Origin of the sequence: Rhodococcus sp. AG1013 (assembly GCF_003350365.1) — a bacterium.
GTDB lineage: Bacteria > Actinomycetota > Actinomycetes > Mycobacteriales > Mycobacteriaceae > Prescottella.
On record NZ_QQAT01000012.1, the window covers coordinates 1 to 57,671 of the forward strand.

General features: G+C 69.5%; 50 protein-coding genes and 1 pseudogene (1 of these 51 running past the window's edge). 28 read left to right on the forward strand and 23 right to left on the reverse strand.

The window, feature by feature from the left end; genetic code table 11:
• From DEU38_RS15585 to DEU38_RS15600, 4 genes are all read left to right on the forward strand, one after another.
• The coding region (locus tag DEU38_RS15585) for an IS30 family transposase (protein WP_114722326.1) at positions 1-224 on the forward strand (224 nt) is incomplete at its 5' end.
• Between the two features lie 270 nt (positions 225-494).
• On the forward strand, positions 495-980 hold the full coding sequence (locus tag DEU38_RS15590; protein ID WP_114722327.1) for a MarR family winged helix-turn-helix transcriptional regulator: 486 nt from the start codon (positions 495-497) through the stop codon (positions 978-980).
• On the forward strand, positions 977-1,738 hold the full coding sequence (locus DEU38_RS15595) for a HEAT repeat domain-containing protein (protein WP_114722328.1): 762 nt from the start codon (positions 977-979) through the stop codon (positions 1,736-1,738). The genes DEU38_RS15590 and DEU38_RS15595 overlap by 4 nt, the downstream gene beginning before the upstream one ends.
• A gap of 30 nt (positions 1,739-1,768) precedes the next feature.
• Entirely contained in the window at positions 1,769-2,065 is a 297-nt protein-coding gene (locus DEU38_RS15600; protein ID WP_114722329.1) for a hypothetical protein, read from the forward strand.
• A 109-nt stretch (positions 2,066-2,174) separates the two neighbouring features.
• Here the strand turns inward: DEU38_RS15600 and DEU38_RS15605 are convergent, their stop codons facing one another.
• Together DEU38_RS15605 and DEU38_RS15610 are read right to left on the reverse strand one after the other, a co-directional pair.
• Complete coding sequence (locus DEU38_RS15605) at positions 2,175-3,278, reverse strand: DNA alkylation repair protein (protein ID WP_114722330.1); 1,104 nt, start codon at positions 3,276-3,278, stop codon at positions 2,175-2,177.
• Positions 3,279-3,310: 32 nt separating this feature from the next.
• Complete coding sequence (locus DEU38_RS15610) at positions 3,311-3,604, reverse strand: hypothetical protein (protein ID WP_114722451.1); 294 nt, start codon at positions 3,602-3,604, stop codon at positions 3,311-3,313.
• A gap of 95 nt (positions 3,605-3,699) precedes the next feature.
• On the opposite strand from DEU38_RS15610, the gene DEU38_RS15615 reads away from it, so the two are divergent.
• On the forward strand, positions 3,700-4,254 hold the full coding sequence (locus DEU38_RS15615; protein ID WP_114722331.1) for an ABATE domain-containing protein: 555 nt from the start codon (positions 3,700-3,702) through the stop codon (positions 4,252-4,254).
• Here DEU38_RS15615 and DEU38_RS29230 read toward each other — a convergent pair.
• The 5 genes and pseudogenes from DEU38_RS29230 to DEU38_RS15640 all read right to left on the reverse strand — a co-directional run.
• A pseudogene (locus DEU38_RS29230) lies at positions 4,207-4,557 on the reverse strand (integrase core domain-containing protein); the annotation flags it as partial. The gene DEU38_RS15615 and the pseudogene DEU38_RS29230 overlap by 48 nt on opposite strands.
• A gap of 237 nt (positions 4,558-4,794) precedes the next feature.
• A complete protein-coding gene (locus DEU38_RS15625; RefSeq protein ID WP_258557935.1) occupies positions 4,795-5,625 on the reverse strand; it encodes a CPBP family intramembrane glutamic endopeptidase in 831 nt (276 codons plus the stop codon).
• Between the two features lie 58 nt (positions 5,626-5,683).
• Positions 5,684-6,370: a sterol desaturase family protein gene (locus DEU38_RS15630; RefSeq protein ID WP_114722333.1), complete on the reverse strand. Its 687-nt coding sequence runs from the start codon at positions 6,368-6,370 to the stop codon at positions 5,684-5,686.
• Entirely contained in the window at positions 6,367-7,101 is a 735-nt protein-coding gene (locus tag DEU38_RS15635; RefSeq protein ID WP_114722334.1) for a FadR/GntR family transcriptional regulator, read from the reverse strand. The genes DEU38_RS15630 and DEU38_RS15635 overlap by 4 nt, the downstream gene beginning before the upstream one ends.
• 24 nt (positions 7,102-7,125) lie before the next feature.
• Positions 7,126-7,725, reverse strand: coding sequence for an HD domain-containing protein (locus tag DEU38_RS15640; RefSeq protein ID WP_181818808.1), 600 nt, complete (start codon positions 7,723-7,725; stop codon positions 7,126-7,128).
• Positions 7,726-7,861: 136 nt separating this feature from the next.
• On the opposite strand from DEU38_RS15640, the gene DEU38_RS15645 reads away from it, so the two are divergent.
• Complete coding sequence (locus DEU38_RS15645; protein ID WP_114722335.1) at positions 7,862-8,902, forward strand: GlxA family transcriptional regulator; 1,041 nt, start codon at positions 7,862-7,864, stop codon at positions 8,900-8,902.
• Positions 8,903-8,947: 45 nt separating this feature from the next.
• On the opposite strand, the gene cobJ is transcribed toward DEU38_RS15645, so the two are convergent.
• The 3 genes from cobJ to cobG are packed head-to-tail and all read right to left on the reverse strand — an operon-like array spanning position 8,948 to position 12,229.
• Positions 8,948-10,438 (reverse strand): precorrin-3B C(17)-methyltransferase, encoded by a 1,491-nt coding sequence (gene cobJ, locus DEU38_RS15650; protein ID WP_114722336.1) that lies wholly within the window; start codon positions 10,436-10,438, stop codon positions 8,948-8,950.
• A gap of 8 nt (positions 10,439-10,446) precedes the next feature.
• Positions 10,447-11,073: a precorrin-8X methylmutase gene (locus tag DEU38_RS15655; protein ID WP_114722337.1), complete on the reverse strand. Its 627-nt coding sequence runs from the start codon at positions 11,071-11,073 to the stop codon at positions 10,447-10,449.
• A 19-nt stretch (positions 11,074-11,092) separates the two neighbouring features.
• On the reverse strand, positions 11,093-12,229 hold the full coding sequence (gene cobG / locus DEU38_RS15660) for a precorrin-3B synthase (protein ID WP_114722338.1): 1,137 nt from the start codon (positions 12,227-12,229) through the stop codon (positions 11,093-11,095).
• A gap of 212 nt (positions 12,230-12,441) precedes the next feature.
• On the opposite strand from cobG, the gene cobN reads away from it, so the two are divergent.
• A complete protein-coding gene (cobN, locus tag DEU38_RS15665) occupies positions 12,442-16,038 on the forward strand; it encodes a cobaltochelatase subunit CobN (protein ID WP_114722339.1) in 3,597 nt (1,198 codons plus the stop codon).
• A gap of 51 nt (positions 16,039-16,089) precedes the next feature.
• Positions 16,090-16,554, forward strand: a complete 465-nt coding sequence (locus DEU38_RS15670) for a hypothetical protein (protein WP_114722340.1) — start codon at positions 16,090-16,092, stop codon at positions 16,552-16,554.
• A gap of 109 nt (positions 16,555-16,663) precedes the next feature.
• On the opposite strand, the gene DEU38_RS15675 is transcribed toward DEU38_RS15670, so the two are convergent.
• Positions 16,664-17,740, reverse strand: coding sequence for a metallophosphoesterase (locus tag DEU38_RS15675; protein WP_114722341.1), 1,077 nt, complete (start codon positions 17,738-17,740; stop codon positions 16,664-16,666).
• A 110-nt stretch (positions 17,741-17,850) separates the two neighbouring features.
• On the opposite strand from DEU38_RS15675, the gene DEU38_RS15680 reads away from it, so the two are divergent.
• A complete protein-coding gene (locus DEU38_RS15680; protein ID WP_114722342.1) occupies positions 17,851-18,228 on the forward strand; it encodes a PPOX class F420-dependent oxidoreductase in 378 nt (125 codons plus the stop codon).
• Positions 18,229-18,289: 61 nt separating this feature from the next.
• A complete protein-coding gene (locus tag DEU38_RS29235; RefSeq protein ID WP_258557936.1) occupies positions 18,290-18,424 on the forward strand; it encodes a hypothetical protein in 135 nt (44 codons plus the stop codon).
• 61 nt (positions 18,425-18,485) lie between these two features.
• Here the strand turns inward: DEU38_RS29235 and DEU38_RS15685 are convergent, their stop codons facing one another.
• The 7 genes from DEU38_RS15685 to DEU38_RS15715 all read right to left on the reverse strand — a co-directional run bounded on the left by DEU38_RS15685 (position 18,486) and on the right by DEU38_RS15715 (position 26,514).
• Entirely contained in the window at positions 18,486-19,604 is a 1,119-nt protein-coding gene (locus DEU38_RS15685) for a site-specific integrase (protein ID WP_114722453.1), read from the reverse strand.
• Between the two features lie 386 nt (positions 19,605-19,990).
• The gene (locus DEU38_RS15690) at positions 19,991-21,424 is read right to left on the reverse strand and encodes a lipase maturation factor family protein (RefSeq protein WP_114722343.1); all 1,434 of its coding nucleotides are present in this window, start codon (positions 21,422-21,424) and stop codon (positions 19,991-19,993) included.
• A gap of 31 nt (positions 21,425-21,455) precedes the next feature.
• Positions 21,456-22,442, reverse strand: a complete 987-nt coding sequence (locus DEU38_RS15695; protein WP_114722344.1) for an LLM class F420-dependent oxidoreductase — start codon at positions 22,440-22,442, stop codon at positions 21,456-21,458.
• Positions 22,443-22,483: 41 nt separating this feature from the next.
• Entirely contained in the window at positions 22,484-22,873 is a 390-nt protein-coding gene (locus DEU38_RS15700) for a YchJ family protein (protein WP_114722345.1), read from the reverse strand.
• 8 nt (positions 22,874-22,881) lie between these two features.
• Positions 22,882-24,246 (reverse strand): metallopeptidase TldD-related protein, encoded by a 1,365-nt coding sequence (locus DEU38_RS15705; protein ID WP_114722454.1) that lies wholly within the window; start codon positions 24,244-24,246, stop codon positions 22,882-22,884.
• Between the two features lie 20 nt (positions 24,247-24,266).
• Positions 24,267-25,820, reverse strand: a complete 1,554-nt coding sequence (locus DEU38_RS15710) for a TldD/PmbA family protein (RefSeq protein ID WP_258557938.1) — start codon at positions 25,818-25,820, stop codon at positions 24,267-24,269.
• 55 nt (positions 25,821-25,875) lie between these two features.
• Positions 25,876-26,514 (reverse strand): HD domain-containing protein, encoded by a 639-nt coding sequence (locus DEU38_RS15715; RefSeq protein WP_114722456.1) that lies wholly within the window; start codon positions 26,512-26,514, stop codon positions 25,876-25,878.
• A 277-nt stretch (positions 26,515-26,791) separates the two neighbouring features.
• Here DEU38_RS15715 and DEU38_RS15720 point away from each other — a divergent pair, with 277 nt between their 5' ends.
• Together DEU38_RS15720 and DEU38_RS15725 are read left to right on the forward strand one after the other, a co-directional pair.
• On the forward strand, positions 26,792-27,976 hold the full coding sequence (locus tag DEU38_RS15720) for a sensor histidine kinase (RefSeq protein ID WP_114722346.1): 1,185 nt from the start codon (positions 26,792-26,794) through the stop codon (positions 27,974-27,976).
• Between the two features lie 38 nt (positions 27,977-28,014).
• Positions 28,015-28,674 (forward strand): response regulator transcription factor, encoded by a 660-nt coding sequence (locus tag DEU38_RS15725; protein WP_114722347.1) that lies wholly within the window; start codon positions 28,015-28,017, stop codon positions 28,672-28,674.
• On the opposite strand, the gene DEU38_RS15730 is transcribed toward DEU38_RS15725, so the two are convergent.
• The gene (locus DEU38_RS15730; protein WP_114722348.1) at positions 28,641-28,976 is read right to left on the reverse strand and encodes a hypothetical protein; all 336 of its coding nucleotides are present in this window, start codon (positions 28,974-28,976) and stop codon (positions 28,641-28,643) included. The two genes, DEU38_RS15725 and DEU38_RS15730, sit on opposite strands and share 34 nt — an antisense overlap.
• A 204-nt stretch (positions 28,977-29,180) precedes the next feature.
• Between DEU38_RS15730 and DEU38_RS15735 the strand changes: the two genes are divergently transcribed.
• The 5 genes from DEU38_RS15735 (at position 29,181) to DEU38_RS15755 (ending at position 35,401) form a co-directional block, all read left to right on the forward strand.
• Positions 29,181-30,548 (forward strand): hypothetical protein, encoded by a 1,368-nt coding sequence (locus DEU38_RS15735; protein ID WP_258557939.1) that lies wholly within the window; start codon positions 29,181-29,183, stop codon positions 30,546-30,548.
• A gap of 84 nt (positions 30,549-30,632) precedes the next feature.
• Positions 30,633-31,871, forward strand: coding sequence for a MoxR family ATPase (locus tag DEU38_RS15740; RefSeq protein WP_114722350.1), 1,239 nt, complete (start codon positions 30,633-30,635; stop codon positions 31,869-31,871).
• Complete coding sequence (locus DEU38_RS15745) at positions 31,868-33,106, forward strand: DUF2201 family putative metallopeptidase (RefSeq protein ID WP_114722351.1); 1,239 nt, start codon at positions 31,868-31,870, stop codon at positions 33,104-33,106. Before DEU38_RS15740 ends, DEU38_RS15745 begins: the two co-directional genes overlap by 4 nt.
• A gap of 187 nt (positions 33,107-33,293) precedes the next feature.
• Positions 33,294-34,634, forward strand: coding sequence for a putative lipid II flippase FtsW (gene ftsW, locus DEU38_RS15750; protein ID WP_258557940.1), 1,341 nt, complete (start codon positions 33,294-33,296; stop codon positions 34,632-34,634).
• 92 nt (positions 34,635-34,726) lie between these two features.
• Entirely contained in the window at positions 34,727-35,401 is a 675-nt protein-coding gene (locus tag DEU38_RS15755) for a hypothetical protein (RefSeq protein WP_114722353.1), read from the forward strand.
• Between the two features lie 89 nt (positions 35,402-35,490).
• Here DEU38_RS15755 and DEU38_RS15760 read toward each other — a convergent pair whose 3' ends face one another.
• Positions 35,491-35,739, reverse strand: a complete 249-nt coding sequence (locus DEU38_RS15760) for a hypothetical protein (protein WP_397484720.1) — start codon at positions 35,737-35,739, stop codon at positions 35,491-35,493.
• Between the two features lie 223 nt (positions 35,740-35,962).
• Between DEU38_RS15760 and DEU38_RS15770 the strand changes: the two genes are divergently transcribed.
• Complete coding sequence (locus DEU38_RS15770; protein WP_114722354.1) at positions 35,963-36,196, forward strand: hypothetical protein; 234 nt, start codon at positions 35,963-35,965, stop codon at positions 36,194-36,196.
• 70 nt (positions 36,197-36,266) lie between these two features.
• Positions 36,267-36,938, forward strand: coding sequence for a DNA alkylation repair protein (locus DEU38_RS15775; protein ID WP_258557941.1), 672 nt, complete (start codon positions 36,267-36,269; stop codon positions 36,936-36,938).
• A gap of 45 nt (positions 36,939-36,983) precedes the next feature.
• Here DEU38_RS15775 and DEU38_RS15780 read toward each other — a convergent pair whose 3' ends face one another.
• Positions 36,984-38,807 (reverse strand): VWA domain-containing protein, encoded by a 1,824-nt coding sequence (locus tag DEU38_RS15780; RefSeq protein WP_114722355.1) that lies wholly within the window; start codon positions 38,805-38,807, stop codon positions 36,984-36,986.
• A gap of 534 nt (positions 38,808-39,341) precedes the next feature.
• On the opposite strand from DEU38_RS15780, the gene DEU38_RS15785 reads away from it, so the two are divergent.
• Positions 39,342-39,887 (forward strand): hypothetical protein, encoded by a 546-nt coding sequence (locus DEU38_RS15785; RefSeq protein WP_114722458.1) that lies wholly within the window; start codon positions 39,342-39,344, stop codon positions 39,885-39,887.
• Here the strand turns inward: DEU38_RS15785 and rox are convergent.
• On the reverse strand, positions 39,864-41,345 hold the full coding sequence (gene rox / locus DEU38_RS15790) for a rifampin monooxygenase (RefSeq protein WP_114722356.1): 1,482 nt from the start codon (positions 41,343-41,345) through the stop codon (positions 39,864-39,866). The genes DEU38_RS15785 and rox overlap by 24 nt on opposite strands.
• 280 nt (positions 41,346-41,625) lie before the next feature.
• Here rox and DEU38_RS15795 point away from each other — a divergent pair, with 280 nt between their 5' ends.
• Positions 41,626-42,246 carry a hypothetical protein gene (locus DEU38_RS15795; RefSeq protein ID WP_258557942.1) on the forward strand — a complete coding sequence of 207 codons (621 nt, stop codon included), beginning with the start codon at positions 41,626-41,628 and terminating at the stop codon, positions 42,244-42,246.
• A 72-nt stretch (positions 42,247-42,318) separates the two neighbouring features.
• On the opposite strand, the gene DEU38_RS15800 is transcribed toward DEU38_RS15795, so the two are convergent.
• Positions 42,319-42,972, reverse strand: coding sequence for a hypothetical protein (locus DEU38_RS15800; protein ID WP_114722357.1), 654 nt, complete (start codon positions 42,970-42,972; stop codon positions 42,319-42,321).
• 201 nt (positions 42,973-43,173) lie between these two features.
• Here DEU38_RS15800 and DEU38_RS15805 point away from each other — a divergent pair, with 201 nt between their 5' ends.
• The 7 genes from DEU38_RS15805 to DEU38_RS15835 all read left to right on the forward strand — a co-directional run.
• Positions 43,174-43,674: an FxsA family protein gene (locus DEU38_RS15805; RefSeq protein ID WP_114722358.1), complete on the forward strand. Its 501-nt coding sequence runs from the start codon at positions 43,174-43,176 to the stop codon at positions 43,672-43,674.
• A 12-nt stretch (positions 43,675-43,686) separates the two neighbouring features.
• The gene (locus DEU38_RS15810; RefSeq protein WP_114722359.1) at positions 43,687-45,300 is read left to right on the forward strand and encodes an amidohydrolase; all 1,614 of its coding nucleotides are present in this window, start codon (positions 43,687-43,689) and stop codon (positions 45,298-45,300) included.
• Entirely contained in the window at positions 45,290-46,999 is a 1,710-nt protein-coding gene (gene lnt, locus DEU38_RS15815; RefSeq protein WP_114722360.1) for an apolipoprotein N-acyltransferase, read from the forward strand. Before DEU38_RS15810 ends, lnt begins: the two co-directional genes overlap by 11 nt.
• A complete protein-coding gene (locus DEU38_RS15820) occupies positions 46,926-47,708 on the forward strand; it encodes a polyprenol monophosphomannose synthase (RefSeq protein ID WP_114722460.1) in 783 nt (260 codons plus the stop codon). The genes lnt and DEU38_RS15820 overlap by 74 nt, the downstream gene beginning before the upstream one ends.
• A gap of 97 nt (positions 47,709-47,805) precedes the next feature.
• A complete protein-coding gene (locus DEU38_RS15825; protein WP_114722361.1) occupies positions 47,806-49,932 on the forward strand; it encodes an FAD-dependent oxidoreductase in 2,127 nt (708 codons plus the stop codon).
• 157 nt (positions 49,933-50,089) lie between these two features.
• Entirely contained in the window at positions 50,090-50,314 is a 225-nt protein-coding gene (locus tag DEU38_RS15830; protein WP_114722461.1) for an MbtH family protein, read from the forward strand.
• Positions 50,315-50,518: 204 nt separating this feature from the next.
• Positions 50,519-57,671, forward strand: the 5' portion of a protein-coding gene (locus DEU38_RS15835; RefSeq protein ID WP_114722362.1) for a non-ribosomal peptide synthase/polyketide synthase. The gene runs 19,715 nt beyond the window's last position; the window shows 7,153 of its 26,868 coding nt (coding positions 1-7,153); its start codon is at positions 50,519-50,521; its stop codon lies beyond the right edge, outside the window.

The following is a 57,671-nucleotide window of genomic DNA, read 5'->3' on the forward strand; positions in this document are numbered from 1 at the left end:
CCGACATCCCTGCCTACTTCTGTGATCCCGCCAGCCCCTGGCGGCGAGGATCGAACGAGAACACCAATGGTCTACTGCGGCAACACTTCCCGAAAGGGACGGATCTGTCCGTCCACAGCCGTCAGCACCTCGATACCGTCGCCGCTGAACTCAACGACCGCCCCCGCAAAACGCTCGGCTGGGACACACCGGCTGAGCGCCTGCGCAGACTGCTCGTCGTGTGATTCAACCGACCCGGGTTGCGCCGACCGCTGGAATCCACCAGCCGGTTCGTGGGCGGCATGGCGGCGGGTTCCTTTCGGTCGAGGGGCCTCTCTCGACGAGTGGTCGATTTCCGAGACCCCCCAGCGTCCGTCGAGTGCCCGGCATGCGAATAGTCCTCCGAGGGGTGGTGATAGCCACCCTTCTTAACCAGTCGGAGCCGTGCGACGCCGCCAGCGAGCTGCCACGCCAGCTACAGGGGGGAAGTAAGCCACCTGATAGTATGGCGGCTAATGAATACTTGGGTGGGCGTGAAGGAAGAGCTGTTGCTGTCTCGGATCGGCGCGGACGAGTTGGCGCGGCTGGTGATGACGCTGCTGACGACGGCGCGTCGGATCGATGCGGCGTGCGCCGAGCTCCTCGCCGGCCATGATCTGTCGGAGGGGCGACTGGCCGCGCTGCTGGCGGTCGGCGCGGAGCCGGGGATCACCCCTGGCTTGCTCGCTGATCGTCTTGATGTCACACGGGCAACGGTCACCGGACTGCTCGACGGCCTTGAACGCCGAGGGCTGGTCGCGAGGGACGGAAAGGCGGGTGATCGGCGCTCGCTCGCGCTCCATGTCACCGCACCGGGCGAACAGCTCGTCGCCACCCTCACCCCGATCTATGCGGACTGGTTACGTCAGCTCGGCGGAGGGATCAGCGCCGAGAATCGTGAGGTTGCGGCCCGCACGATGATCGCGATCCAACGCAACCTCCGCAGCGGTGACGAAGGATGAACGGGCGCGGGGCGCGACGGCGCGCCGGTATCGACGCTGACCACCTGACTGCGCTGAGCCAGGGGCGGGTGGCATCGCGCACGCTCGCCGAGGCCTTGGCCGTCGATCATGTAACCCTGCTCCACAGCGTCATCCCCGACGCGGACGTTGAGCTGCGTGCCGCCGTCGCAGAGGCGCAGTCGTTGGGCATCCTCAAACGGATGCAGCGCATCGGTGCCGCGCTCGGCCACTACTTGGACGTCGAAGGCTGGGTAGTGCTCGCCACACACCAGTCGGACACGGTCCGCTGCTGGGTGTGCTTCATGATCGCCGGCACAACCGGTCCCGACGTCGAGGGTCTCTTGGCGGCGGTACGTCCGTTGGCCGACGACCCTCATTTCGCGGTACGCGAGTGGGCGTGGATGGCCGTGCGCCCGGCGCTGGCCGCCGAATTGAACACGAGCATTCAGCTCCTCTCCGGATGGGCCGGCGACGGGTCCGAGCGCATACGACGGTTCGCGAGCGAAGCGCTACGGCCTCGCGGGGTTTGGGCTACGCACATCCCCGAGCTGAAAGAAGATCCCGGCCGGGGCCTGCCCATCCTCGAGCGGCTCCGCGCCGACCCCTCCCGGTACGTGCAGGACTCGGTAGCGAACTGGATCAACGACGCCGCGAAGACCAACCCGGACTGGGCCCGGGCTCTCTGCGAGCAATGGCTCCACGCCGGAACGGGGGCCGCCACTGAACGCATCGCCACTCGAGCACTCCGATCCATCTAGATCCATACAAACGATTCAGAAAGGACGCTCATGTCCGTTATCGAGATCATCGAGTTCACCACCCACCCGAACGTCGAACGCCGGGACCTCGAGCACGCGCTGGAGGCGCTCGATCACGAGCTGCGCGCTATCGGCGGATTCCAGTCGCGCGACCTATACCGCGCGGCAGATGTCGATGACGGATGGATTCTCGACTACCGATGGGACACGCTCACCACCGCGCAGACCTCGATGGGTATGGTCGCCGGCACAGATGCGTTCACCCATCTGATGACCCTCATCAACAAGCCCGAGACGATGAGAATGACCTACGGCACTCCCGAATAGATCACCGCCACAGCTTTCACAGATCAGATCAACTGAACCCGGGGCAGTCCCGGCAGTCGGTCCATCCGGTCCGCGTCGGCTGTTGTGTCACGTCGAGGCGGACCGCCGATCAGGTACGACGCGGCGAATCGGCGGCGGTGAGCTCGAACTGGGTCGCCGGGTGCGGCACACCGTTGACCTGCATCTGAAGGTAGTGCGTTCCTGGGTAGTAGCGCCTCGTCGTGATCGGCGCGAAGTTGTGGCGCCGGACGATCGACCACTCGGCTCCGGCCTCGAGGGTGCGCGACGAGAGTTTGAACACTTTCGCCACATGGGATCCGTTGGCCCGAAGGAGATGTACGGAATAGTCCACGAGGTACGCCGCCGGTCCGGGCCCTGTGTTCGTGATGGTGCAGCCGAACTCGAGGCTGTCGCCGATGGCCACGAACTCTGTGCGCACCACGGGTCCTGCGACGTGTACCGGTGTGTCGGCGGAGTACCCCAACAGCCCCAGAGCTCCTGGGTGCCCCTTCTTGACGAGCGTGCGCAGTCCGTGGCGGAGGACCCACGCGGTGGACGCGTCGGGAACGTGTGCCCATCGAGTGGCGACAGCGACGGCCAGGTCCGGGTGATCGTGGCTGATGTCGTTGAGGTGGTTGGCCACCGATCGCCGCACGTACTCGGAGTCGTCGCGATACAGGGCGTCGAGGATCGGCAGCGTCGGCCGGGGATCGGCGGTCAGGCCGGGAACCCGAACAGCCCACGGCAACCGGGGTCGAGTGGACTCGCTCGCGAGCCGTCGCACATGGGCATCTGGATGGCGGGTCCAGGATTCGACCACGGAGAGTGTGCGATCCTGGGCGACCCGCAGGAAGGGGCGAACGGCCGTCTCCGCGGTCAGTCGCGGCGTCAGGTCAGCCAGGAGCCCGAGTGCGGGTTCGACGAACTCGATACCTCGCACAGCGACCGCCTCGGTAACCGGGAAGATCATCCAACCGGCGAATTCCTCGCCGTCGAGCGCCGTACGCAGTAGCGCAGCGAAAGAGCCGAAGTCCGCAGGGAGGTCGGCAAGCAGAGCGTCACGGATTGACTCGACACGCTCCGAGAATCGTCGACCGGACAGTTCGGTGCCGCACCCGCGCAGCCGCGGAACAGGACCCGCGTGCGCTCGTGTCAGACAGTCGGCCAGCTGCTTGACCGTCCGCGCGTTCAACAATTCGTCCGCTGTAGGCACGGCACCGAACTCCCCTCTTTCGTCTCCTGGACCTATGCGGTGTGCAGAACGGTCGCGTGCCGCATCTCGTGGACGTCACCGATCTCGCGGAAGAACTCCTGTGCGCGACCCTCCTCGGGCATCTCCCGCGCCGCGCGCTCGGCAGCTTCCGGCGAGGCCCAGATCAGAAAGTCCATCAGCGATCCGTCGTCGAATCGGGCGAGGTGGGCACCCAGGAAGTCGCTGCCGTAGCGCTCCTCGAGAACTGTCACCATCCGTCCGCGAGCCGCTACCAGGGCATCCGGGTCGGCGGCCTCGAATCGCACGTACTCGATTGTGTTGCTCACGCTCATCCTCCAAGCAGATTGTCACGGTTTTAGTGTCTCAAGACCGTGACAACGTATCACGGTTTTGTAGAGCTGAATCCGTTAGGATTGGACGGGTGATTCGTGACGTGGATGAGATGCCGTGGATCGGGGAAGGTCGCGCGCTCGACCTGGCGAACACCGTGATCGTGGGGGCGAGCCGCGGCGAGGACCTCGACTTCTTCACCGATCCCGCGCTGACTGCCCGGTGGCGGCAGCAGGTGTCGGACGATCGACTGGCCCGAATGCCACTGGAGCGACTGGTCGAGCTCCGCGCTGTCGTGCGAGAGGCTCTCGATGCTGCGCACAAATCGGAGCCGTTGCCGCCCCACCTGCGCGCACGGATCAACGGGCTAGCCGCCGATGCGCCGTTGGTGCTCGAGCTCGACGAGGCCGGCCTCCTCCGGCAAGTCGGACGCGGGGGCCCGGTCGACGCGGAACTCGCGAGAGAGACGTTGCAGCTCATAGCCGCGCCCGATACGTTCACCGTCCGCCGTTGCCCCGCACCCAGTTGCGGCATGTTCTTCGTTCCGCGCAGAAGGAACCAGGGCTGGTGCACCGAGCGATGCGGGTCCCGTGCCCGATCAACCCGTCGACATCACAGAGGCGGGCGTGCGTCCAATGTGACCTAGGTGTAGTTCCCAGGGACGTTGTGCGATGGGCGACTTGCCGTCGATCCCGGTGTGGGGTCGGCGGTGATTAGAGTGATGCACTCACTGTCGATAGGTCGCTGTGCGAGCAGCTTCGGAGGTGTAGGCGTCGCCGTAGGCCCATTCCGCGGCGAGGGTGCGGTTGAACCGTTCGACCTTGCCGTTGGTCTGCGGCCGGTACCGGCTGGTGCGCTTGTGGACGACTGGACCGAGCGCGACGGCGAAGTCCTTTGACCGGTAGCAGGATCTGTTGTCGGTGAGGACACGTTTGACGGTGATCTGGTGGGCGGCGGGCAGAAAGTGCTGGCGCGGTTCCCACCCGTTCGGGTGTGGGGGCTTTATGCGGGTTGAGCTGGGGTGATGGCATGCCCGGGTGGGGGCCGGCGTGTGGGGGTGGGCGTGGTGCTCGAGCTCGGTGGGGTGTGTGGTCCTGGGGTGGTTCGGGGCCGTCTGAGGTGGTTTTGAATTATGTTGTGGCACAACAATGGCCGGCCGCGGGGATTGACGCGGCCGGCCGGGAGGTCAAGCTGCGGGCGCAGACTGGGCTGCTTCGACCTTGCCTCGGACGAGGAGCGCTGCGACGAAACCGAACACGACGAGCACGATCGTGATCAGTGCCGCGATCGCACTGCCGCTGTTGGAGGTGCCGACGGTGGTGTCCACGCCACCCGAGGACAGGAACGTCGTCGGATCGGTGAGGGCGTGAAGAACGATCGCAGCCCAGATGGTGCCGGTCACGCGCATCGTGAGGTACATGCACATGCCGAAGGCGAAGGTGTAGATCACGGTGGCACCGACGGTGGTCAGTTCCATCCCGGAGATGAGGTTCACCGAGTGCATTAGCGCGAACATCAACGACGAGATCGCCGCGACGAACTTCTCGCTGTGGCGGGCGTCCCGCAGGATCTGGACCACCAGTCCTCGGGTGGCGAACTCCTCGGCAATGCCGACGCAGCCTCCCAACACGAACATTGCCGCGATCTGGCCGCCGGTCCACGAACTCCAGTCCGTCCCCGTCAGGTGTGCGATGATCGCGGCCACAACCAGCACGGGGCCGATCCACATCCAGCCGCGTCCGCGAATGGGTTGGGGCCCGAAGATCTTCCCGAGCAGGCCGAGCCGGACAGTGACGATCAACAGCGCGATGGCGCCGATCGCGATCGGCAAGGCCATAGCGAACAGGATGCTGGGCGCCGAACTCAGGACGTTGTCCGTGTCGATCTCGCCGGCGAAGATCGTCGTGATCAGCCACCCAACCAACAGGTAGAACACGAGGTAGGCCACGATCAGCCCGATTGCCATCCACGCGCTGGGGCGTCGCCAGCCGACTGCTTCAACACGTTGATGCGTCACTGGCTGATCGTAGACACCGCGGCCGCGGGGCGCTGACCGAGCCGCACCTCACACCTGGCTAGGGGCCCGCGCTGAATTCGATACCGTGCAGGTGCTTCGCGGTGGGCGATTTGGCGACGGAGTCGGGATCGGGTTCGGTACCGAGCAGGCGGTCGGCGGTACCCGACGTGGTGACCGTGAACCAGTAGTGCTCGTTGCGGTAGTGGTGGTTGCGGTGGTGGCGCCATGTCGATTTGTACAGCGCTGTTTTCGGCCGGTAGTCGGTGTGGATGAGGAAGTGCGTCCACTCGTAGATCATTCCGAGTGCTGTGATGACGGTGAGGAACGTCAGCCCGAGCTCGATCCGGGGCGCGACGAACACCGTGACCGCGAGCAGCAGCGGCACCAGCCACACGAACACCGGCGCGGGAATGAAGTCCAGCGGGATGTCGCGCGGATCGGTGTGGTGCGCGCGATGCTTGCGGGCGAGCAGCGGATCGACCGTGAGTCCGACGACACGACGTGGACGCCAGTGCAGTACGAAGACGTGGATGATCCACTCCAGCAACGGGAACAGCGCGAGCATCACCGCGGGTACGAGGGCGTCCGCCCAACTCCAGGTGCCGACGATCAGGCGGGCGGTGAGCGCACCGACGAACAGGACGCCGATGATCCACGGGCTCGGGTGGCGGACGAACTCACGGAAGGCGCCCCCGAGGGCGACGTTTCGCCCGAAGGCCGGCGAGTTCGTGCGGGTTGTGGTCACGAGTTCTCCTCGAAGTTGTCGCCGGCAAAGCCGAGAGCGCCGGCGATCAGCGCGGTGGCGGGTTCGAGCAGAGCGTGCGCGGCCTCGAAGGCCACGTCCGGTTCACGGCGACGGATCGCGTCGACGATGGCCCGGTAACGGTCGACCTCGTTCACCTCGGCCGCCATCACCACCGCGAGGGCGTCGAGCATCGGTTCGTACGACATGCGCAGTGTGTTGAACATCAGCCGGAAGGTGATCGAATCCGCGCCGTCGACCACCAGATCCCAGAAGTCCAGCGCCAGCCGCTGACGTCGCACCGGATCGGCGTCGGCCTCGAGCTCGTCGAGGACGGCGCCCAGCGAGGTCGCGAGATTGTCGCCGGCGCGTGTGGCCGCCAGCTCCGCGACCTTGGGGCCGTTCCACAACCGGGCCTCGAGGATGCTGCGCGCGACGGTGAGGTCGATCTCGCCGCCGCGGGCCAGGAGCCGGGGGAGCAGATCCAGCCCGGCCCGTCGGCGCAGATCGGTGACGACAGTGGCCCCGCCCTGCCGGACGTCGACCAGTCCCATCGCGGCGATCCGGCTCACCGCCTCGCGGACCGCGGGACGCGAGACACCGAGCGCCTCCGCCATCCGCCGCTCGCTGAGCAGTTCCTCCCCGGGCGCCAACCGGCCGCCGACGACGCCATCCAGCAACTGCTCGAAGACGTCGTCGGGGATCGACCGACGACGCACCGGGGTGAGATCCATATCACAGACGCTAGGCGTCGGACATCAGGTGGTCAAGTGGTCAGACCAGCTCTCGAGGTCGATCGGGTTGGTGGACAAGCGCTCGGAGAGTGTGACGGCGTTCTCCAGCTGTGCGAACACGCCGGCGGGGTGCCGGTGTGCCTCGTCGAGGAAGACCGTGCGCATTCGCGGTACGAAGTCGAGCCGCGGGTAGTGCTTCAGGACCGCCACGAGGTTCACTCGGTCGATGGATTCGGCACCGAATCCGGCCACGTCGATCTGCGCCCCCACCTGGACGACCCGGTGGGTCGGATCGTCCTCGGGAATCAGATTGGTGTGCCGCAGGATCGCCTGCTCGACGAGGAGGATGCGGTCCAGCTCCCATCCGTGCTCGGTCAGGATCTTTGCGGCGAGGTCGGCGCCGACGACCGCGAACTCGTCGGTGCCGCGATGGCGATCGGTGAGCCCGAGGTCGTGGATCATCGCCGCCACGAACGCGGCCTCCCGGTCGACGTCGTCGGTGACCGCCGACATCCCGAAGAGGTAGGTGCGGTAGCTGTGGTTGAGCAGGAACTGCGGCGCCGCGACGCGCGCGAAGTCGGCTGCGGCGAGCGCGGTGGGCGAGTCGGGAATGGTGACGGCCATGGGGTCTCCGTTTCGTTCGGGTACCCCACGATCGTCATCGCCCCACCTCGCGTCTGCAATGACTCCTTCATTGCATATACGGACATGAACGGTCGGGCTTGTTGTCCTGACGCGGAGGACTGCCAGACTCGCTGACATGAGTGAGCGGAAGGAAGCCGGTCCCGGCCTCCCACATCTGGTGGCGATCGCGGTGTTCGACGGTGTCGAGATGCTCGACGTCGCCGGCCCCATGCAGGTCTTCGGTACCGCCGAGCGGGTCGGTCGCGGTAGTGCCGACTACGAGGTGGTGCTCGTCGCGGCGCGGCGGGGTTTCGTGCGCACTTCCGTGGGTGTTCCGCTGGTCGCCGAACGCTCGTGGCACGATCTCGGGCCGGAGGTCGGCACCCTCCTCGTTCCCGGCGGACTCGTCGTCGGTGCCGGCGGCGTCCGTCCGCTGATCGATCCGGAGCTGGTGGCGTGGCTGGTGGAGTCCGGTGGCGTGGCCCGGAGAATCGCCTCGGTCTGCACCGGTGCGCACATCGCCGCTGCCGCAGGGCTGTTCGACGGACGCCGGGCGACGACGCACTGGTCCACCGCTGACGTTCTCGCGTCCGAGCATCCCGAGGTGGAGGTCGTCGCCGACGCGATCTTCGTCGAGGACGGCCCGGTGTGGAGCTCAGCGGGAGTATCTGCCGGAATCGACCTCGCGCTGGCCCTCGTGGCGGCCGATCACGGCGACGACCTCGCCCGGCGCGTCGCCCAGTGGATGGTCGTCTACCTGCGCCGCCCCGGCGGCCAGCAGCAGTTCAGCGCCTACCTGGGCCCGCCGCGCTCGACTTCCGACCGGTTGGGCGAACTGCTCGCGTGGATCCCCGCGCACCTGGTCGAGGATCTTTCCGTCGAGGCACTGGCCCGCCGCGTGAACGTCTCCCCACGTCACCTCGCCCGGCTGTTCCGCGACGAGGCGGGAAGCACACCGGGGGCCGTGGTCGAACGTATGCGCATCCAGGCCGCGGTCGAACAGCTGGTTCACACCGACGCTCCGCTGCCGACGGTGGCGGCGAGGGCCGGTTTCGGATCCGTGGCGGGGCTCCACCGCAGCTTCGTCCGCCATCACGGTCTGAGTCCGGGCGAGTACCGCCGTCGGTTCACGGTCCGCCCGCTCGGTCCGGGCGGCACAACGGATCGCAGCGCGTGATCGGGACGGGTACCTACCGCGGTGGGCACCCGTCCCGACGTGGGCTCAGCCCGGGTAGTGCCGCGGCGTGAACACCGTTGTGCCGTGCGGGTTCTCCACGACCGTCGTCTGGGACGACCCGACGATCAGGAGGCACCGCATGTCGACGTCCGCGGGATCGAGATCGGCGAGTCGCACGATCTTGATCGACTCCTGCGGCCCGGCGATGTCCCGGCCGATGATCACCGGGGTGTCGGGGGAGCGGTGCTCGAGCACCAGATCGCGCATCGCCGCGACCTGCCACGTGCGACTCTTCGACGCCGGGTTGTAGACCGCGAACGCCATGTCGGCGCCCGCGACGGCGGAGATCCGCTTGGCGACCACGTCCCACGGCTTGAGTCGATCCGACAGCGAGAGCATCGCGTAGTCGTGGCCCAGCGGGGCGCCGACACGGCTGGCGACAGCGTTGGCGGCGGTCATGCCGGGCAGGATCCGGACCGGGACGTCCCTCCACTGGTCCTCGGCCGCCACCTCGAGCACTGCGGCGGCCATCGCGAACACGCCGGGATCGCCGGACGACACGACGACGACGCGTCCGCCGCGCTTGGCCATGTCCAGGGCCATCGCCGCGCGCTCGGCCTCGACTCGGTTGTCGCTCGCGTGCCGGCGCTGACCCGGGCGGACCGGGACCCGGTCGATGTAGGTGGTGTAGCCGACCAGGTCGGTGGCGCGGGCGAGTTCGCGGCGGACCTCCGGCGTCGTCCACTCCTGGTCGCCCGGGCCGAGTCCGACGACGACCACCTCGCCGGGCACCGGTGCGGTCTCTGCGCGGTTGTTCGACGGGCTCGGGACGATCGCGATCGAGAAGTAGGGGACGTCCGCGTCGGCGACCTCGTCGGCGGCGGCGACGCGCTGACGGTCGGTGCTCGCCCGCTCGACGTAGCGGGCCTCGTCGATCCGGCCGGAGTCCTTCAGTGCTTGGCGCACAGCGGGATATGTGCGGCCGAGCTTCATGATGGCGGCGGCGTCGGTCTCGCGGAGGCGTCGGGTCAGCTCCTCCTGCGGCAGCGTGCCGGGCAGGACGGTGAACACCTCCTCGCCCTCGACGAGCGGCTCGGCCAGGGCTGCGGACGCGGCGCTGAACGCGGTGACGCCCGGGATCACCTCGGCCTCGAACCGGTCGGCTAGACGCTTGTGCATGTGCATGTACGAGCTGTAGAACAGCGGGTCGCCGGCCGCGAGCAACGCAACGGTGCGTCCCGCCTCGAGGTGCCCGGCCAGGCGTGCGGCGGCCTGTTCGTAGAACTCGTCCATCGCACCCTGGTATCCGCCCGGGTGGTCGATCGTCTCGGTGGTGACCGGGTAGACGAGGTGCTCCTCGATCTGGCCGTCCCGCATGTACGGCGCCGCGACGCCGCGGGAGATGCTGCGGCCGTGCCGGGCGCTGTGGAACGCGATGACGTCGGCCTCACCGATCACCCGGGCGGCCTTGACCGTCACCAGTTCGGGGTCGCCGGGCCCGATGCCGACGCCCCACAGCTTGCCTGCCGCGCTCATGCTGTCCGTCACTCGATTTCGCTCGCAATCGCATTCAGCGCCGCGGCGGTGATCGCGCTGCCGCCGCGACGCCCGCGTACCACCAGGTACTCGAGGCCGGCGGGGTGCTCGATCAGCGCCTCCTTGGACTCGGCGGCCCCGATGAAGCCGACCGGTCCACCGACGATCGCGGCGGGACGCGGGGCGCCGGCCTCGATCATGTTCAGCAGGTGGAACAGCGCGGTCGGGGCGTTGCCGATCGCGACGACCGCACCTTCGAGCTTGGGTCCCCACAGTTCGAGCGCGGCGGCCGAGCGGGTGTTGTCGATTGCCTTGGCCAGCACCGGGACCCGCGGATCGTCGAGCATGCACAGCACGTCGTTGTCACGCGGCAGGCGCTTGCGGGTGACTCCGGCCGCGACCATCTTCGCGTCGCACAGGATCGGGGCGCCGCGGCGCAGGGCCTCGCGGGCGTCGGCGACCACGTTCGGGGTGAAGGCGACGTCGTCGACCAGATCGACCTGACCGCTCGCGTGGATCATCCGGACGACGGCCTGCGAGACGTCGGCGGGGAATCTGCCGAGGTCGGCTTCGGCCCGGATGGTGGCGAAGGACTGGCGGTAGATCTCCGCGCCGTCGCGAATGTAGTCGATCATGCGCCACACGATAGAGGCATCAGGAACACTCGTTTTCCACCCGGTAACCGTCGGGGCCGGAGACCACGTCTGTTACCTCGCCGCGCGGCCGCCCGCACTTGCGATCGCACCCGGACCAGTGCTGACGCCCGTCGGCGGGCAGGTCGTCGTTCTCGATCGCGGTGCGCGCGTCGGCCCGCACATCGGTGTGCGACTTGGCGCAGCCCGGCTGTCCCGCGCAGGCGCTGACCTGCAGATACGGCGAGTGCTCGTCGAAGATCAGGCCCATCGGCGCGAGCACCCGGACGACCTGTTCGGCGGCCCACTCGTCGAGGTCGGGCACCAGCAGCGAGCGCCACGGGGTGACGATGATCGGGCGCTCGACGGCCGCGAGGAACTCGGCGAGACGCGCGGGCAGCGTGCCGAACGCGAGACCGCCGCCGAGGGTGACGCGTCCGTCGGGCTGGTCGAGCCAGCCGATCGGCCCGCGCTCGACGGCTGCGGGCAGTTCGACCGGGTCGCCGTAACCCAGTCCGAGACGCTCCAGGATGCGCTCGGTGCCGCCGGGCATCTCGTTCAGCCGCCACGCGGAGTCGCGGATGTGGGCGAAGGTTCGTGCCGCCGCCAGCAGCACGCCGACCGCGTCGTCGCCCACCCGGGCGCCGGTGTCCTCGCCGGCCAGGATCAGCGCGAACCGTGCGTCGGGCAGTGCGTGGAGACCGAAGTCGCCGCGCAGGCTCGACACGTCGCCGCGGCCGTCGTCGATCGTGAACAGCGTCCGTCCCGGCAGGTCGGCCAGTGCCGGGTCGTCGCACAGCCCGCGGTCGAGGTCGGTGACCAGCCCGCGCACGTCGGCGAATCCGCCGATCCGCCCCGACAGCGGCGACGCGAGGATGTTGCGCACCCGCTCGTGCGTCGTGGACGGCAGCAGCCCGGCGTCGGCGATGCGCCGCGCGAACTCGTCCGGGTCGGTGACCGCGCGCAGCTGGACATTTCCGCGCGAGGTGAGCTCGATCTCGCCGTTGCCGATCTCCTGCGCGGCCGCGGCCAGGGTCTGGAGCTGCGGCGATGTGACGACTCCGCCGGGGAGGCGGACACGGGCGAGAGGACCGTCGGCGGCCTGATGGACCTGGAGAGCACCCGGGCACTTGTCCGGGCCGGAGCGTGGAGATGGCACGTCTCCAGGCTAGAGAAGTGCGGCGGCCGGTGCGCACACGCCTGACCGGTAGGATCACCGGCGACCGCGGCAGAAGAGGAAACCGGTGAGATTCCGGGCGGTCGCGCCACTGTGAAAGTCAGACCCTCTTCCGCCGCCCGAACCGCTTCGACGAGTCCTCGGACTCGTTCGAACCCTGCCGTGGGGCGCGAAACCCCGGAAAGGCTGCACCAGTGATCCTGCTGCTGTCGACCTCCGACACCGACCTGCTCAGCGCCCGCGCGAGCGGCGCCGACTACCGCTGGGCCAACCCGGCGCGTCTGCTCGTCTCGGAGGACCTGCCCGCGCTGCTCGACGGCGTCGACCTCGTCGTGGTCCGCATCCTCGGTGGCCGGCGCGCGTGGGAGGACGGCATCGACGCGGTCCTCGCGTCCGGTCTTCCGACCGTCGTCCTCGGCGGCGAGCAGGCCCCCGACGCGGAGCTCATGGAGTGCTCGACGGTGCCCGCGGGCATCGCGGCCGAGGCGCACACCTACCTCGCGGAGGGCGGCGCCGACAACCTGCGTCAGCTGCACAACTTCCTGTCCGACACGGTCCTGCTGACCGGTCACGGTTTCGAGCCGGCGGTGCATCTGCCCAGCTGGGGAGTCCTCGAGCGCGAGACGAGCAGCGTGGACGGCCCCACCGTCGCGGTGCTCTACTACCGCGCCCAGCACCTGGCCGGGAACACCGCGTACGTCGAGGCGCTGTGCCGCGCGGTCGAGGACGCCGGCGCGAACCCGCTGCCGATCTTCTGTGCGTCGCTGCGCACCGCACCCGCCGACCTGCTCGGCACCCTGCGCCGCGCCGACGCGATGGTCGTGACCGTGCTCGCGGCCGGCGGCACCAAGCCGGCGAACGCGCAGGCCGGCGGCGACGACGAGGCGTGGGACGTCGCCGAACTCGCCGCCCTGGACGTGCCGATCCTGCAGGGCCTGTGCCTGACCAGCAGCCGCGAGGCGTGGGAGGCCAACGACGACGGCATGTCCCCGCTCGACGTCGCCACCCAGGTCGCGGTTCCGGAGTTCGACGGCCGGCTGATCACGGTGCCGTTCTCGTTCAAGGAGATCGACGCCGACGGCCTCACCGCGTACGTGCCCGACGCCGAGCGCGCCGCGCGGGTCGCCGGTATCGCAGTCCGGCACGCCCGGCTGCGCCGGATTCCGAACGCGGACAAGAAGATCGCGCTGATGCTCTCGGCGTACCCGACCAAGCACGCGCGCATCGGCAACGCCGTCGGACTCGACACCCCGGCCAGCACGATCGACCTGCTCACCGAGATGCGTGCCGCCGGATACGACGTGGGACCTGCCGACGGCGACGACGCCCTGCCCGGTCTCGCGGCGCAGGACGGCGATGCGCTCATCCACGCGCTCATCGCGGCCGGCGGTCAGGACCCGGACTGGCTCACCGCCGAGCAGCTCGAGGGCAACCCGATCCGCATCTCCGCCGCCCGCTACCGCGAATGGTTCGCGACGCTGCCGCAGGACTTCCGCGACGGCGTCGAGGAGCACTGGGGTGCCGCGCCCGGCGAGCTGTACGTGGACCGCTCGTCCGACCCCGAGGGCGAGATCGTCATCGCCGCGATCCGCGCCGGCAACGTCGTGCTGATGGTGCAGCCGCCCCGCGGTTTCGGGGAGAACCCGGTCGCGATCTACCACGACCCGGACCTGCCACCGAGCCACCACTACCTGGCGGCCTACCGCTGGATTTCAGCGGAGGTGGCTGCTGGAGGGTTTGGAGCGGACGCCGTCGTGCACCTCGGCAAGCACGGCAACCTGGAGTGGCTGCCCGGCAAGACGCTCGGCATGTCGGCGTCGTGCGGCACCGACGCCGCGCTCGCCGACCTGCCGCTGATCTACCCGTTCCTGGTGAACGATCCGGGCGAGGGCACGCAGGCCAAGCGCCGCGCGCACGCCACCCTGGTCGATCACCTGATCCCGCCGATGGCGCGCGCCGAGTCCTACGGCGACATCTCCCGGCTCGAGCAGCTCCTCGACGAACACTCCAACATCTCGGCGCTGGACCCGGCGAAGCTGCCCGCGATCCGCCAGCAGATCTGGACGCTGATGCGCGCGGCGAAGATGGACCACGACCTGGGCCTGACCGAGCGTCCCGACGAGGACGTGTTCGACGACATGCTCATGCACGTCGACGGCTGGCTGTGCGAGATCAAGGACGTCCAGATCCGCGACGGCCTGCACATCCTGGGCCGCGCGCCGGAGGGCGACGCCGAGGTGGAGCTGGTGCTCGCGATGCTGCGGGCCCGGCAGATGTGGGGCGGCGAGCAGTCGGTGCCCGGTCTGCGGGAGGCGTTGGGCCTGAGCGAGTCCGGCGACGAGGACCGCGGACGGGTTGACGAGGTCGAGGCGCGGGCACATGCCCTGGTCGCCTCCATGGCCGACGCCGACTGGGATCCCGCCGCTGCCGACACCCTGACCGACGACGACACCGTCCGGCAGATCCTGCGGTTCGCCGCGACCGAGGTGGTGCCGCGGCTGCGGCAGACGAACAACGAGATCGCGCAGGTGCTGCACGCCCTGGACGGCGGCTTCATCGCCGCCGGCCCGTCCGGGTCGCCGCTGCGCGGGCTGATCAACGTGCTGCCCACCGGCCGCAACTTCTACTCGGTCGACCCCAAGGCGGTGCCGTCGCGGCTGGCGTGGGAGACCGGTCAGGCGATGGCCGAGTCGCTGGCGCAGCGCTACCGCGCCGACCACGGCGAGTGGCCGACGTCGGTGGGCCTGTCGGTGTGGGGCACGTCTGCGATGCGCACCTCCGGCGACGACATCGCCGAGGTGTTCGCGCTGCTCGGTGTGCGCCCGGTGTGGGACGAGGCGTCCCGCCGTGTCACCAACCTCGAGGTGATCGACCTGGCCGAGCTCGGTCGCCCCCGGATCGACGTAACCGTCCGGATCAGCGGCTTCTTCCGCGACGCGTTCCCGCACGTGCTGGCGCTGCTCGACGACGCCGTCCGCCTGGTCGCCGGCCTGGACGAGTCCGACGAGGACAACTACGTGCGCGCCCACGCCCGAGCGGATCTGGCCGAGCACGGCGACGACCGCCGCGCCACCACCCGCATCTTCGGCTCCAAGCCCGGCACGTACGGCGCGGGCCTGCTGCAGCTCATCGACTCGAAGAACTGGCGGAACGACGCCGACCTGGCGCAGGTGTACACCACGTGGGGCGGCTACGCGTACGGCCGCGGACTCGACGGCGTTCCGGCGTCGGACGACATGCGAAGCGCATACAAGCGGATCGCGGTGGCGGCCAAGAACACCGACACCCGCGAGCACGACATCGCCGACTCGGACGACTACTTCCAGTACCACGGCGGCATGGTCGCCACGGTCCGCGCGCTGACCGGCAAGTCCCCGGAGGCGTACATCGGCGACAGCACCCGCCCCGACGCCGTGCGTACCCGGACGCTGTCGGAGGAGACCGCCCGCGTGTTCCGGGCCCGCGTGGTGAACCCGCGCTGGCTCGAGGCGATGCGCCGACACGGTTACAAGGGTGCCTTCGAGATGGCCGCGACCGTCGACTACCTGTTCGGCTACGACGCGACCACCAACGTCGTCGCCGACTGGATGTACGAGAAGCTCGCCGAGACGTACGTGCTGGACGAGCAGAACCGCAAGTTCATGTCGGAGTCGAATCCGTGGGCGCTGCACGGCATCTCCGAACGCCTGCTCGAGGCCGTGGAGCGGAACATGTGGGAGGAGCCGTCGCCCGAGGTGCTCGAGGGGCTGCGGCAGGTGTACCTCGAGACCGAGGGCGAACTGGAGGGGTAGTCGTACGACGGGTCAGGTCGAATTTCGCCGAGATTCGAGGAAGATGAGCGGGTGAACGTCACCGATCTCATTGCCCTCCTGGGACACACCTCCGGCAGCACCGCATTCCGGGCCTTCCTTCGTGAGCACGGCATGAACCGGCTGCCCCGGGTCGACCCCACGACCCGAGTGCGAAGTTCGGACAAGCTCGTCTCCCTGGAGTTCGACCTGACCGAGTCCTATCGGGAGACACACGATCGCGGCCCCGTCGGGGACGGCTGGCTCACGTTTCGGTCCGTCGACGTTCACCAGGGTTTCGGCGGAGTACTCCCGCTGGGTCTGTCCCATGCCATGAGCAAGGACGACGTCGACGCCCTGCTGGGGAGTTCTCGTGACGTGGATCAGAGCGACCCCGTTCAGATCTACTATTCCGAACCGATTCTGGTGATCGTCTTCTACGGAGACGGAGGAACCACGATCGAAACCCTGAGATTCGCACACCCCAACCGATACGACATCGAGAACTACGGGCTGTAGCGAGTCGTCGGACTCGACGCGGTCGAGCCGCCCGGTATCGGGGCGCCTGCCCCGGCTGGGGCGAGCCGACGGGTTCCCCCTCCCACGGGGTGCGAGGGGGAACCGATCGTCAGGACAGGCGACGGTCGAACGCGAGTTTCGGTTCGGCGGTGGGGATGTCGACGGTGTAGGCCCGCAGCCGCACCGACTCCGCGGACAGGTCCATGACCATGAAGCCGACGTCGTCGAAGTTCTGGTACAGGTTCGCCCGGTCCGGACTGGTGGACTTGCCGTGGCTGTTCTTCCCGGCCGCACCGGAGACGATCTGACGAGTGCCCTTGGACTCGGCGGTGGGATCGAGGACCTGCAGCGAGTGATCGTGCCCGGCGAGGATGAACTGGCACCGCCCCACCACGTGGTCCTCGTAGAACCGCTTCGCGTGCGCGCCGTTCATCGGCTCGAGCGGGATCCCGTCGTACTCACCGGCGTCGCCGTGCGATCCGTTGCTCAGATACGGGTGGTGGGTGCAGGCGATCTTCCACTTGGCGGGGGAGGACGCGATCGCCGCGTCCAGCCACGCGCGCTGCTCGTTCATGAACTGCCCGTCCGCCGCCCAGTACGGCACGAACAGCGGGGGCAGGTACGCGGCGACGGGATTGAGGTCGAGGACGAAGAACTCGACGATCGGGTTCTGCTCCGGCACCCGGACGGAGTAGTAGCGGCTGGGCATCCACCACTTGCGCGAGGACCGGTGGTAGGCCACCTCGTCGTCGCCCCGCAGCAGCCAGCCGCCGTCCCCGGGGAACACGGCGCTGTTGTCGTGATTGCCCAGGGCCATCACCCACGGGAAGTCGAGGCCGTGGTTCGGATCCTCGAACTTGGTCGCGAACTGGACGTCGCGGTCGCCGTTGGGTCCGGACTCGTAGATGTTGTCGCCGAGCCCGAGTGCCATCCCGAACGGGTCCGCCGCGTGCACGGCGCGGATCGCATCGGCGACGGCCCACTGCGCCGGGGTGCCGGTGCCGGCGTCACCGGTGACGAGCACCCGCACACTGTTTCCGGTGGGAAACGGGAACTTGGCGGTGTCCGCGACGGGGCCGGCAGCCGAGGCGGTGGGCGCCATGGCGACCATGGCGGCCGCACCGGCCCCGGTCGCGCCGGCAGCGGCGAGGAAACGGCGGCGGTTCATCGGATCGAGTTCGGTCACGAGGCACAGCAAACCCCAGAATGGACGTCCGTTCAACAGGAACCGCCGAGACCGGACACATGTTCACGCGACATTCATCCCGCGGCAGTGCTGCTGCGTACTCTGGGCCCATGACTACCACGCTCGACGAGATCGGCTCCGCGAAATACGTTCTGCTGACCACGTTCCGGAAGGACGGCACCCCCGTGCCGACGCCGTTGTGGGCGGCGATGGACGACGGGCGGCTGCTCATGTGGACGGTCACCGGGTCGTGGAAGGTCAAACGGATCCGCCGTTCCCCGCGCGTCACGATCGGGGTGTGCGACGCCCGTGGCAATCCCAAGGGTCCGCAGATCGACGCCACCGCGACGATCCTCGACGACGTCGGCACAGACCGGGCCCGCGCCGTGATCGCCCGCAAGTACGGGATCCTCGGCTGGATCGGCGTCAAGGGCAGTCTGATTCGACGCGGACGTAGTGGAACGGTGGGGGTGGCGGTAACGCAGTAGCGCTTCCGGGAGATGAACCAGAAGACAAGTATTCAGCGAAGAGTCCGAGGAAAGGCACACGATGGGTTCGAACGACATTGCAGCTCAGGTTGGTAATTGGCTCCGCGACGGCATGCTCGCCGGGAATCCGCTGGCGCTCGCGGCCGCCGCGATCCTCGTGCCGCTCGGCATGATTTTCGGATCGACAACGCTGTAGTTGCGCCAGGCGGGAGCATCGTCGACGCCGGGTCGGGGACAGCGTCTGCCGTACCGACACATCAGAGATCGAACCCGGCGACGGCGTTCCCGGTCAGCGGATTATGTTCGCGGGCATAGATTTCCAGGGTGGCGGGGTTCTTGTGTCCGGTCTGCCGCATGACTTCGTGGGCTTGGGCGCCGTTGCGGAACGCCTGGGTGACGAACCCGGCGCGCAGGGAGTGCCCGCCCAGTTTCGCGATCTTGGCGGGAGTCAGACCGGCGTCGGTGGCAGCGCGGCGGATCACCCCGTGAATGCCCTGCCCGGTCAGTGCGGCCTCGCCGATGTTCCCGTTCACGCGCAGCGGCCGGAACACCGGGGAGGTCGCGACGTCGGGATCGAGATCCGGGTAGGGGACATGGCAGATGTGCGTGGCGAATCTGCCGGGGGCGTCGAGTAGCTGGGCGGTAGCGTCGCGGCCGCCCCGATGGTGGGCGAGGAGGACATCGAGCCAGCGCCGGTACACGCACGGTGGGCAGGAGCGGTGCCCGACGGCGAACGGCGTGGCCTTGACCATGCCGTCACCGACCTGGTCGGTCTTCGATCTGCGCACCAGGATGTGCAGGCCGTCCTGCGGGTGCAGGGTGATGTCCCGCAGCTGGAGACCCGACAACTCGGAGCGGCGGAACGCCCCCAGGAATCCGAGCAGAATGACCGCCGAGTCGCGGCGTTCGCGCAGCCGGTCCTGCCACGTGTCGGCGTTCTCACGCAGGGTGGTGAGGATGTAGCTGATCTCGTCTCCGAGGAGGGGCGCGACACGCTTGGTTGGGCGCTCCCCGGCCGCGGCGTAGGTACGGCGGATTCCCGCCAACGTGTCCTTGACGATCTGCGTGCCGCCGGGGGCGGGTCGCGAGCAGGCGCGGTGCCAGTAGTTGATCGACGCCACCCATCGGGTGAGCGTGTTCGTCGCGTAGACGCGGTCCCCGGTCCCGGTGCGCCGCTCGGCGTGCTCGGTGAGATAGTCGGCGACGGTGTGCGGGTGCGCCGGCATCGGCACGTGGCCGCGCTCGGCACACCAGGCGCGGAACTTGTCCCAGTCGCCCCGGTAGTTCCGGACCGTCGACGGCGCGTGCCGCTGCTCGAGTGCCGCGACGATCCGAGCCTCCGCCGAGGCAGACAGTGCCGGGACGGCAGGTTCCATCCCCGGCGCCGACCGGGGCGTCGGACGTTCCGGAACGGCGGGCAGTGCGGGTACGGACGTGGCGATGTCGCCCTGCTCGCTCACATCCGTGCTCCTCTCGTCCCCGACGGGATGAGCGTACCGAGCGGTTCCGACATTTCCGGATGCCCAGCGGCCGGGATCACCCCACCCCGTCACAGTGACGAAATGACGCCATGTCTCGGGAAGGATTCAACGCGGGTGTGCAGGCTTTTCTTGCGGGTCCGGCGCGCCCGGCCGCACGCGATGTCGACAGGCGACGCCCACCCGGAACTGCTCGATACATGATGGCGCTAACTGTCATTAGCGTGAGTAGGACGATTCCGACGGTCCGGCAATGCTGTTGGGGCCGTCCGGTCGCTGGTCCGTCACCCCGCGTGCCGCAGCGCCACCGGCGGCAGGAACTCGGCCTCGAAGGACCGGGACCACCAGTCGCCGGTGATGCGGCGCTCCTCGCGGGTGGTGAACCGGTAGCGGAACATCCGGGCCCGCACGAACGCGGGCGGGGCATCCGGGAACGGATTGTGGTGCAGCAGTTTCAGGACCGAGCTGTCGCCCGCGAGCAGCCGACCCACCAACCCGCCGAACCACGGCGTCGCGTAGCCGGGGGAGATCGCGGCGAACCACATGAGCCAGTCCAGCCGCAGGTGATAGGGAGCGAATTGGCGCGGCCGCCGCCCCAGGTCGCCCGGTTTGCCCTTGAACTCGTATGCGCGCCACTCGCTGTCGGCGGTCACGTCCTCGTCGGCGGTGCCCTCGATGACGATCTCGTGCCGGGTCTTCGTGACGTGGCCGAACGCGCCGTAGGTGTTCACCAGGTGCCACGGATCGAACGATGCGTTCATCATCTGGTGGCTGGAGAACATGTTCCGCACAGGGCGGTAGCTCAGGGCGACGACGGCCACCGTCACCGCGAGGACCGGTACCGCGAACCACACCGGCACCACCCCGACGCCGCCCGGCACCGTCACCGGCAGGACGAACTGCCAGAAACCGTCGGGCAGCACCGACAGCCCCAGCACGATCGCGAGCCAGTTGAGCCACGAGAAGTTGCCGCTCGCCACCAACCACAACTGGGTCACGACCATGATCGCGGCGGCGCCACCGGCGACCGGCTGCGGGGCGAACAGGAAGAACGGCACGATCAGCTGCGTGAAGTGGTTGCCGGCGACCTCGACCTTGTGCAGGCGCCGGGGCAGGTGGTGGAAGTACCAGCTCAGCGGGCCGGGCATCGGCTGCGTCTCGTGGTGGTAGTACAGGCACGTCAGATCCCGCCAACACCGGTCGCCACGGATCTTGATCAGGCCGGCGCCGAACTCGAGCCGGAACAGCAGCCAGCGCAGCAGCAGCAACGTCAACACCGGCGGGGCGGTATCCCAGTTCCCGACGAACACCGCGAGCAGTCCCACCTCGAGCAGCAGCGACTCCCACCCGAAGCTGTACCAGAGTTGCCCGACGTTGACGATCGACAGATACATCCCCCACAGCAGCAGCCACCCGAGCATCGACACCGGCAGCGGGAGCCGGTCGATCAACCCGAGCAGTGCGAGCCCGGACAGCCCCGCGCCCGACCATGCGACGGCCGCGAAGAAGCGGTCCGAGTAGTGCACGTGGAAGATGCTCGGTGACCGTTGCCAGCGCGTCGCGTCGACGAAACGCCTGGCCGGCAGCATGCCGTGGTCGCCTATGAGCGGTTTGAACTGATTTGCCGCCACCAGGAACGCAGCCAGGTAGATCGCGGCCAGCCCCTCCTTGAAGAACAGCCGCGACAGCCAGTAGCCGTCCGCGTCCAACCAGTCCACAGCAGACCTTTCTGCTGTGGACGCTACTCGCTCACACCAGGTGCGGCAGGACCTCCTGCTCGAGCAACTCGAGACCGGACGTGTCGTATGCCGCCTCGGGCACGTAGAAGATCGCGTACTCCAGGCCCTGCTTCTTCAGCGCGGTCAGGTTCTCCACGATCTGCTCCGGGGTGCCGACGGCGGGCATGCCGCGGAATGCGTTCAGCGACGCGTCCGCCTTCTCTGCGCCGACGATCGGCGCCAGACGGGCCCGGAGCGCCTCGAGCCGATCCTGCACCTCGGCCTCAGTGCGGCCGATCGCGACGTTGTAGTTCGCGGACCGGGTGATGGCGTCGAAATCGGTGCCCACCTCCGCACAATGCCGGCGCAGGACCTCGGACTTGTGCGCGAACACCTCGGGGGTGCCGTCGAAGTTGGTGTACTGCGCGTACTTCGCCGCGATCTTCAATGTCACCTTCTCGCCGCCGCCGGCGATCCACAGCGGGATGCCGCCGTCCTGCAGCGGTAGCGGCCGGACGATCGCGCCGTCGACCTGGTAGTGCTTGCCGTCCAGCGTCGCGGTGCCCGTGGTCCACGCCTGCCGGAAGATCTGCACGCCCTCGTCGAGTCGCGCCAGCCGCTCACCGGCGGACGGGAATCCGTAGCCGTAGGCCCGCCACTCGTCCTCGTACCAGCCGCCGCCGATGCCCATCTCGACGCGTCCGCCGGAGATGAGGTCGGTGGTCGCGGCGACCTTCGCGAGATAGGCGGGGTTGCGGTAGCTCATCGCGGTGCATATCTGCCCCAGGCGCACCCGGTCGGTGACCGCGGCGAACGCCGCCATCAGCGACCACGCCTCGTGCGTCGCCTCCTCGGTGGGTTCGGGGACGGTGTGGAAGTGGTCGTAGACCCAGATCGACTCCCACAGCCCGGCGTCGGCGCGCAGCGCGAGGTCGCGCATCACCCGCCACTGATCGGCCGGGTCGATCCCGACCAGGTCCAGTCGCCAGCCCTGGGGCACGAAGAGTCCGAATCGCATCTGCGGGTCCTTTTCTCGCGAGGGATCTGCGGGGCCGCCAGTTACACGGCGTCCACGTACAGCCATCTTCCGTCCTCGCGGACGAACGTGCTGTGTTCGCGCATCGAGCCGCGTTCGCCGTGGTCGACGTAGTACGCGACGAATTCGACGGAGCCGGTGGTGTCCAGCAGGCCGCCCCCGCCGGTGCTCAGCACGTCCAGTCGGCGCCACACCTGCTCGGGGTCGAGATCCAACCGCTTCGGCCGGGTGCTCGGGTGCCAGGTCCGCAGCAGGTACGCCTCGTCGCCGACGGCGAACGCCGCATAGCGCGACCGCATCAACTGCTCGGCGGTCGGTGCCTCGGCGTCGCCGCGGTGGAAGCGGCCGCAGCACTGTCCGTACTGCTCGCCGGACAGGCACGGGCAGCGGTCGTCGTTCGAGATCGTGGTCATCGGGACCCTCACTGTGCCTGGCTGACGGAGGACATGTGGAAGTCCGGAATGCGCATGGGCGGCATGGCGGTTCGGGTGAACCAGTCCTTCCACTCGCGGGGCAGGGTCGCCTCGGTGGCGCCCACCTCGGTGGTCCGGCGCAGCAGGTCCAGCGGGCTCTCGTTGAAGCGGAAGTTGTTGACCGACGCGGTGACCGCGCCGTCCTCGACCAGGTACACCCCGTCCCGTGTCAGCCCGGTGACCAGCGCCGTGGCCGGATCGACCTCGCGGATGTACCACAGCGTCGTCAGCAACAGCCCGCGTTCGGTGCGCGCGACCATGTCGTCGAGGGACGCGTCCCCGCCGCCTGTGAGCAGCAGATTGTCGCCCGGCACGGCGACGGGCGCGCCGAACTCGGCGGCCGCCGCGCGCGGGTACGCGAGTGCGTTGATCACGCCGTCGCGGATCCAGTCCACCCGCGCGGCGTCCATGCCGTTGTCGAACACCGACAGGGTGTCGCTCGACGAGGTGGCCGCGACGAACGGGGCGTACCCGAGCCGGTCGGCGTGCGGATCGGAGAACAGGGTCAGCGGGATGTCGGTGAGACGCTCGCCGACGCGGGTGCCGCCGCGCCGGGACAGCGCGGTGTGGCCCTCCTGCGCGCCGCGCCCCTCCATCGCCCACATCAGCGGAATCATCAGGTCCGACACCGCCGACGGCGGCAGCACCGTCTCGTACCGTCCCGCCGGCAGGGCGACCGTGCGGGCCGACCAGTCCAGTCGGGTGCCGAGGTCGGCGAGCAGTCGGGGGATCGACACGTCCGTGAAGTCGAGGCTCGAGGTGCCCACCCACGCGCTGGCGTCGCCGCGCTTGCCGTTGATCTCGATCGACCCGGTTGGCTGCGTGAAGCGGCGTCGGATCCCGGTCGAGGTTCCCAGCCACGTGGTGTGCACCTGGTGGTGCGCGAACCCGTACAGCCGGTCGGCGCCGTCGAAGCCGTCCGCGAGCCCGGGGACCAGGCCCTCGAACACCCCGACCCCGGTGGTCGCGGGACCCTCGGCCCAGCCCGGGCCGGGAGGGCCGTCCGCCGTCAGGAGATCCATCGCGTCCTCGGCGGGCTGCGCGGCGCGGGCGGCCGCCTCCGCGGCCCGCACGACCTCGGCGACCGACCCGGCATCGACGGTGGACGACGTCACCGCACCCACCCGGGCGGACGTGCCGTCCCGGACGATCGCGATCGCCGTCCAGGACCGGGAGGTCGAGACCCCGTTCGTGGTCATCGAATTGCCGGCCCAGCGCAGCGACGCCTCGCCCGCGTCGGTGACCAGCACCATCGCCTCGTCGACGGTCGAGAGCGCGAGCGCGCGCTCGACGAGTTCCTGCGCCGCGATCACCGCGGAGCCTCCGCTCGTCATCACTGTCCGCCCTCAGTCCGGGTGTTGAGCACGTTGACGCCGCGGAACAGCGCGGACGGGCAGCCGTGGCTCACGGCCGCGACCTGGCCGGGCTGCGCCTTGCCGCAGTTGAAGGCACCGCCGAGCCTCCACGTCGAGGGCCCGCCGACCGCCTCCATCGATCCCCAGAAGTCGGTGGTGGTGGCCTGGTAGGCGACGTCGCGGAGCTGACCGTCCAACTCGCCGTTGCGGATCCGGAAGAAACGCTGGCCGGTGAACTGGAAGTTGTAGCGCTGCATGTCGATCGACCAGCTTTTGTCGCCGACGACGTAGATGCCGTCCTCGACCCGCGCGATGAGGTCGGCGGTGCCGGTGTCGGCGTCCGGATCGGGCTGGAGCGACACGTTCGCCATCCGCTGGATCGGCACGTGGTGGGCCGAATCCGCGTACGAACAGCCGTTGGAGCGCTCCAGGCCGAGCCGCGGCGCGAACACCCGGTCCAGCTGGTAGCCGACGAGCGTGCCGTCGCGCACCAGATCCCAGCGCTGCGCGGCGACCGCGTCGTCGTCGAAGCCGACGCTCGCCAGACCGTGGGTCTCGGTGCGGTCGGCCGTCACGTGCATGATCGGGGTCCCGTAGCGCAACGTGCCGAGCAGATCCGGGGTGGCGAACGACGTGCCCGCATACGCCGCCTCGTAGCCGATGGCCCGGTCGTACTCGGTCGCGTGCCCGATGGATTCGTGGATCGTCAGCCACAGGTTGGTGGGGTCGATCACCAGATCCGTGACGCCTGCGCGCACGCTGGGTGCGGCGATCTTCGCCGCGAGCAGCGTCGGGATCTCGGCGAGTTCGGTGTCCCACTCCCAGCCGGCGTCGCCGCCGAGGTATTCCCAGCCGCGGGCGACCGGTGGTGCGAGGGTGCGCATCGTCTCGAACGTCCCGGCGTCGGCGTCCACCGCGGTGGCCTCGAATTCGGGATGCAGGCGCACCCGCTGCTGCGTGATGGTCGACCCGGCGAGGTCGGCGTGGAACGTCTGCTCCTTGACCTGCAGGCAGTTCGCGGTCACGTGGTCCACGCCGGGAGCCGTGAGCAGCCGGTGCGAGTAGTCGGCGAGCAGCGCGACCTTGTCCGCGGTGGCGACGCCGAACGGATCGGTCCGGTAGTCCGAGACCCACGTCGCGTCCGAATACACCGGCTCCGGGGCAAGTTCGACGCGTTCCCGGTTGAGCGACCGTAGCGTTCGCGCCACCTGGACCGCCTCGATCGCGGTCGCCGCGGCGGTGGCCGGGGTCAGTTCGGCGTGGGAGGCGAACCCCCACGTCCCGTCGACCACGACGCGGACCGCGAAACCCGTCTCCACGCCGTCGTCGACGGACTGGACCTTGCCGTCGCGCAACCGCAGCGACTGCGTGACGAGACGGTGCACCCGCAGATCGGCGTGCTCGGCGCCCGCGGCACGGGCGACGGCCAGCGCGGCGTCCGCCAGCGCATGCAAAGGCAGGTTCGTGAACTCTGGGTCGACCGGATGGTCGGACGCGACTGCGCGCGGGACGGCGCTGTGGGTGACGATCACCGGCCCAGCCTAGTCGGCCCCCGGGCCACACCCTCGTGGCAAGCGTCGCGTTCGATCACTCCGGCCAGGCATTGTTCTGGATGATCTCGACGAAGTCCTTCCGCTGGAACGAGGGGTCGAAATGCGCCAGGACGTCGTCGTTCATGGTCCCGAACGTGGTGTCGGGACGATCGGCCATGCCGTGGTAGAACGCCTGCAGGATCCGGTTCTTGAAATCCGGGCGCGGATGCGCCGCCACGACTTCGGTGCGCTGCTGCTCGGTGATCTCGTCGAGATCGAGGCCGAGGACGTCGGTCTCCACACCCAGGGTCACCACCGCGACCTCCGGCGCGAGGTGCAGCGGCACCTCCGGAGTGGTGTGCAGCGCGATCGCCAACCAGACATTGCGGGAATCCTGCTCGGACCGGCCGTGCTCGAGCAGGAACGTTCGGGCAGCCTCGGCGCCGTCGAGCTCGAAGCGTCGATCTTTGGTGGCATAGGCCGATGTCAGGCCCAGATCGTGAAAGAGGCCACCCACGTAGGCCAGCTCGAGATCGACTTCGCGCCCGCGCGCCGCCGACTTCAACGCTCCCCAGAGGAACACTCGACGTGAGTGGTTGAAGATCGTGTCATCGGCCACGTCCCGGACCAGCGAAGTGGCCTCTCGAACCAGGTCGGTGTCGGGAATGGCGATACCTGCAATGACTTCAGGCATTGGTTGCCTCCAGAGTCGCGGATCACTTTGACGGATTCCACTGTTCCGAACTGTCCGGTCCGAACTGTCCGGCGCGCACGTGTCGGCCTCGGCGAACACCTCCGCCGGCCCCGCCACGTCGAGCATCTTCACGTCGTCGAACACGATGAAGACGGCTGCTCGACCATGCGCCATGGTCTCTGCCTCTCGTGTTTGTCGCTGCGATGAGTATGTCAGGAACGGTCGATGGCGAGCCGGTGTTCGTCCCGGCAGGCGCCGACCTCCTACGCTGCTCGCCATGCGGAGGTTCAGTCTGTGGCTGCGTGAACGGCCCATGGTGGCGGACTCGATGCTCGCCGGGTTGCTGTTCGCCCTCGAGATCGCGTCCGCGTTCGGCCGGACGGCGCCGGTGCTGTACGTGATCACCGGTGCGGGGCTGTGTCTGCCGCTCGTGTGCCGGCGCCGGCATCCTCGTGCGGCCGCGACCGTCGTACTCGTCATGTCGATCGTGTGCACGATCACGCTCTACGCCACCGACGATCTCAACGCCGACGAGAACTCGCACCCGGGCGTGTTCGCCCTCGCGATCTCGCTGTACACGCTCGTCGCCTACGTGGGCCGGCGCGCGGCCGCCTACTACGCCGTCGGTCTGGTGATCGACACCACGGTGTCGATCCTGTTGCTGGACCAGGACGCGCTCCTGATCGGGATCTTCTCGGCGCTCGCGTACACGCTGTCCTGGATCCTCGCCGAGTTCCTCGGCGCCCGCCGCGCCTACGACGAGGAGGTCGCCGCGCGCCTGACGATCGCGGAGTTCGACCGGGACCGGCGCGCCGAGGACGCCGTCTACGCCGAACGCACCCGCATCGCCCGCGAGTTGCACGACGTCGTCGCGCACGCGGTGAGCGTGATGATCGTGCAGGCGGACGGTGCGTCGTACGCACTGCACCGGGACCCGGAGAAGGCGGAGCGGGCGCTGTCGAACATCGCGAGCACCGGCAGGCAGGCGCTGTCCGAACTGCGCCGCACCGTCGCGTTGCTGCGCTCGCCCGCGACCCCCGACGAGATGCCGCAGCACGGCACCGCCGGCCTCGCCCGGGTGGTGGAGACGATGCGTGAGGCCGGGCTCGCCGTCGAACTCGTGCAGTCCGGCGCCATCGACGACGTCAGCCCGTCGGTCAGCCTGGGCGTGCACCGACTGGTGCAGGAGTCCCTGACGAACGTGCTCCGGCACTCGGGGGCGAACCCGAAGGCGTGGGTGCACGTCGCGCGCCGCGACTGCGACGTCCTCGTGGAGGTCGTCGACAACGGCAGTTCCCGGTACGGCAGCGCCGCGGCCCGCAAGCGGATCGTCGGCTCCGGCAACGGGCTGGTGGGCATGCGCGAGCGCGTCGCGGTGCTCGGTGGCACCCTCGAGGCCGGACGCCGACCCGACGGCGGCTGGACCGTGCGCGCCGAGATCCCACTGGACCCCGACGAATGAGGATGCGACCGGGCACCGACACCCACTAGATTCGTCGGGTGCCCATCTCCGTGCTGCTCGTCGACGACCAGGAACTCATGCGCATGGGCTTGACGATGGTCCTCGACGCCCACGACGACATCGTCGTGGTGGGGGAGGCGGCCGACGGTGCCGGAGCCATCCAGGCCGCCGCGGATCTGCGGCCGGACGTGGTGTTGATGGACGTGCGGATGCCCGTGGTCGACGGGGTGACCGCCACCGCGCGGATCCTCGAGTCCGGCGGTCCCAGCCGGGTGCTGGTCATGACCACGTTCGACCTCGACGAGCACGCCCTGAGCGCGCTGCGCGCCGGGGCCAGCGGATTCCTCCTCAAGGACACCCCACCAGAGGACCTCGTCTCGGCGATCCGCAGCGTCGCCGCCGGCGACGCCGTCGTCTCGCCGCGCGTCACCCGGCGGTTGATCTCCCGGTTCCTGAACGACGACATCACGCCGTCCCGCGACCCGGCGGTGCTCGACGGGCTCACCGACCGCGAACGCGAGGTGCTGTGCCTCGTCGCCGGAGGCCTGTCGAACTCCGAGATCGCCGACAAGCTCTACCTGTCCGAGGCCACGATCAAGTCCCACATCGGCCGCGTGTTCGCCAAGCTCGGAGTGCGCGATCGCGTCCAGGCCGTCGTCCTGTCCTACGAGACCGGGCTGGTGCGGCCGGGTATGTGACAACGGGCACGGACGTCCTCATGGATGTTGCTGGTGGCGTGGCAGAGGGTGGTTGCGGGGTAGATCAGTGGTGGTCCTCCGGTGAGGCATTGGACGTTGTCGACGGAGGCTTGGATGCCGTCTGTCGCGAGGTCTGTTGCGGCTTGGCTGCGGACGGCGTTCTCGATGTCCTTGGGGGCGAGTGCCCCTGTGTCGGCACTGCTGATCGCGCGGTCGCGGGAACCGGGCGCCCGGTAGCACGCAACGTCGACCCGGAGGGCCGCGACCACATCGGGCGCGTCGTCGACCCCGGCGCGCAGCACTCGGCGCCGCAGACCGGTCCGAGATCGTCAGTGACAGTGCGGCATTCGACAGTGGGAAGCTCCGGCCGACGCTAGCAACGACATCGCGAGCACCGTCGCACCGACGCCGCACTGGCCGAGATCGCCGCGCCGCGCTACGATTGCGCCGATGACGACTCACTCTGATCCAAGATTGGGGGCCCAATTCGCACACGGTGAGTGCTGATGCACCATCCGTCCGCGAACGGGACCAATCCCCGACTTTCCTTCTGGCTGCGCGTGCGCGAGTTCGCCGTGCCGCCGTCCATGATCGAGACCGCGACCAACCGACGCCTCGCAGATGACTGGTCCGGGGCCTGTGCCGCAGCGGGTTTCGACGACGACATCGACCTGCGGGCACTGACCCGCAGGCATGGCCGGGACATCGCGACACAGGTCCTGGCCGACCTGCGACACCTGGCACCTGACCTGCTGCGCTGGCATCTGCCGCGGGTGGCACCCGACGGACTGTTGCGCCCCGGACTGACTGTCGCGCTGGCGCGATATGGTCCGCCGGAACGCCGAAACAGTTGCGGCGAGCCCGGTTCGGTACAACTGGTGGCCCGCACCGCGCCTTCCTGGGCGGATGCCGGACAGCGGATCGTACTGACCCTGTGGGACGGCACGGACTCCACCCACCACCCCCATCCCCGCCCCAACCGGCGGTACCGACTCGACCTCCATCGGCACCTGTGGGACGTGCGATGGGTCGGTGATCTACGAATGCGCTGCGGGACAGGGATATCACCGGCGCTCGCCGCGGCCGATCCCGCCCTGGCCGAGTCGGTACCAGAGGGCTGCGCCGTGGAGCGCTGGGCAGCTGAAGCCGGAATCCTGCTCCGCGCGGACGGCCAGCGGGACGGGCCCGTGCGGGTGCGGTGCGGGGGTCGGTACGACGTGGTGGTGGAGCCGATCGGCGGCGGCGCTGATCCCGCCGCGGTGCGGCTGGTGGACGACTACCCGCGAGGTCGGCTCGCCGCGCTCCCGGTGCTGTCCGATGCCGCGACCTGGGTGCTGCCCGATCTCGAGCTCCTTCGGTCGGGAGCGATCACCGCCGACCGGTTGCACCCGCTGGTTGCCGCCGCGCTGGAGCCGGGCTGGTCTCCGCCGGCTCCGTCCCGGACGCCGAATCGGGAGAACCGGATCAACTTGGTGGACTGCCGCGGTGAACGACACCGGATCGGACTGGCCGACGGTGCACTGACCGCACTCGATCACGACCCCGCCGAGGTCCGACGCGAGGAACTGCTCGTCGCACTGGGTGGCACCCCGCTACCGTGCCTGCAGGCCATCGACCAGGCCCATCGCCGTCCGGACTGCCTGCCCGGCGTTCGTGAACGTCTGGAGCACGGAGACGCCGCCGGGGCGCTGGCCGTCGTCGAAGGACTGCTCGGCCCCGACGCAGTCCTTCGTGACGGCCCCCTGTTGGACGAACTCCGGGCGTCCGCGGATCGCCGGAGCACGTACGACAGGTTTCGCACCGAACCGGTGGAGACGCCGCCCGTATCGCGATCGCGGCGCTCCAGGCGGTCGCGTCGCGCCCGCTCACGCTGAGCCCTCCCTTCACATCCCCGAAATCCGCTGTCCCGCAATGCGGCCGGATGGCCGCCGTCTGCGACTCCCTCGACAACACAGGTGATGCACATGTCTTCCACGCTCCTTCCGAACCGGTCCGGGACCGAACTCGACAGTGCCGCAGCACTGTCGGCGATGCTCGGCGCGGTCACCACCGAACCCCGTCCCGACGACCAACTCGAGGCCCTCACCCTGGCGGTGTCCGCGGACCTGCCGGTACTGCTGTGGGGTGAACCGGGAATCGGCAAGACCGCCGCCCTGACCCAGCTCGCCGAGGCCGTGGACCTGCCGCTGACCACCGTCATCGCGAGCGTCCACGAGCCGTCGGACTTCTCGGGTCTGCCCGTCCTCGGGGACGACCCGGCAACACACGGTGTCCCGATGGCCCCGCCCGACTGGGCCGTCCGGCTCGTGCAGGCCGGGCGGGGGCTGCTGTTCCTCGACGAACTGTCGACGGCACCGCCCGCCGTGCAGGCGGCCCTGCTCCGGCTCGTCCTGGAAAGACGAATCGGGGCACTGCAACTCCCGCCCGGTGTCCGCATCGTGGCCGCCGCCAACCCGCCGTCCTCGGCGGCGGACGGCTGGGAACTGAGCCCACCGTTGGCGAACCGCTTCGTGCACCTGCACTGGACCCACGACCACGAGGTGGTCGTCCGGGGCCTGGGCGGAACCTGGCCGCGCGCGACGTTGCCCCGTCTCGACCCGGCCAAGTTCTCCGACGCGGTGACCTTCGCCCGCCGCGCGGTCTGCGAGCTCCTCACCGCTCGCCCCGCTCTCGTGCATCAACTCCCCAACAGTCAGACCCGCCGCGGCGGCGCCTGGCCGTCCCCGCGGAGCTGGGACATGACCGTGCGGCTGATCGCCTTCGCCACCGCCGCCTCGTCGTCGACGGACGTGCTGTCCCTGCTGGTCCGGGGCAGCGTCGGCGACGGGCCCGGTTTCGAGCTGCTGGCCGCCATCGACCGCATGGACCTCCCGGACCCCGAGACGCTGCTCGCCGATCCGGCGGCCGCCGACCTCCCCGATCGCGGCGATCTGCGCCAGGCTGTGCTCGACGCGGTGGTCGCCGCAGTCCGCCGACGGCCGGAGAAATCCCGCTGGGACGCAGCGTGGATGCTCCTGGTCGCCGCGGTGCAGACCGGGCCACCGGACCTCGTGGTCGTCCCGGCGACCACACTGGCCGTCCTGCGCCGGGAGGACTGGGAGGTGCCGGCGGAGATCGACCAGCTCGCCGGGGTCGTGTCGGTGTCCCTGGCGGCGGACCGCGCCGCCGACCGTGCCTCGGCGCAGGCCCGTCGATGACGGCGGCGCAGGCGCTCGATCCGGACAAGATCTACGCCGCCCGGCTGCACGCCGCGCGCGCCCGGCCCTACCTGGCGACCGCCCTGTATGCGCTGCACATCGTCGCGTCGCCCCGGGTGCCGACGATGGGTGTGGATCGGCACTGGCGCTGCTACGCCTCGCCCGTCTTCGTCGCCCAGCGGCCGGCGGAGGAGCTGGCCTCGCACCTGGTCCACGGGGTGTCGCATCTGCTGCGCGATCATCACGGCCGCAGCGACCGCTACGCCCGCGCACACGACCTGACCGGTCGCGCGGAGCGGCTACGGATGAACCTGGCCGCCGACGCAGAGATCAACGACGACGCGTTCGGCGACGGATTGCTGGTACCCGACGATGCCGTTCTGCCGTCGACCCTGGACTTGCCCGGCGGGCAGCTCATGGAGGACTACCTGCGCCAGTTCCGCCTCGGTCCCCGCACCGACGGTCTGACGTGGCTCGACTGCGGCAGCGGAGCCGACGGGCTGTGTCGGGAGTGGGAGCTCGGTCCAGACGGGGCGAACGGGCTCAGCGACCAGCAGCGGGACGCTGTCCGATTCCGGGTGGCACACAGCATCGTCGGTCGGCCCGGAAATGCGCCCCGCGGATGGCAGCGGTGGGCGGAGGAAGCCCTGCACCCGACACAGCCGTGGCGAGCCCTGCTGGGCGCGGCGATCCGCACGGCCACCTCCTCCTCCGGCACCGGAGAGAACTACACCTACCGTCGCCCGGCGCGGCGCTCCGCCGCCGTGCCCGGCGCGGTGCTGCCGAGCTTGCGGCGCACCCCACCCCGGGTGAGCGTGATCGTCGACACGTCGGGATCGGTCAGCGACGCGGACCTGGGCAGCGCACTGCTCGAGGTGGCCGCCATCACGCGGGCCGTGGGCGGGCGTCGCGACCTGGTCACGGTGCTGTCGTGTGACGCGGCGGCCCGGGTCGTGCACCCGCTGTGCCGGGCTGAGGACATTCCGCTGTTCGGCGGCGGTGGCACGGATCTGCGCGCCGGATTCACCAGAGCGCTGCGCAGTCGGCCCCGCCCCGACGTGGTGGTCGTCCTCACCGACGGCCAGACCCCTTGGCCGAGCAGCCGGCCAGGGTGTCGAACGGTGGTCGGTCTGTTCCCTCCGGTGGGTCCTCGAGGCCGGCCGGTCCTCGACTCCGTTCCGGACCGGCCACCGGGATGGGCGCAGGTGGTGGAGATCGGCACACCACGGGTCTGAGTGGCTCTGTGGTGCGTGTGACCCATGGGACCATGGTGGCGTGAGAGCACAGTCGGAGAGGGATCTGGCAGGGGACCGAGCCCGGACCCGCTCGGGAGGCGGGCATCCCGAGTCGTCCCGCAACGCGGAGACGGGACGATTGTCGCGCGGCGGCAGGGCGACAGGGTCGCCGCGGACTCGATTCAGGGTGTGGTCCGAGCGGCCGCTGTTCGACTTCCACGTGATCCTGAGCGTGACGGCGTTGCTCGTGACCGTCGGTCTGACGATGGTGTTGTCGTCGTCCAGCGTCGAGTCCTTCGTCTCGTCCGGCTCGCCGTATGCGCGATTCATCCCGCAGGCCATCTACGCCGCGATCGGTCTCGTCGCCTTCGTCGCCATCGTTCGGGTGAGCACCCGGACGATCCGCGCGCTGGCCCCGTGGTTGCTCGGGATCGCCGGTGTCCTCCTGGTCCTCGTGCTCATCCCCGGCATCGGTGTCGAGCAGATGGGTGCCCGCAGCTGGTTCGTGGTCGGCGGAATCTCGTTCCAGCCATCGGAGTTCGCGAAGGTCGCGCTGGCCATCTGGTGCGCGCATCTGCTCGCGACATACGTGTCGGCCGGTGTCGACGTCAACAAGGCGCTCAAACCGCTGGCCCTGGTGAGCGTTCTCGTCATGGCGCTGGTCGTCCTCCAGCGCGACCTCGGCACGATGATCACCATCGGCATCATCTTGATGGCCATGCTCTGGTTCGGTGGATTCCGCACCAGCACCGTCGCCGCGATCACGATCTCCGGCGGCGTGGCGTCCCTTGTCCTCGGCCTGACCGCGGGATACCGCTCCGATCGGATCAAGGCGTTCATGAATCCGACCATGGACCCGCAGGGCTTGAACTACCAGACCATCCAGGCCAAGTACGCCCTCGCGAGCGGCGGAGTGTTCGGCAAGGGGCTCGGCCAGTCGGACGCGAAGTGGAGCTACCTACCGCAGTCGCACAACGACTTCATCTTCGCGGTCATCGGGGAAGAACTCGGCTTCCTCGGAGCGTTCCTTATCATCGTGCTCTTCGCGATCGTCCTCCTGATCGGGATGCGTATCTCGCAGCGCTCGACCGACCCGTTCCTGCGGATCCTCGCCGCCGCATCGACGACGTGGATCGTGCTCCAGGCCTTCATCAACATCGCCTACGTCGTCGGTCTGGTGCCGGTCACCGGTCTCCAGCTCCCGCTCATCTCCGCGGGCGGGACCTCGATGATCACCACGATGATGATGTTCGGCTTCATCGCGCACGCCGCGCTGCGCGAACCGGAAGCACTCGTCTCCCTGAACGGCGGCGGTAGCCGCTGGATGCGAACCGTGTTCGGTCGCCCCGTCGAACCGCCGAAGGCGCGGCCCGCTCGACGTGCCCGCGCCCCACGGACGCCCACCGACTCCGGCCGGACCACACGCCGGCCGTCCCAGGCGCAGGCCCAGTCCGGGGCCCGGGCGCGGGACCGTGCCGACGACCAGCGACCCCGCGAACGGTCGACGGCCCGCCGATCACGCAGGTAGAACCGCAACCGGATACCCCGACGTGCCGTTCGGGATCGGGAACTCGGTCCGCCTACGATCCGCGGAGGTCGGTACCCACGCAGGAGGTTGCTGTGATCAAGGTGAACCAGGTCGTCTCGCTCGCAGAGGCGGCGAAACTACGCGACGTCGACCTCGTGGGGATCTGCCTGGGCGATCCGGGGACGACCGACAAGCGGGTGGTCGACGCGGGCACGTTCGTAGCCCTGCAGGAGACGGTCGGTCCCCGAACGTCGCTGTACGTCGACGCGTCGGCGGGCTACGCCCCGGACAGCGTCGTCGATGCCGTCGATTCGCTGCGGCCCACCTACTTCGAGTTCACTGCGGTGGATTCGGCCAAGATCTCGAAAGTCGACGAGCAACTGGATCTGTTGCAGCGGCTGACGGTGCCGAAGATCGCGAACGGCTTCTTCATCCTGAAGGACGACGTGTCCCTGCTCGACAGTCTCGAGCATCTGGACCGGCTCGTCGACGCGGGCGTCGCCTACTTCCAGCTGGAGATCAACTCCTTGGTCGATGCCGGGTTCCGGATCTCGGCGTCGAACCGCAAACGGATGGTCGCGATGTTCGCCCGATACCCGTGCATCGTCAGCGACGTCTGTGCCGCGGCTCCGGTGCCCCCGGAATTCGGTCATGCCGGGGTCTACTTCAATCTGGGGAACGGTCGGGTGCCCAGCTACGACTTCTCGGACAGGCAGAGCACTCTTCCGGGCGTCATCCGGGCACTCCGCTCGAGGTCGGGTGGCTGACCCGAAGGGCATCCGATCCGGTCCCGCCACATCGACCCATCGACATACGGCGACCTTTACCGGGTCCAGGCTCCGTCGGCGGTGAAGGCTCATTTGGCGAAGCGTTCCCCGATGAGGCGGTGGGTGGCGGCATCCGGGTGGAGTTGATCGGGCAGCGGCAGCTCCGCGTAGTCGGCGTCACCGTAGAGCTCGCACCCATCGAGGTAGTGCAGATGGGGGTCGTCCTCGGACCGCTGCGCAACGATGCGAACCAACTCGCTCCGAATGGCGCCGAGTGTCAGCTTTCCGGCCGCCCGTTCGGCTACACCAGCTTGGAGTTGAGCGGAGGGTTCAGTCACAGCGCTCCCGACTCTCAGGAGTCCTGGTCACGAATCCTGGACGCCCTGGACTCCCTGCTGGCCAACTGGCCCACGAACGACTCGGCTCGCTGATCTCGGGGGTGCCCCGCCGTCGGGAACGCGGTCGGTTGTGAACCGTGTTGACGGCATGTCCCGGCCGGCGGATCGGAAGTTCAGGGTGTTCCCCGATGCGTCCGCCTGCTGTGGGCGCGATGATCGGGCGATGAACATTGCCGGGTGGTGGACGCAGCTGAGCGGTGAGACGCGGGACTGGTTGGTCGAGCACAACGGGGAGCCGCTGACGCCGTCGGTCAGAGCCGAAGTGGTCGCCGTGAAAGACGGCGACCTCGATCCGAGCTGGTGGTCGGGGGAGTCCGTCGACGGGCAGTCGGAGCTGACCGATGAGGCAATCGACTGGATCGAGGCGCGGGCGAACGACGAAGTCCCCGGACCCTGACGATCGCCGACCACCGGATCGCGACTTCCGTCGTAGGTTGAACCTCGCACATGACGGACAGGAGGCTGAGGTGGCAGAGACGACGGTGGCCGAGGTGATGGCCGAGCTGGCCGCGCTCGAGGACCCGAAGATCCGCAAGGTGAACGAGAAGCACGGTGACGATCACGGGGTGAACCTCGGCAAACTACGCGCGCTCGCCAAGCGGCTGAAGACGCAGCAGGAACTCGCGCGCCGGCTCTGGGGGACCGATGACACCGCGGCGAGGTTGCTGGCGATCCTGATCTGCCGCCCGAAGGCCTTCGAGCGTGACGAGTTGGACGTCATGCTCCGCGAGGCGCGCACCCCCAAGGTGCACGACTGGCTCGTGAACTATGTCGTCAAGAAGAATCCGCACGCCGAGGAGCTACGCGCGACCTGGTCGGCCGACCCCGATCCCGTGGTCGCGAGTGCCGGCTGGGCGCTGACCACCGAACGCGTGGCGAAGAAGCCGGAGGGCCTGGACCTCGCCGGACTGCTCGACGTCATCGAGGCGGAGATGAAGGACGCCCCGGACCGCCTGCAGTGGGCAATGAACCACTGTCTCGCTCAGATCGGGATCGAGCACGCCGAGTACCGCGACCGCGCCATCGACATCGGCGAGCGCCTGCGGGTGCTCGAGGACTACCCGACGCCGCCGAACTGCACATCTCCGTTCGTGCCCATCTGGATCACCGAGATGGTGCGGCGTCAGGGCGCGAAGTAGCTGGGCCCGACCGTGATCGGGCCCAGCTCGCGTTCGCCGTGCGAACTACTTTCGGCGTGATCGCACAGCGAGCCAGCCGCCGATACCGCCGACGGCGACCACAGCGGCAGCGACTGCGATCCAGACTCCGGAGAACGCGAGTCCGCTGGTCGTCGAATCCGAGTCGGCCGCGGCTGCCTCTGCCGCGGCATCGCCGTCCGCGGTGGCTTCCTCGGCGACCGTGCCACCGGCCGACGCGCCGGTGGCGGCCGAGCCCTCCCCGAAGATCCCGTCCGTGATCGCGGTCGAGTACGACGGGCCGGTCTCGGTGTCCCCACTGACGGTCAGGTCGAGTCGAATCGGCACCGGAAGGCCTGCGTCGCCGGACGGCGTCGAACCCACTTTCACCGCGATGTAGTACCAGCCCGGCACAGCCTCCTTGCGGATGGCGAGGTCCTCGGATGTGCGATTGCCGTATCGGATCGGCACCGTCGCGAACGCTGAGTCATTCGCCGGCAGTACGTACTCGGTGCCGGTGTAGGACCCGAAGTCCGAGTCGATCTCCTCGCGGGTGGGGGAGTACATGGTGGTCCGGACATTGGAGACGTTCTCCACACCGCGGCCACCGTTCGCGTCGTAGTGCACGCGGTACGCCAGCCCCTGGCCCCAGTCCAGCTTCACCCGGTAGAACACGAACTCGCCCGGCTGCAGAGTGTCGGTGTACCAGCCGCTGCCGTCGAGTTCGGTCGCGACGTTGAAGGATCCGCCTCCGGCCGCCGGGGTGCCCGATCCGACGGGTTCGACGAACGTGGTCGGCGACCCTACCGCCGCTGGGTCGGAGTCGGTTGCGGCGGGCTCGATCCCGACGAGCAGTTCGATCGGCAGCCGTTCCGGCGCCCCCTTGGAGGTCTTGTCCCAGCTGAGCGCGAAGTAGTAGCGCCCACCACCTCGGCACTTGTCGGCACCGGTGCCGTCGCCCGCGCGCTTCTCGGTCGCGCCGTCGAACGTCTCGGTAACCGTCAGCGCCGCACCGTCACTGGAGTAGACGAGCTGTTCGAATTCGTACTTGTTGCAGTCGCGGCCGTCCTCGCCGTACACGCGCATGCTCAGGACGTTCGTGTCCTCGACTCCTGGGATGCCGGGTACGCGGGGATACGACATGGTTCCGCTGACGTAGGCGGTGGCACCGTCCGGGATATCGACGGCGTAGTAGCGCGATTCCTTCTGCCCGAGGGTGTCCAGGTACTGGCCCGGTTCCGCGAGCGGCGCGGTCTCGTAGGTGGGCGCGCCAGTGATCGACGTGCCGGCGGCCTTGTAGTTGCGCAGTGCTGCGGCAGTGACCCGTGGCAAGGTCCGCTCCAGCGCCGGCCCGTCCGCGACATCGGTGTAGGTGCCGCCGGTGGCCTGTGCCATGCATGTCAGCTGAGCACGGGCCTTGTCATCGACTCCGAAGCCGATCGCGTGCATCACCAGATCGACACCCTGTGTCTTCAACTCCCTGGCGACCTCGCATGGTTCGGGCGGCGCACAGGTGTCCTCGCCGTCGGAAACCAGCACGATCGAACGCGGACCCGAGTTCGGCAGTTCCGCGGCGGCCTGGCGCAATGCGTTACCCATCGGCGTCCAACCGCTCGCTGCGATACCGTCGACCGCACTGTTCAGAGCGGCCCTGTCGAGAGTCTCCGGCTGGTGCAACACTCGGACGTCACGACAGCCGGCAGCCCTCTCGGCGTCATCACTTCCCGTGCCGGTGCCGTACACCGTGAGTCCCACCTTCGAATCTGTGGGCGCGCCGTCGACGAAGGCGTGGACGGCGTTCTTGGCGGCATCCATCATCGTGCCCGCCGGATCGGGCCGCTGCATGGAGCCGGACGCATCCAGAACGAGCATGGTCGGCGCGTATTGCGGGGCGGATTCCCCGCTCTCCTGCGCCTGAGCGGGCACTCCCGCCAAGGTCAGGCTGACAAGCCCGGCCGCAAGCCCCGCAGTAAAAGTGGTCAGTCCAACTGCAATCCTCGGCATTGTCCCCCGCCTGATTTGTGACCTCTGCTTCGATTTCGGTGCCCGACACTACAGAACCTTCGACATTGCTGACGGCCGTTGTCGCAGAACCGGTCCGACGTCGCGCCGTCCACCGCAGTCCGTTCCGGCACCCGCTCACACTCCCGACGTGGGCTCCGCTCACAGGATGCGAACGGCTTACGGCCTGAGGCGTAGACGCCCGAATCGCAGAACGAATCCATTCTGGAGAATGCTCGGGACGTTCGTGGCAGTCTGCACATCCCGGCGAGCTACACGGCTCCGAATGTGATTGTGTGAGCACAGTTCAGTTCGTACGTCCGGTAACGAAGGGAGACGGTTCGCGATATGTCCAGAGCGCGGCGACGTCTCGGTTCCCGCGGTCTCGGATCCAGGGGAGTGATCATGAGCAGACATTTGATTCGTCGCGGCGGTGCAGCGGCGCTCGCAGCAGCCGGACTCAGCACTGCGGTGGCGGCCGGCGGAGGCGCAGTCGCGAACGCCCAGCCTGCCCCGCCCACATCGACGACCATGACGTGCGGAAGCGCGAATCCTCTCTTTTGGGCCCCGGCATTCACGTGGACCATCAATGCCGCGTCGGGAGAGTCGCTCCGTCCCGGTGGGGCCGCGCTGGAGCCGTCGATCCTGCTCAGCGGCGGCAACGAACTGCCCGCGCCTCCCGCCGGCCTGCTGCCGAGCTTCGGCGTCAACTGGTACGGCACACGGGTGTTGGTCGACTGGCACAACACCACGACCGGAGAGTCCGGCCGCAGCGTCAGCGACGAGGCCGCCTGGCAGCAGAAGCCCGGAATCCCGGTCAACCGAACCTGGACCGGGACTGGGACGGTGGACTTCACCGTCACCGTCGAGACCGGCGCGGGATGGCGGTTCATCAATCCGCAGAACGCCGTCTGCCAGGGAACGATCTCAGTGGTACCCGGGCGGCCGTAAAGGCCCGGGCGATGGTCGTGCCCCCGATGTCGCTCCCGCGGCGGCGCCGAACCACGTGGGCAGCTGACTGACCAGATCCTGCTGATCCTCACCGACCCACGCGACGTGGCCGTCCGGCCGCAGCAGTGCGGCGGGCACGTCCAGTTCCTCGCTGACGTCGACGACGTGGTCGATCCGATCCGCCCATCCCGACACCGAGAGCCGGCCGGTCTGGTCCAGCAGCAGTCCACGACCGGCGTGCATCTGCCCGTAGAGGTGCCCCCGCTCGAGCCTGACGTCCCGCAGCCGCCGGCCGAGCAGTTCGTGCCCCGCGCCGAAGTCGTAGCGGATCCCGATGGCGGTGATCTTCTCGATCAGGTACCGGTTCACGTCCTCGAAGTCCATCAGTTCCGCCACCAGCCGGCGCACTGCCTGGGCGCCGGGCTCGAGGGACATCAGCTCCATCAGCACGCGGGTGGTGTCCAGCACGTCGGCGGCCACCGGGTGCCGTTCGGTGTGATAGCTGTCCAGAAGCCCCTCCGGCGCCCAGCCCCCCACCTCGGCAGCCAGTTTCCAGCCCAGGTTGAACGCGTCCTGGATGCCCAGGTTGAGTCCCTGCCCGCCGCTCGGTGGGTGGATGTGCGCCGCGTCGCCGGCCAGCACCACCCGTCCGGTCCGGTAGCGCTCGGCCAGCCGGGTCGCGTCGCCGAAGCGGGACAGCCAACGCGGTGAGTGCACACCGAAGTCGGTGCCGGCGATGGCGCGCAGTTGCTGCTTCAGCTCATCCAGGGTGGGCGGGACCGTGCGGTCCTCGGCCACTCCCGCCGCGGGAACGATGACGCGGTACATCCCGTCCCCGAGGGGCATGGCGCCGAACCGCAACTGGGTCTTGCGGACCTGGGCCATCACGGCGTCGAGGGTCGCGGTCGATGCCGTCAGAGCTACCTCCCCGAGCAGCGTCTCCACCCGGCTCGGCTCGCCGGGAAAGCCGATGCCGAGCAGTTTGCGCACCGTGCTGCGGCCGCCGTCGCAGCCGACGAGGTAGTTCGAATGCAACCGGGTGCCGTCGGCCAGCAGGGCGGTCACCGAGTGGTCGTCCTGACTCAGCCCTACCAGTTCGCAGCCGCGCCGGATCTCGACTCCGAGTTCGGCGGCATGCTCGGCCAGGAGACGGTCGGTCACAGGCTGCGGGATGCCGAGGACGTACGGGTGCGCGGTGTCGAGCCGTTCGGGTTGCGGCTTGGGAATGCCGGCGAAGAAGCCGTTGACCGGGTGCCGCCGTCCGTGCGCGAGGAACCTGTCGAGGAGACCACGCTGGTCCATCACCTCGATGCTGCGCGCGTGCAGGCCGAGGGAGCGGACCACTTCGGTGGGCTTCGTCTCCTTCTCCAGTACGAGCACGTGCACCCCGTGCAGCCGCAACTCGGCGGCGAGCATCAGGCCGGTCGGTCCGCCGCCGGCAACGATCACGTCGATCATCGAGACCCCCGTTCGAGAAGGTTGCATTTCGGCCAGCTGCTCCGCGTGGGCCGGAGGTGCGCACACCGGCACCGCGTGTCCCTGATTTCCACAGGTTCTGGCCTCGGCCGGAGATTCTGCAGCACTACCGGGGTCTTGCCGCAAGGCCCCGGGTGCGCGGTATGTCGAGAGTGGCGAGGAGCGGGCAATCCCCTCGTCTTCGTCATTCATGGAGCGATACATCCGTTCGATCCGCACGGCACGACGCCTTGTGCTCGCACCCGCGGCTAGGGTGGCGGGCATGATGGGGGAGAGGCGCTGGGGAGCGTCGTTGTTGCCGGCGGCCGTGGCGATCGGTGCCCTGCTCGGGTGCACAGTGAACGACGAACAGCCAACGGCCGCTGACAGGTTCACCCCTGCCGAGGGTGGCCGCGCCCTTCACCTACCGGACGTCGGCGCGGCGGAGGACTCGTGGCTGGAGCTGGGCGTGTCGTGGACCGGCCGGGTGTCGTTGCCGCAGAACGGATTCACGGCCTGCCACCACTACACGGACCCGCTGGCGGGCGGCGAGAGCTGGGGGTACGAGGTGACCACCAGCGACTTCACCGACTACGACGGTGGCGGCGAGTCGCCGGGCCAGGACTTCTCGATCCAGGCGAGTCTGAACATCCTGTTCGGGGACGGCGACGAGCGGACGAACGCGGTGTCGATCGCCTTCTCCGGCCCGGACGGCGAGCACTACCGACTCGGCGGCACCACCGGCGAGGGCCTGCGGGTCGCGGCCGGCGAGGACCACACGGCCCTGACGTTCACGATCAACGGCCTGGCCACCAGTATCGATCGCGATCCGGTCTGGACCGCGGCCGCCGGATCGATTCGGTGCGACTCGATCGAGGAGATCGCGAACGGTCGCACCTCGTGAGATCCGCTTCACCGATCGTGAAGGGTCTCCGACGGCGACCGCCGGAGACCCTTCACGATCGATCCGTCCGGGCTACGCCGTGAACTGCCCGACGGTGCCGAGTGCGGTGCAGGTGGTGCCGGAGTCGTACTTCACCTGACCGAACAGCGCCGCGAGGACCGTGCCCTCGCCCGTCTCCACCGTCTTCGACAGCGTCGGCACGTTCAGGAGCGTGTCGTCGAGCGGCACGACCCCACCCTCGAGCGTCGTCACGTTGAACCACGCCACCTGCAGACCCGATTCCTTGGGAATGGCGAGATGTGCCGGCACCGCCTGGAAGCGCAGGTTGCCGCGCTCGATCCACGGCGGCAGCGGGAAGTTCGGCCCGGCCTGCGCGCTCGCGACGGTCACCGTCATCGGATTCCCCGCGACCCCGCATCCGAACGTGGGCGCCGGGAACATGAAGTCCTTCGCCGTGGTGGCGCCGACCTCCTGGCCGGTCGCGCCTTCGATGAGCTCGGTGACCCCGGGCGTGCCGAGCAGGCCACCGAGGAAATCGGATGCCTGGGGAGCGTTCTTGGTGAACTGCTCGAGCAGGCCCTGCAGCGGCGGGGGCGCGGGTGCCACCGGGGCCGCGGTCGCGACGCCCGAGAACACGACCGCACTCGCGGCCGCACCCGCGACCGCGACGGACAGGCGGGTCAACAATCGGCGTGTGGTGGTGCTGCGGCCGAAGCGACGAGACATGTGAACTCCTCCCTGGGGACCGGCCCTCCCAGCCGATCGATACCGGTACTCGACCACGCGAGAAGTCTCTACGTCAACTTTAGGGTTAGACCGTTACGGGATCGAATCCGGGCGCGTGGGAGCATTTCGGTGCCCCCGATCGTTGAGCAGGCAGAGCATCCCGCCACACACCCGGCGGGCGACCCACCGAGAGGATCCACCATGATCGCGCCCCTGTTCCTCCTCTACGCCCTGGTGGAGGTCGGTGTCCTGATCTGGGTCGGCAGCACGATCGGCGTGCTGTGGACGGTGCTGTTGCTGATCGCCGGATCCGCGGTGGGCATGGTGCTGGTCAGGTCGCAGTGGCGCGTGGTGATGGACGGTTTCCGCCGGGCGACCCGCGGCGAGGCATCCCCGACCGGCGCGGTCGCCGACGGCGCGATGGTCGCCGCCGGTTCGGTGCTGATGTTCGTGCCGGGACTGGTGACGTCGGTCCTCGGCCTGCTGATGCTGCTGCCGCCGACGCGGTGGGCACTGCGACCGGCGGCGGTCCTGCTGGCGGGCAAGCGGGCCAACGTGACACTGGCGGGCGTCGAGTTCGCGTCCCGCGCCCGGGGAGGCCGCGGAAGTGGTGGGGGAACGGTGATCGACGGCGAAGTGGTCGACGTGTACCCGGACGTGTACCCCGACACCCCGACCCAGGGGCCCCGCGCGCTGCCGTAACAGGCAGACTGGATGCCCGTGAGTACCCAACTGTTGGTCGACGGCCGCATCTACAGTCCCAGCGCCCCCGACGCGACCGCGATGGCGGTCACCGACGGCATCGTCGTCTGGATCGGCGAGGACCGTCCGGGCCGCGCCCTGCATCCCGACGCCGAAGTGATCGAACTCGACGGCGCCTTCGTCACCCCCGGATTCGTCGACACCCACGTCCACGTCACCGCCCTCGGTCTGCAGCTGACGGGCCTCGATCTCGGCGGGGCCCGCAGCAAGGCCGAATGCCTCGACCTGGTGCGCCGGTTCGCGCAGACGCACGACGGCGCGGTGATCTGGGGACACGGCTGGGACGACAGCCGCTGGGCCGACGCCGCGCCCACGACCGCCGAACTCGACGCCGCCGCCCCGGGCCGGTCGGTGTATCTCACCCGGATCGACGCGCACTCCGCGCTGTGTTCGACCGCGTTGTGCGCCGCGGTGCCCGACCTCGCGTCGGCCGCCGGCTTCACCCCCGACGCCGCCGTCAGCGGCGATGCGCACCACCTGGTCCGCGCCCGGGCCCGCACCCTGCTCACCGCGGCGCAGCGGGTAGCCGCGCGCGTCGCGGCGCTCGACCACTTCGCGGCGCAGGGCGTCGTCGCCGTCCACGAGTGCGGCGGCCCCGACGTCGGTGGTCTCGACGACTTCCGGGAACTGCTCGCGCTGTCGCACGGGGTGGAGGTGCGCGGCTACTGGGGCGAGGCGGTCGATTCCCCCGAGGCCGCGGCCGACCTGCTCGCTCGCACCGGCGCGCACGCGCTCGGCGGCGACCTGTTCATCGACGGCGCGCTGGGTTCCCGCACCGCGGCCCTGCTCGAGCCGTACCACGACTGCGCGGGCCACACGACGAACCCGCGGGGCAACAGCTATCTCGACGTCGACGCGGTGGCCGCGCACGTCCGGGCCTGCACGCTCGCCGGCATCCAGGCCGGCTTCCACGTGATCGGGGACGGTGCCGTCGCCACCGCGGTCGCGGCGTTCGAGAACGTCGCCACCGAACTGGGCGGGCCCGCGCTCGCCGCCCGCGGACATCGCCTCGAGCACCTCGAGATGGTCGCCCCCGAGCAGGCGGCCCTGTTGGGTGGGTGGGGTGTGATCGCCAGCATGCAGCCGATGTTCGACGCCCTCTGGGGCGGCGCCGACGGCATGTACGCGCAGCGGCTCGGCGCCGAGCGCGCGCTGCGGATGAACCCGTTCGCGCCCATCGCCTCGACCGGGATGTCGCTGGCGTTCGGCTCGGATGCCCCGGTGACCCCTGTCGATCCGTGGGCGATGCTCCGGGCGGCGGTCCACCACCGCACGCCGGGCAGCGGGGTGTCGCCGCGCGCGGCCTTCTCCGCGGCGACGCGGGGCGCGTGGCGGGCCGGCGGCGTCCGCGACGGCATGGCCGGCACGCTCACCCCGGGCGCGCCGGCGTCGTACGTGGTGTGGGACGCCGACGAACTCGTCGTCTCGGCGCCCAAGGACTCGGTGCAGCGCTGGTCGACCGATCCGCGCTCGCGCGTGCCGGCGCTGCCGCGGCTCGAGGACGGCGCACGCACCCCCGTGTGCGTGCGCTCGGTGCACCGCGGGGTCACCGTCCATGGGGCGTGACCGGAGCGCCCTGACCGCGACACTGCGCGACTGCGTGCTCGCGGTCGTGTCCGGCCTGCTGCTGTTCGCGAGCTTTCCGCCGCGCCCACTGTGGTTCCTGGCCCCGGTCGGAGTCGCGCTGCTGGTGGCGGTCCTCACCGGCTACGGCCGCGGGGGGCGCACACTGCGCGCCGGATTCGGCTACGGCTACCTCGCCGGGCTCGGGTTCCTGGTGCCGTTGCTGCCGTGGATCGGCGAGTACGTGGGACCGCTGCCCTGGCTGGCGCTGTCCGCCGCGGAGTCGGTGTTCATCGGGCTGTTCGGGCTCGGCACCGTGCTCGTCCACCGGCTGCGCGCGCCGGTGTGGGTGGTCGCACTGGCGGTCGCGGCGGTGTGGAGTCTCACCGAATGGCTGCGCTCGTCGGTGCCGTTCGGCGGATTCCCGTGGGGCAAGCTCGCGTTCGGTCAGCCCGACGGCTGGCTGCTGCCCCTGGCCGCGCTGGGCGGGGCGCCGCTGCTCAGTTTCGGCGTCGCGCTCACCGGCACCGGCCTCGCGGCGGTGGCACTCGTGGCCGCCCGCAACCGCAGCCTCCGGGCATTCGCGGGACCGCTCGTGGTCGCCGTGTCCGCGTCGGCGGTCGCCCTCGCGGCCGTGCCGTACGTGCACGCGGACAGCGACGGGGACCGCACCATCACCGTGGCAGCGATCCAGGGCAGCGTGCCCCGGCTCGGCCTGGAGTTCAACGCGCAGCGTCGCGCGGTCCTCGACAACCATGTCCGCCGCACCTTCCAACTCGCCGACGACGTAGCCGCCGGCCGCGCGCCGCAGCCCGACCTGGTGATCTGGCCCGAGAACGCGTCGGACATCGACCCGCTCCGCAACGCGGACGCCGCCGAGGAGATCACCGCCGCGTCGGAGGCGGTCGGCGCCCCGATCCTGGTCGGAGCCGTCCTCGTCAACGCCGACGGCACCACCACCAACTCCGTGATCGTGTGGGACGGCGCGCAGGGGCCCGGCGAGCGTCACGACAAGCGGATCATCCAACCGTTCGGGGAGTACCTGCCGTACCGGGACTTCTTCCGGCTGTTCTCGTCGTACGCCGACCAGGCCGGCAATTTCGTCCCCGGTCACGGCAACGGCGTCGTCACCGCCGACGGCATCGAGGTCGGTGTCGCGACCTGCTACGAGGTCGCGTTCGACCGGGCACTCACCGAATCGGTCCGCAACGGCGCGGAGCTGATCGCGGTGCCGACCAACAACGCCACGTTCGGCGACACCGAGATGACTTACCAGCAGTTGGCGATGTCGCGGGTGCGCGCCGTCGAGCACCGGCGCGACGTGGTGGTCTCCGCGACCAGCGGGGTCAGCGCGATCATCGGGGCGGACGGTTCGGTGGGGCAGGAATCGGCCCTTTTCGTGCCCGCGGCCCTGGTGTCGGAGGTCTCACTACGTACCGGTACTACGCTGGCAACTCGGCTCGGCCCGATTCCGGAGGTTCTCCTGTGTCTCGGTGCCGCCGCCGCCCTCGTGTTCGCTGCCGTGCGCAGCCGGCGGGGCGACGGATCGGCCGGCAAGACGACGCAGACCGACTGCGACGTACAGGACACACAGAAGGCACCGGCCTCGGCCGGCAGGGAGGATCTCGATGTCAGCGGGGACGCCGAACGGGGGCAACGCGCGACCGAGCGCACGGACCCTGGTGATCATTCCGACGTATAACGAACGCGAGAACCTGCCGCTGATCGTCGGCCGGCTGCACGCCGCGCTGCCGGCGACCGACGTCCTCGTCGTCGACGACGGCAGCCCGGACGGCACCGGCGGTCTCGCCGACGAGCTCGCCGCGGCCGACGACGCCCGCCGCATCCACGTGATGCACCGCACCGAGAAGAACGGCCTCGGTGCCGCGTACATCGCCGGCTTCCGATGGGGCCTGGAGCGCGACTACACGGTGCTGGTCGAGATGGACGCCGACGGCAGTCACGCACCCGAGCAGTTGCACCGGCTGCTCGACCAGGTGGACGCGGGCGCCGACCTCGTGCTCGGGTCGCGGTACGTGCCCGGCGGGACCGTCGTGAACTGGCCCAAGCACCGCGAATGGCTCTCCCGCGGCGGCAACATCTACTCCCGCCTCGCGCTCGGCGTGCGGATCCAGGACATCACCGGTGGCTACCGCGCGTACCGGCGCGAGGTGCTCGAGGCGCTGGATCTGGCGGCCGTCGAATCGCACGGCTACTGCTTCCAGGTCGATCTCGCGTGGCGGGCGATCAACCAGGGGTTCACCGTCACCGAGGTGCCGATCACGTTCACCGAGCGGGAGATCGGCGAGTCGAAGATGAGCGGCAACATCGTCCGGGAGGCGCTGCTCAAGGTCACCCGATGGGGGCTGGCCAAGCGTGCCGGCCAGGTGAAGGCACTGCTCGGGCGGTAGTGCGGGCGCGAGCGTGGGGCCGGCGGGGGAGCCCCACCGAGTCCCGCTGAGCGGGAAGCCGCCACAAGAGGTTGCCGTCGCGAAATACCTTCTGCTCGTGACGATCCGAAACCAGACGTTCCCGCACCTGCTCGCTCCCGGCACGATCGGGCCCATCACGTTGGAGAACCGGGTCGTTCTCCCCGCCATGGACATGAACCTCTGCGAGGACGGCGAGATCCACCAGGGCGACATCGACCACTTCGCCGCCCGCGCCGAGGGTGGTACCGGTCTGATCATCACGGGCTGCTGCGCCGTCGCGTACCCGGCGGGCTGCACCAGCCGCAAGGAGCCGGGCCTGTCCGAGGACCGGTTCATCCCCGGCCTGAAGGCGCTCGCCGACGCGATCCACGAGGCGGGCAGCAAGCTGTGCGTGCAGATGACGCACCACGGCAAGGTCGCCCGGATCGACACCCTCGACGGCCGCCCGCAGCTGGTGCCGTCCATTCCGAAGCCGCCCGGTGACATGAGTGCGATGGCCGACTGCACCCCCGCGGAACTCGGGAAGATGGCCGCCATCCAGGAGGGCAAGAAGGCCACCTACCACGAGGCCACCCAGGACGATCTCGACTGGCTGGTCCGCATGTTCGCGGAGGCGGCGGGCCGCGTGAAGGCCGCCGGCGGCGACGCGGTCGAGATCCACTGCGCCCACAACTATGTGCTCGGCGGCTTCCTGAGCCGCTACTCGAACCAGCGCACCGACGAATACGGCGGATCGCTGGAGAATCGGGCGCGGCTGTCGTGCGAGGTGATCCGCGCGGTCAAGGCCGAGGTCGGCGACAGCCTCGCGGTCATCGTCCGTCTGGCGGGGCAGGAGTACGGCGAGTCCGAGGGCCTGACCCCCGAGGAGGCCGCCGGCGCGGCCGCCATGTTCGAGAAGGCCGGCGCGGACGCCATCCACGTCACGGGCACCGCACTGAACGCATTCGCGAACTTCACCGACGGCCCGCTGCCCGACAAGGTCGGCTACTACACCGACAACGCCGCGGTCGTGAAGCGTGCGGTGTCGATCCCGGTCATCACCGTCGGTCGCATGCTGCCCGAGGTCGGCGAGCAGATGATCTCCGAGGGCCGGACCGACTTCGTCGCCATGGGCCGCCAGCTGCTGGCCGATCCCGGCCTGGTCAACAAGCTCGAGGCCGGCCGCAGCGAGCAGGTCCGTCCCTGCATCAACTGCTACGTGTGCGTGCAGGAGAACTTCTGGGACGACACCCCGCTGTGCGCGGTGAACCCGGCACTCGGCAACGAGACACTGCTGCCGTTCCCGGCGAGCACGACCCGCAAGCATGTCGTGGTGGTCGGTGCCGGTCCGGGTGGACTGGAGACCGCCCGTGTCGCCACCGAGCGTGGTCACCGTGTCACGCTGCTGGACAAGACCGACCGCCTCGGCGGAACGCTGTGGTTCTCCACCCTCACCACCCCCGACAACGAACGCCTGCTGAACTGGCTCAGCAACGAGGTCCGGCGTCTGGGCGTCGACGTCCGGCTGAACACCGACGCCACGGCCGCGACCATCAAGGCCCTCGCGCCCGACGCCGTCGTGGTCGCGACCGGTGCGGTGCGAGCGCGGCCGAGCGTCCCCGGCGGCAACCTGCCGCACGTGCACACCGGTGACAGCCTGCGTGGCCTGATGACCGGCACCGGCGACGTCTCCGACCAATCGCTGTTCCTGCGGGTCGCGGGCAGGCTCGGTGGGCTCGTCGGCATCACCAAGAGCCCCGAGAAGATCCGCGTCCTGAGCCGCAAGTTCCTCAAGTTCCTGCCGATGAGCAAGAACGTCGTCGTCATCGGCGGGTCGCTCGTCGGTCTCGAGCTCGCGGAGTTCCTCGCCGAGCGTGGTAGCCGGGTGACGCTGATCGAGGAGGGCCAGCAATTGGGCGTCCCGATGGCGATGCCGCGCCGCTGGACCGCGGTCAAGCACGCCAAGGAGCTGGGCGTGAACATCCAGCGCAACGCGACGGTCGAGCGCATCACCAAGAAGTCGGTCGAGTTCACGGTCGGGGGCAAGACGCTGTCCGTGCCGGCGAGCATGGTCGTGGTGGCGTCGGGGGTCTCGGCGGCGGCGCCGCTGGCCGATGTGCTGGCACGCGACGGCGTCGACGTCCGCGTCGTCGGTGACGCCGGCGAGGTCGACTACATCGAGGGCGCGATGCACTCGGCGTGGAAGGCCGCCACCGCCATCTGATCCCGATTCTTCGTCTCGACCCGAGCCCACCCGCGCCCTCGCCGCGCGGGTGGCTTATCACGTTTTGGGACTAGCATGGTGTAACAGCCCCGGTGTGTCGCTCGATCTAAATAATGGTGTGCATCACTCTTCGTCGGAACGATCGAGAGGTGTAGTGGTGACTAACCCGTTTGACGACCACGATGCGAACTTCCTGGTGCTGGTCAACGAGGACAACCAGCATTCGCTCTGGCCCGCGTTCGCGGATGTTCCCGCCGGCTGGGCCGTAGCGCACGGGAAGGACACCCGCCGCGCCTGTGTCGACTACATCGACACCAACTGGACCGACCTTCGGCCGGGCACTCTGCTCGCCGCGCGGGAGCATGATTCGTCGCTCGATTAGGCGTCCCGAAAGGCGCCTGCGAGCCCCTCGATCCGACCCCCGACAGGGGCGCACGGACGAATCGGACCGAAGGGGCATTTTCGCCTATCTACCAGGCCATATGTCGGTCTTTCGTGCGGCCGGAAACCGTCCGGGCGGCGAAAGGATCTTGATATGGTGTGGTCCCGATGCAACCGGGGCATTCTGCTCTCAGGGGGCGAGTAAATGACGTTGTCAGGATCTCGGGAACCCGGCTCACGCGGTTCCGATCATCCGGATCTACCCACCGAGGCTTTTCCGCTGTCCTCGGTGCAGCGGAGTATGTGGTTCGCCCAGCAACTCCGGCCGAGCGTTCCGATCTTCATCGCACAGTATGTGGCGCTGCACGGCGACCTCGACCTCGACCTGCTCGGCCGGTGCGCGGTGGTGGTGGCGGAGGAGTTCCAGTCGCCGTTCCTGCGCCTGGTCGACGTCGACGGCGAACCCTGGCAACTGCTCGATCCCGACATCGACACCTCGATCGGCCGGATCGACCTGCGTGAGCATCCCGACCCGATGGCCGCGGCCCGTGAGTGGATGGACCACGACCACTCGGTCCCGATCGACCTGACCCGGGATCGTCTCATCGACATGACGATCCTGCGGATCGGCGACCGAGACTATTTGTGGTACACGAGAATTCACCACGTCGCCCTCGACGGCTACAGCGGCATGACCATGGCGAACCGCATCGCGGCGCTCTACACCGCGGCCGTGGAACATCGTGAACCCGAACCCAATCGGGCCCTCGATCTTCGCGAACTCCTCGCAATCGACCAGAAGTACCGGGCGTCGAGCCGATTCCAGGCCGACCGCGAGTACTGGGCCGACCACATCGCCGGCATCGAGTCCGGGTCCTCCCTCGCCGAGCACGACGCGCCGGTCGAGGCCGTCAGCCGGGTCGCGAGCGCCCCGCTGCCCGCGGCGGTGATCGAGGCCCTCGACACCACCGACCGGCGCCTCGAGGCCACCCCGGCGGCGGTGCTGATCGCGGCCTTCGCGTGCTACCTGAGCCGGATGACCGGCCGCACGGACGTGCTGGTCAACATGCCGGTGTCGGCGCGGACCACCGCCCCGTTGCAGCGGTCGGGCGGCATGCTCGTCAACGTCGCGCCGCTGCGGGCGACGGTGCTGCCCAACGACACCGTCGCCGACGTCGTCGGACGGATCCAACTGGAGTTGATGGGCGCGCTGCGGCACCAGCGGTGCAGCATCGAGGACATCCGCCGCGACGCAGGGTTGACCGGCACCGCGCGAGGGCTGGCCGGCCCGATGGTCAACGTGATGCTGTTCCACCAGCAGATGACACTGGGGCCGATCGTCGGCGAGTATCACATCGTCACGTCGGGACCGGTCGAGGACCTGCTGATCAACTTCGTCCAGAGTGGAACCCCGACAAGGACATTCGTCGAATTCCGGGCTAACCCCGGGCGCTACACCGAGGATGCGCTGCGCACCCACCACCGGCGGTTCCTCGAGCTGATCGACGAGTTCGTCCTCGCGGCCCCCGAGACCCGCGTCGCCGACATCCATACGGAGAGCTCGGCGGTGGGGGCGCAGCTGTTGCGGACCGCGGCGCAGCTCGAGTTCTGGTCCCGCGAGCTGGCGGGGCTGCCCGACATCCTGTCGCTACCGTCCGATCGCCCACGCCCGTCGCGCCGCGCGCTGGACGGCGACCGGGTGGACTTCGTGATCGCGCCGGACGCCCACCGGGCCCTGACGGAGCTGGCCGCCGAGCGCGGGTGCACGGTGTTCGTGGCCGTGCACGCGGCCCTGGCGGTGTTGCTGTCGCGTCTGGCCGATGTGGACGACATCGCGATCGGGACGCCGGTCGCCGGCCGCGCCGCGGGCGGCGTATTCGTCAACACGCTCGCCCTGCGCACCACACTGCCGCCGGGGATCACGTTCGACGAACTGCTCACCGCCGTGTGCAGATCCGACCTGGCTGCGTTCCGGCACGCCGAGACCCCGTTCGCGCAGCTGGTGGAGGCGCTGGACCGGACCCGGGAGAACGCGCACTCGCCGCTGTTCCAGGTGATGCTCGAGTTCCGCGACGGACGCACCCCCCACCTCGAGCTCGACGATCTGTTCGTCCGGGGCGCGGACGCGGGGCCCGACCTGTCCGCGCTCGACCTGCGCCTGACCGTCGAGCAGCGATTCGATGCCGACGGCGCCGACCGCGTGCAGGACGGGATGGACGCCTCGTTCGCGTACGCGACGGACATGTTCGACCGCGAGACCATCGAGGCGCTCGCGTCGCGTTTCGTCCAGGTGCTCGACGCGGTGCTCGACGATCCGTCCACCACTGTCGCCGACATCGACCTGCTCGGCGACGACGAACGTCGGGCACTGTCCGGGGTGTGGGGAGGCGACGGCGTCACACCGCGCACCCTGGCCGATCTGCTCGACGGCGCCGCACGCCGGGACCCGGATCGGGTCGCGCTGACGTACGAGGGCCGGGACGTCACCTACCGCGAACTCGGCGAGCAGTCGAACCGGTTGGCGCGCATGCTGATCGCGCGAGGGGTGGGTCCCGAGACGGTGGTGGCGCTGTCGATGCCGCGGTCGATCGAGTCGGTGACGTCGGTGTGGGCGGTCGCGAAGACCGGCGCGGCGTTCGTTCCCGTGGACCCGAACTATCCGGCCGACCGGATCGAGCACATGCTCACCGACTCCGGTGCGGTCCTGGCGCTGACGGTCGCGGCGCACACCGACGCGGTCGCCGACACCGTCGCGACGCTGGTGCTCGATGCGCCGGGCTTCGCCGAGCAGGTGCGCCAGTGGCCGACCGATCCGGTCACCGACGCCGACCGGATCGCCGGCATCCGCATCGACCATCCCGCCTATCTGATCTACACGTCGGGATCGACCGGCACCCCGAAGGGCGTCGCGGTGACCCATCGGGGCCTGGCGAACTTTGCCGAGGACGAACGGGTCCGGTACGGGGTGCGGAACGAGTCGCGGACCCTGCACTTCTCGTCACCGAGCTTCGACGCGTCGGTGCTGGAACTGATGCTCGCGTTCGGCGCGGGCGCGACCATGGTGATCGCGCCGCCGACGATCTACGGTGGCGCCGAACTGACCCGGCTGTTGCGGCAGGAGCACGTCACCCACGCGTTCGTGACACCCGCCGCGCTCGGGTCGGTCGATCCGGTGGCGCTCACCGATCTGGAGTGCGTCGTGACCGGCGGTGAGGCCTGCCCGCCGTACCTGGTCGAACAGTGGGCGCCCCGGCACCGGATGTTCAACGCGTACGGCCCCACCGAGGCAACGGTGGTGTCGAGCGTGTCCGCACCGCTCGAGGTGGGCCGCGACGTCACGATCGGCAGTCCACCGCTCGGGACCGGGGCGCTGGTGCTCGACGGCCGGCTGCGCCCGGTGCCGGTCGGCGTGGCGGGCGAACTCTACGTGTACGGCGACGGGCTGGCCCGCGGCTACCACGACCGTCCCGGTATCACCGGCGAGCGTTTCGTCGCGAACCCGTTCGGCCCCGCCGGCGACCGCATGTACCGGACCGGCGACCTGGTGCGCTGGAAGCGATCGGGCGGACGCGAGTACACGCTCGAGTATCTCGGCCGCACCGACTTCCAGATCAAGATCCGCGGCTACCGCATCGAACTCGGCGAGGTGGAGGCCGCGCTGCGCTCGCACCCCGAGGTCGGGTTCGCGCTCGCGACCGGTTTCGTGGGGCCGGCCGGGGACACCCTCCTGGTGGCCTACGTCCAGCCCGACAGCAACCAGGACCTCCACGCCGGCGGTGCCGGCAATCGGCTCGGCGGCGACGTCATCACCCACGTCGCGGACGTGCTGCCCCCGCACATGGTGCCCGCCAGCGTCGTCGTGCTCGAGTCGCTGCCGCTGACCCCGGCGGGCAAGCTGGATCGGCGCGCCCTGCCGGAACCCCGATTCGACACGGGCACCGGCGAATTCCGGGCGCCGAGCACGCTCGACGAGAAGAAGATCGCCGGCGTGTTCTCCGAACTGCTGGGCATCGAACGGATCGGCACCACCGACAGCTTCTTCGACCTGGGCGGCAACTCGCTCACCGCGACCCGCATCGTGGCCCGCATCAACGCGACCCTCGGCACCGAACTGGGCGTCCTCGATCTGTTCGAGGCCCCCACCGTCGGTGAACTCGCCGCCCGCGTCGAGGCCGCCGGCCCCGGCCACGGGGCGCGGCCGCCGCTGGTGCCACGCGACCACGACGGGCCGGTGCCGGTCTCGGCGGCGCAGCAGCGAATGTGGTTCGTCAACCAGTTCGACCCCACCTCCGCGGCGTACAACATTCCGATCGCGGTGAAGATGACGGGTGATCTCGACGTCCGGGCCCTGCGCACCGCGCTCACGGACGTGTTCGAGCGGCACGAGGCGTTGCGGACGGTGTTCCCCAACACCCCGGACGGCCCGGTCCAGTCGGTGCGCCCGACCGCGCAGGTCGCACCCGACCTCGAACCGGTCACCGTGACCGAGGACGAACTGCCGCAGCGGATGACGGCCGCCGCGACGGCGGCGTTCGACGTGACGTCGGCGCCGCCGGTGCGGGCGAACCTGTGGCGGCTCGGACCGACCGAGCACGTCCTGACGCTCGTGGTGCACCACATCGCCGCGGACGGGCTGTCGATGGCGCCGCTGGCGCGGGACGTGATGGTCGCCTACGGTGCCCGCGCCGCGGGCACACCGCCCGAATGGTCGCCGCTCGCGGTCCAGTACACCGACTACTCGCTGTGGCAGCGCGACCTGCTGGGCGCGGAGGACGACCCGCACAGTCTGGTCTCGCGTCAACTGGACCACTGGCGTGGCGAACTGGCCGGTGCGCCCGACCTGCTCGAGTTGCCCACCGACCGGCCCCGGCCGCCGCAGCAGTCGATGCGGGGTGCCGAAGCCGACTTCACGATCGCGCCGCATCTGCACCGCCGCCTGCTCGACGTGGCCGGCGAGTACGAGGCGAGCCTGTTCATGGTGCTGCACGCCGCCCTCGCGGTGCTGCTCGCCCGATCGAGCGGCACCTCCGACATCTCGATCGGCTCCCCGGTGTCGGGCCGCGGCGAGGCCGAACTCGACGACCTGATCGGCATGTTCGCCGGCACGCTGGTGCTGCGCACCCAGGTGGAGCCCGCGTCCACGTTCAGCGATCTGCTGGCCCGCACCCGCGCCACCGACCTGGCCGCCCTCGGCAACACCGACGTGCCGTTCGAGCGACTGGTCGAGGTGCTCGATCCGACACGGTCGGGCGCGTACTCGCCGCTGTTCCAGGTGATGCTGGTGCTGCAGGGCTCGGACAACGCCGACCAGAACCGACTGGAACTGCCCGGTCTCGCGGTCGAGGTCTCCGAGGTTCATACCGGCACAGCCAAGTTCGACATGCAGTGGATCCTCACCGAGAGCACCGACGAGGAGGGCCGGCCCGGCAGCATCGACGCGACGGTGTCGTACGCGACCGATCTGTTCGATCCGTCGACGGTGGCAGGGTTCGCGGACCGCTTCGTGCGGATCCTCGAGTCGATCACCGTCGACACCGCGGTCCGGGTCGGCGACATCGACGTCCTCGTCGACGGGGAACGCGAACTGGTGCTCGGCGAATGGAACGCCACCGGTCACGCGGTGCCCGTGAGCACCCTCGCGGGCCTGTTCGACGCGCAGGTGCGCCGCACCCCGCACGCGGTCGCGCTCACGTTCGGCGACGAGGAACTGACCTACGCGCAGTTCGCCTCCCGCGTGCACCGGCTCGCCCGCGAACTGATCGAGCGCGGGGTGGGACCGGACACCCGGGTCGCCCTGTCGATCCGGCGCTCGTTCGACCTGCTCGTCGCGATGTACGCGGTCGTCGAGGCGGGCGGCGCCTACGTTCCGCTCGACCCGGACCATCCCTTCGCCCGCACCGAGTACGTGCTCGACAGCTCGCAACCGGTGTGCGTGCTCGGCACCCGACGGGACCGCGGGCGGATGCCCGCCGGTGTGGACGTCGTGGAGATCGACGGGCTCGACCTCGGCGACCGCGACGACAGCCCGATCCGCCCCGAGGAACGCCGCGCCACGCTGCGCCCGGACGACGTCGCGTACGTCATCTACACGTCGGGCTCCACCGGACGACCCAAGGGTGTGGCGGTGAGCCACCGCGCGATCGTGAACCGGCTGTCGTGGATGCAGGGGCAGTACCGGCTCACCGCGTCCGACGTGGTGGTGCAGAAGACACCCGCGACCTTCGACGTCTCGGTGTGGGAGTTCTTCTGGCCGTTGCAGACCGGCGCGAGCCTGGCGATCGCGATCCCCGACGGGCACCGCGATCCCGCCTACCTGTCCCAGCTGATCGAGGATCGTCAGGTCACCGTCGCGCACTTCGTGCCGTCGATGCTCGCGGCGTTCGTCGTCGGCGGCCGGCCGGCGCAGTGCCGGTCGCTGCGGATGGTGTTCTGCAGCGGCGAGGCGCTGCCGCCCGCGACGGCGGCCGCATTCGCGGAGTTCGCCGCCGCGTCCGGTGCCGACCTGCACAACCTGTACGGCCCCACCGAGGCGGCGGTCGACGTCACGTACCGGCAGTACACCGACGCCGATCGGGTGAGCGTGCCGATCGGTGCGCCGGTGTGGAACACGCAGGTGTTCGTGCTGGATTCGCGGCTACATCCGGTCCCGGTGGGCGTGCCCGGCGAGCTGTACCTCGCGGGTGTCCAGCTGGCCCGCGGGTACGTCGGCCGCCCCGACCTGACCGCGGAGCGGTTCGTCGCCGACCCGTTCGGGCCGCCCGGCTCGCGGATGTACCGCACCGGCGACGTGGTGCGCTGGAAGAGATCGGGGCGACTCGACTACTCACTCGATTACCTCGGCCGGACCGACTTCCAGGTCAAGCTCCGCGGCCTGCGGATCGAACTGGGCGAGGTCGAGTCGGCGCTGCTCGCGCAGCCGGGGGTGGCGCAGGCCGTCGTCGTGGTGCGCCGCGACGAGATCATCGGCGAGGCGCTCATCGGCTACGTCATCGCCGATCCGGACGCGACGGTCGACCCCGCCGCCCTCCGGGACGCGGTCGCCGAGTCGCTGCCCGCGTACATGGTGCCGGCCCAGATCCTCGTCGTCGACGAGTTCCCGCTCGGTGCCACCGGCAAGCTCGACCGCGGCGCCCTGCCCGCCCCCGAGTTCCATTCCGCGGAAACCGAATTCGTTGCGCCGCGCACCCCGGTCGAGGAGATCCTGGCGTCGATCTTCGCCGAACTGGTCGGCGCGCCCCGGGTCGGGGTGTACGACAGCTTCTTCGACCTGGGCGGCAACTCGCTCACCGCGACCCGGCTGGTCGCGCGCGTCAACACCGCCCTCGACACCCGGGTCGGGGTGCGCGAGGTCTTCGACG

Bases quoted from the DNA above. Each gene is read 5' to 3' on its own strand.
- DEU38_RS15590 (WP_114722327.1), top strand. From the start codon at position 495: ATGAATACTTGGGTGGGCGTGAAGGAAGAGCTGTTGCTGTCTCGGATC.
- DEU38_RS15595 (WP_114722328.1), top strand. From the start codon at position 977: ATGAACGGGCGCGGGGCGCGACGGCGCGCCGGTATCGACGCTGACCAC.
- DEU38_RS15600 (WP_114722329.1), top strand. From the start codon at position 1,769: ATGTCCGTTATCGAGATCATCGAGTTCACCACCCACCCGAACGTCGAA.
- DEU38_RS15635 (WP_114722334.1), bottom strand. From the start codon at position 7,101: ATGGATCTCACCCCGGTGCGTCGTCGGTCGATCCCCGACGACGTCTTC.
- DEU38_RS15640 (WP_181818808.1), bottom strand. From the start codon at position 7,725: ATGGCCGTCACCATTCCCGACTCGCCCACCGCGCTCGCCGCAGCCGAC.
- DEU38_RS15645 (WP_114722335.1), top strand. From the start codon at position 7,862: ATGAGTGAGCGGAAGGAAGCCGGTCCCGGCCTCCCACATCTGGTGGCG.
- cobJ (WP_114722336.1), bottom strand. From the start codon at position 10,438: ATGAGCGCGGCAGGCAAGCTGTGGGGCGTCGGCATCGGGCCCGGCGAC.
- DEU38_RS15655 (WP_114722337.1), bottom strand. From the start codon at position 11,073: ATGATCGACTACATTCGCGACGGCGCGGAGATCTACCGCCAGTCCTTC.
- DEU38_RS15680 (WP_114722342.1), top strand. From the start codon at position 17,851: ATGACTACCACGCTCGACGAGATCGGCTCCGCGAAATACGTTCTGCTG.
- DEU38_RS29235 (WP_258557936.1), top strand. From the start codon at position 18,290: ATGGGTTCGAACGACATTGCAGCTCAGGTTGGTAATTGGCTCCGCGAC.
- DEU38_RS15685 (WP_114722453.1), bottom strand. From the start codon at position 19,604: ATGGAACCTGCCGTCCCGGCACTGTCTGCCTCGGCGGAGGCTCGGATC.
- DEU38_RS15695 (WP_114722344.1), bottom strand. From the start codon at position 22,442: ATGCGATTCGGACTCTTCGTGCCCCAGGGCTGGCGACTGGACCTGGTC.
- DEU38_RS15700 (WP_114722345.1), bottom strand. From the start codon at position 22,873: ATGACCACGATCTCGAACGACGACCGCTGCCCGTGCCTGTCCGGCGAG.
- DEU38_RS15715 (WP_114722456.1), bottom strand. From the start codon at position 26,514: ATGCCTGAAGTCATTGCAGGTATCGCCATTCCCGACACCGACCTGGTT.
- DEU38_RS15720 (WP_114722346.1), top strand. From the start codon at position 26,792: ATGCGGAGGTTCAGTCTGTGGCTGCGTGAACGGCCCATGGTGGCGGAC.
- DEU38_RS15735 (WP_258557939.1), top strand. From the start codon at position 29,181: ATGCACCATCCGTCCGCGAACGGGACCAATCCCCGACTTTCCTTCTGG.
- DEU38_RS15740 (WP_114722350.1), top strand. From the start codon at position 30,633: ATGCACATGTCTTCCACGCTCCTTCCGAACCGGTCCGGGACCGAACTC.
- DEU38_RS15745 (WP_114722351.1), top strand. From the start codon at position 31,868: ATGACGGCGGCGCAGGCGCTCGATCCGGACAAGATCTACGCCGCCCGG.
- DEU38_RS15770 (WP_114722354.1), top strand. From the start codon at position 35,963: ATGAACATTGCCGGGTGGTGGACGCAGCTGAGCGGTGAGACGCGGGAC.
- DEU38_RS15780 (WP_114722355.1), bottom strand. From the start codon at position 38,807: ATGCTCGTTCTGGATGCGTCCGGCTCCATGCAGCGGCCCGATCCGGCG.
- DEU38_RS15785 (WP_114722458.1), top strand. From the start codon at position 39,342: ATGAGCAGACATTTGATTCGTCGCGGCGGTGCAGCGGCGCTCGCAGCA.
- rox (WP_114722356.1), bottom strand. From the start codon at position 41,345: ATGATCGACGTGATCGTTGCCGGCGGCGGACCGACCGGCCTGATGCTC.
- DEU38_RS15795 (WP_258557942.1), top strand. From the start codon at position 41,626: ATGATGGGGGAGAGGCGCTGGGGAGCGTCGTTGTTGCCGGCGGCCGTG.
- DEU38_RS15800 (WP_114722357.1), bottom strand. From the start codon at position 42,972: ATGTCTCGTCGCTTCGGCCGCAGCACCACCACACGCCGATTGTTGACC.
- DEU38_RS15805 (WP_114722358.1), top strand. From the start codon at position 43,174: ATGATCGCGCCCCTGTTCCTCCTCTACGCCCTGGTGGAGGTCGGTGTC.
- DEU38_RS15810 (WP_114722359.1), top strand. From the start codon at position 43,687: ATGCCCGTGAGTACCCAACTGTTGGTCGACGGCCGCATCTACAGTCCC.
- lnt (WP_114722360.1), top strand. From the start codon at position 45,290: ATGGGGCGTGACCGGAGCGCCCTGACCGCGACACTGCGCGACTGCGTG.
- DEU38_RS15820 (WP_114722460.1), top strand. From the start codon at position 46,926: ATGTCAGCGGGGACGCCGAACGGGGGCAACGCGCGACCGAGCGCACGG.